The organism is Pedobacter psychrodurus (assembly GCF_032678585.1).
GTDB lineage: Bacteria > Bacteroidota > Bacteroidia > Sphingobacteriales > Sphingobacteriaceae > Pedobacter > Pedobacter psychrodurus_A.
Window position 1 is genome coordinate 1 of the sequence record NZ_JAVTSN010000058.1, and the last position, 41,952, is coordinate 41,952.

Below are 41,952 nucleotides of genomic sequence, written 5' to 3' on the forward strand. Positions count from 1 at the left end.
TAAGCCTATAAACCTATCCGTGGTGTCAGATGTTCTCGTGGTGTCAGATGTTACCATCTGACACGTATACATAAAAATCAGGTTTCAAAAACCTGGCTAACGCTCGTTTCTAACGAGCGTTGAATAACTTGTCGTTTACAAACGATAAAATCGTTTGTAAATCTACGCACTCGTTGTGAAACGAGCGCAAACAAGTGGGTTGGGGGTTAAACTCCTATTCGTTGTTCAATCTTTTTAACGCATTTATAAGCTTCCTCAAGAATCACATCGTTGGCAATAGTTTGGTCTACATTGATCGCATTTAACATAGAAATAGTTAAACAGGCGATGATACCATTATTACTGGCAATGCCGATCGGTACCGAAAGATCGGTTACACCTGAAACCGAATCACTATTTTTAAAATAGGAACCTGTTTGCTGAATGTCAGTCAAAGAGTTTAAAAAATCCTCTTGTTGAGGTTTGGCGTATTTTTTGAAAATGGCATTGTTTTTTAAGGTTGTGCTACGTTCAGCCTCGGGCATATAAGCCAATAAAACCTTACCTGAAGCCGTTAAAGGCAAAGGAAACAAATTCCCTTCCTCAATCGAAAGTGCAATTGGCCCCGGACTTTTGGCATGGATAATCACCATCACCTGGTTCATATATAAAATACTTAAATGGCACGATTGGCGGATGCTATTGGCCAGCTCTTCCAGCGGAAACTGGGCAGCTTTACGCAACTCATCAATAGGCGAATGCCGGTGTGAAAGGTAAAAAAGTTTTAGCGACAGCCGGTATTTGCCCGAAACCTCATCACGCAAAATATAACCCCGGCTTTCCAAACTCATCAACATTCTGTAAATTTCGTTAGGTGTTTTCTCAATACCAATGGCAATTTCGGTTTGAGACAATGGGATAGATTGTGCTGATAAATACTCCAATATATCAAGTCCTTTATCCAAAGCAGGGGCCTGGTACTTCGATTCTTTTTCGTTCATACGGGTTTAAATTTGGCTGTAGCGTTTTTTTTACAATCTCAAACATACAAAATGCTTTCTTATTTCTACAAAAGAAGATTTCGTGTAATTTTAATACGAATATATGTTTTCATATTTAAAAAAAACATTTATATTTGAATTAGAGATAGCAATTTAAAGTTAAGAAATTTATTAGGCTTAATTTATACGAATTAAGAATTTATTTCTAGGCGGATTTTATCACTGATAACCAATTATAAACCTAAGCAAGCGCCGGTAACGGTGCACAACAGTTGATGAGCAAACTCGTAATCTTTTCCTGGCTTTATCTGTTAAGCTTTTCGCTTTTCGCGCAAGATATCAAGGTTGCCCGGTTAGATTGTGAATACAAAAATAATCCAATTGGAATTGATGTACTTTCACCTCATTTAAGTTGGAAGTTAATCTCATCCAAACATAACGTGATGCAGGTAGCTTACCGGATCTTGGTTTCGAGCAGCTTAAATAAGCTGGGCAAGAATATTGGAGATGTTTGGGATACTAAAAAAATAAATTCAAGTCAATCCATCCACATAAACTACAGCTGGAATAAGCTTTTATCCACTAAAACTTATTATTGGAAGGTTTGCGTTTGGGATAATTTTGGAAACCAATCTGAATGGAGTACCTCAGCCTTTTGGCAAATGGGGTTACTCAAAACTGAAGATTGGGAAGGTGCAAAATGGATTGCCTATGAAAAACTGGCCGATTCTAATGTAAACAGTTTGCCAACAGATGGTAAAAAAGACAACCACATCGGCAACAATATCTTGCCGATGTTCCGCAAAGGTTTCACAGTAGCCAAAACAATTAAAAAAGCTACGGCTTTTATTTCTGGTTTAGGCCATTTTGAAATGAGTTTGAACGGTTCGAAAGTTGGAGACGATTTCCTGGCTCCCGGCTGGACAAAATACGACAAAGAGGCCTTATATATCACTTACGATTTAACTAAACAACTTAGAAAAGGGGAAAATGCAATTGGTGTGATGCTCGGCAATGGTTTTTATTATATTCCGCCGATTAAAGAGCGTTATAAAAAACTAAAAGTGGCTTTTGGTTATCCGAAAATGATATGCAGGGTGCTGATAGAATACATCGACGGTACTTCAGTCAATATTGTCAGCAACCAAAGTTGGAAAACCGCACCATCACCCATTACCTTTTCAAGCATTTATGGTGGTGAAGATTATAATGCCAATCTGGAACAAAAAGGATGGAATTTAGCTGGTTTTAACGATGCAAAATGGAAATCGTCTTTGTTGGTTGATGGTCCTAAATTAAATGCACAGAAAGAAGAGCCTGTAAAAGTTTTCGAAAATTTCACTGTTAAATCGGTTACACCAGTGGCCAACGGCGAATGGGTATATGATATGGGGCAGAATGCATCTGCGATTATTGAACTAAAAGTGCGTGGTAAAAAAGGCGATACTATTCGCATTATGCCAGCTGAACTGTTAAAAGCCGACGGTTCGGTAACGCAAAAAAATAGTGGCGGACCATCATATTTCACCTACGTACTAAAAGGAGGAGGAGTAGAAATCTGGCGACCAAAATTCTTTTATACCGGATTCCGTTATTTACAAGTTAAAGGTGGGATACCAGTTGGTAATAAAAATACATCAAACGAAGCCGTAATCGAAGGTTTAAAAGCACTACATATCCGAAATGCTGCTCAGCAAGTGGGTAAATTCTCTTCTTCTAACGAATTATTTAATAAAACATTCAGCCTGATCGATTGGGCCATTAAAAGCAATATGGTGAGCGTATTTACCGATTGTCCGCATCGCGAAAAATTAGGTTGGTTAGAAGAATTGCATTTAATGGGCAGTTCTGTTCGGTACAATTACAATGCCGCACCGCTGTTTAAAAAAGCTTTGCAGGATATGAAAAACTCACAATTGACGAGTGGTTTGATTCCTGAAATTGCACCAGAATATGTAAAGTTCGAATGGGGTGGAGATATGTTCCGCGATTCGCCTGAATGGGGTAGCAGTGGAATTTTAATGCCCTGGTATTTATACCAATGGTATGGCGACAAACAGGCGATGGCAGATTACTACCCGATGATGCGAGGGTACATCAATTATTTAGGAACGAAGGCCAATAAGCACATTTTATCGCAGGGTTTAGGCGATTGGTACGATTTAGGCGAAAAACCGCCTGGTGTATCGCAATTAACGCCAATGGGTGTTACCGGTACCGCAATTTATTATTACGATTTAAGAATATTGGAAAAAATAGCCAGGCTTTTGGGCAAAAAAGCTGATGCGCTTAGCTATTCAAAACTAGCGGTTGAAGTAAGAAATGCTTTCAATCACCAATTCTTCGATACCAAAACCAAACAATACGCAACAGGCTCGCAGGCGGCCAATGCGATGGCTGTGTATATGGAACTGGTTGAAGAAAAGGATAAAAATGCAGTGATCGGGAATTTAGTCAAAGATATCAGAGACCGGAAAAATAGTTTAACAGCTGGCGACATCGGCTACCGTTATGTGTTACGTGTTTTAGAAGATGCAGGGAAATCGGATGTGATTTTTGATATGAACAGCCGTTCGGATGTACCAGGGTATGGGATGCAGATCGCAAAAGGCGCTACGGCGCTAACCGAGTCCTGGGCAGCTTTACCAACGGTATCCAACAATCATTTTATGCTCGGGCATTTAATGGAATGGTTGTACAGTGGCGTTGGTGGTATCCGTCAGTCCGAAAATTCGATTGCATTTAACCACATTAAAATCGAACCAGAAGTAGTGGGTGATTTAACTTCGGCAGATGTGAGTTACAATTCTCCTTACGGCAAAATATCAAGCAAATGGACGAAAACAGATAAAAATTTCACGTTGGAAATCAATATCCCGGTGAATACAAAGGCTACCGTTTATTTTCCTGCCTTTCCGAAATCTGTAATTACTGAAGAATATAATTCGTCGTTTACGGATGCAGATAGTGAAAACGGCAAAACTAAGGTGACTATCGGATCAGGTTATTATAAATTTAATCTGAAGCATCAATGAAAGAGATAATCATCGTTTTTTTCCTTTTTGTAAGTGCATTAAAATTGAATGCCCAAACGGCCAATCCTGTTTCAGCAGAAACGATGGAAAAGATTTATCAGGAAGTAAAAACGCCTTATAAATATGGTTTGGTAATGGTTACTAAGGATAAAGACCATAAAATGGATTGCCCGACCATTTTTAGAAAGGGTAAATTCTGGTTTATGACTTATCTGATTTTTAGCGGTCGCGGTTACGAAACCTGGCTGGCAAAAAGCAAAGATCTATTGCATTGGCAAAATCAGGGTAAATTAATGTCTTTCGGCGATGCAGGCAATTGGGACGATAACCAAAAAGCAGGTTACAACGCCTTGCTGGATACGAAATGGGGCGGGAGTTATAGCGTAAATCAATTCAATGGAAAATATTGGATGTCTTATTTTGGAGGTAAAGAGAAAGGATATGAAGTAGAACCATTGTCGATCGGAATGGCTTATACCACTAAAGATCCATCAATGGTTCAGGAGTGGAATAGATTAGACAAACCCGTACTAACTTCGGGTGATGCAGATGTGCGTTGGTGGGAAAACCGGAACAAGCTTTTTAAAAGTACGGTAATTGAAGATAAACAAAAATTAACCGGACATGCATTTGTGATGTATTACAATGCTGTTGGTGATTCATTGGTCAACAATAAAAAAACGCGTTGGTATGAACGGATCGGTATGGCGGTTTCGGATGATATGCTTCACTGGCAGCGCTTCAATAAAAACCCTGTAGTTCACCATCCGGTTGGCATTACAGGAGATGCTGTAATTCAAAAGATTAGTAATACCTGGGTGATGTTTTACTTTGGTGCTTTTTGGCAGGATAGAAAAGGTTCATTTAACCGCTTTGCAGCCTCCAATGATCTGATAAACTGGACCGACTGGACGGGAAACAACCTGATTGAATCATCAGAAAAATATGATGAATTATATGCCCACAAATCGTTCGTTTTGAAATACAAGGACACGGTATATCACTTTTATTGTGCTGTAAATAAACAAGACCAACGCGGCATTGCTGTAGCTACATCAAAAGATTTGGGTAAAAGTAAAGTGAATTTTGTTGGTGAAATAAAGAATTAAGATGCAGAGCCCTCAATTTAAATATAGAATTTTTGGTTTGACGCTTTTGATGACGTTGTCTTTTTGCGTCATTTCGACTGAAGCGAAATCTTCGTCATTCGTCATTGTGGGAAACGAAGCAATATCAATCGTGAAATCAGATTGCTTCGGCCTCGCGATGAAGACCTCACGCGTTCCTGCCACTCCAGAACCACGCACCAGAATCAGCTTCAACAAAAACTGGAAATTCTATCTCGGTGATGAGCCTGCTGCAAAATCATCTTCATTTAACGACCAAAAATGGAGAAAACTTACCTTACCGCACGATTGGAGCATTGAAGGGAAATTCGATGAGAAAAATCCTGCAAAACCGGAGGGTGGCGCTTTGCCGACAGGCATTGGCTGGTATAGAAAAGAGTTTGTTGCTCCTGCCAATTTCAAGGATAGATTAATCACCATTGAATTTGATGGCGTTTATAAAAATAGTGAAGTTTGGATCAATGGGCAATATTTGGGTAAACGGCCTTACGGTTATAGCTCTTTTTCGTATGAGATCAGTAAATTTTTAAAGACTGGAAAAAATATAGTGTCCGTTAAAGTCGATAACGCTGCTCAACCCGACTCACGCTGGTATTCCGGTTCGGGGATATATAGAAATGTGTGGTTAAGCTCAACAGCAAAGGTTGCGGTAGCAAAATGGGGTACTTTTGTAACAACGGATCAGTCGGGCAGGATCAAACTCCATGCACAGATAGAGAATAAATCCCTAAAAGTACAAGCAATTAAAGTAATCAATTCTGTTTACAATGCCAATGGTAAATTGGTGATCGAAAACAAAGCTCAACCGATTAACATAGAGTCAACAGGAGCAAATATCAGTAGCATCATTCAAGTTAAAAATCCCGTTTTTTGGTCTGTTGAAAACCCATATCAATATAAATTAATTACAAATATCTTGTTAAACAATCAGGTAATCGATACTTATGAAACCAAATTCGGTATCCGTTCTTTCAATTTCGACGCGACAAAAGGTTTCTCGTTAAACGGAAAACCGATGAAAATTTTGGGCGTTTGCCTGCATCATGATTTAGGTGCCTTAGGTGCGGCTGTAAATGTGCGGGCTATGGAACGTCAACTCGAAATCATGAAAGCAATGGGCGTAAATGCCATCCGTACTGCCCACAACCCACCAGCGCCTGAGTTTTTAGATTTATGCGATAAAATGGGTTTTTTAGTAATGGACGAAGCTTTTGATATGTGGGTGAAAAAGAAAACTAAAAATGATTATCACCTCAATTTTCCGGAATGGCACAAAAGAGATCTGGAAGACATGGTTAAACGCGACCGTAACCATCCATCGATTATTCTTTGGAGTATCGGTAACGAAATCCGTGAACAGTTTGATAGCACAGGAATAGTCATTACAAAAGAATTGGTAGGGATCGTTAAAAACTTAGATAAAACACGATCAGTAATCTCGGCATTGACTGAAACAAAAGCGGATAAGAACTTTATTTATCAGGCCAAGGCACTCGATATTTATGGATTAAATTACAATCATAAGTTGTATAAAGATTTCCCTGTAAACTATCCAGGCGTTAAATTTTTGGCAACAGAAACCACTTCTGCATTAGCAACCAGAGGGTTTTACGATACTGCCGATACCATTCGCCGCTGGCCAAAAGATGGTAAAACCAAATTTACAGAAGGTAATAGCGAATGGTCGGCATCAGCATACGATAATGTTTCGGCCTATTGGGGTTCTACACACGAAGAAACCTGGGCAGCAGCCAAAAAATATGATCATGTGTCCGGTTTGTTTGTTTGGACAGGTTTCGATTATTTGGGTGAGCCTTTACCTTATCCATGGCCAGCCAGAAGTTCCTATTTTGGAATTGTTGATTTAGCCGGATTTCCGAAAGATTCATATTACATGTACCAAAGCGAATGGACAAACAAACCTGTACTACATATTCTTCCGCATTGGAACTGGGCGAAAGGAAAATGGGTAGAAGTTTGGGCTTATTATAACAATGCCGATGAGGTAGAACTTTACCTGAACGGAAAGTCCCTTGGCAAGAGATCAAAAAAGGGTGATGAACTGCACGTGTTATGGAAGGTCAATTTCGAGCCTGGAACATTAAAAGCTGTATCCCGGAAAAATGGAAAAGATGTTTTAGTACGTGAGGTTAAAACGGCAGGAGATCCGGCGAAAATTGAATTAATAGCGGATAGAAAAAATATAAAAGCTGATGGTAAAGATTTATCATTTGTTACCATACGCATTTTGGATGCAGCGGGAAATGTAGTGCCAGATGCTGATAATTTAGTCGATTTTAAAGTAGATGGCCTTGGTTTTATCGCAGGAGTGGACAATGGATTCCAGGCCAGTTTGGAGCCGTTTAAAGCGAACTACCGCAAGGCTTTCCATGGATTGTGTTTGGCGATATTACAATCAACGGAAAAAAGCGGAACAATAAAATTAACGGCTACATCAGCTGGTTTGGCTTCTTCATCCATCACAATTAAAACGGTTAGATAGAAACAACAGAAATGAATCTATCGGTTGGTGTCTCACCGACCGAAATAATTAAAAAACATGGTCGGTGGAGACAGCGACCATTAAAGAAATAAATAGAACACAATAAAGAATTTGTCATTCTGAGGAACGAAGAATCTGCAACCTACGAGAACAGGCTCTAATAAGGCAGTAGTTTGAAGTCAGAGATTCTTCACTGCGTTCAGAATGACAGAAATAAAGAGAAAATATAGTGGAGAAGATGATTAATTTAAAAGGAATAACCTGGAACCACAGTCGTGGGCTTTTGCCCATGGTGGCAACGGCGCAACGGTTTTCTGAACTGTACCCTCATGTAAATATCACCTGGGAGAAAAGAAGTTTGCAACAATTTGCCGATTTTTCGATACAAGAATTAGCAGAACGGTTCGATCTGCTGGTGATCGACCATCCCTGGGCAGGTTTTGCCGCAAAAACAAAATCAATTGTGCCTTTGGATCTTTATCTTTCAGAAGCATACCTGAAAGACCAGGAAGAAAATTCAGTTGGGCAATCGTACGAAAGTTATTGCTATGATGAACATTTATGGGCTTTGCCAATTGATGCTGCAACGCCTGTAGCAGCATCGCGACCAGATTTACTTGCAGAAAAGGGATTGCAACTACCCAAATCCTTTGAAGATTTATTGGCACTGGCTGACAAAGGTTTAGTAGCCTTTGCAGGCATCCCGATTGATGTTTTAATGAATTTTTATACGCTTTGCTGTTCATTGGGTGAAGATCCTTGTCAAAAGGATGAAGAAGTGGTTTCTACAGAAACTGGCGTTCGTGCTTTAAAGATGTACCATGAGCTGGCTTCGAAAATAGATCCGGCAAACTTCAACAGAAACCCCATTCAGGTATATGAAGCCATGACTTTAACCGACGAAATTGCCTATTGTCCTTTTGCTTATGGTTACTCAAATTATTCGCGTAACGGTTATGCACGCAAAGCTTTGCAATTTCATGATATGATTTCCTTAGATGGCAAAACCAATCTCAGGAGTACATTAGGCGGAACGGGTTTAGCCATTTCATCTAAATGCGAAGAAGTGGAGATGGCTGCCAAATATGTAACATTCGTAGGGGCACCAACTTGTCAATCTACTTTGTTCTTCGAAAGCGGCGGTCAGCCTGGATATTTGGCCGCATGGAAAAATGAAGAGGTGAACAGACAAAGCCACAATTACTTTCTAAATACTTTACCGGCCTTGCAAAGAGCCTTTCTTCGTCCGCGTTATCACGGTTCGATGTATTTTCAAGACCATGCAGGTGATGTGGTGCGTGATTATTTAGTGAATGGTGGCGATGAAATTCAGGTTTTAACAAGCATGAATGAAATCTATCAGAAATCTAAAAGCCTGGTATTATCATGAACAGACCACTAGAAGGACTTTTGGTTTTAGAATTTTGCCAGTTTTTGGCAGGGCCATCTGCGGGTTTAAAACTGGCTGATTTAGGCGCACGCGTAATCAAAATCGAACGGCCAAAAACAGGAGATGCTTGCAGACAGTTATCCATTAAAAATCTTTTTGTGGATGAAGACAGTTTGCTTTTTCACACCATTAACCGCAATAAAGAAAGTTACGCTGCTGATTTAAAGAATCCTGAGGATTTAGAAAGATTAAAAAAACTGATCAGTAAAGCCGATGTAATGACGCATAATTTCCGTCCGGGAGTGATGGAGAAAATTGGACTGGATTACGAAACGGTACAAACGATAAACGCTAAAATTGTTTATGGTATTGTTACAGGTTATGGCAATGAGGGGCCATGGAAAAACAAACCTGGACAGGATTTATTGGTTCAATCGATTTCAGGACTTACTTTTTTATCGGGGATTGATGTCGACGGACCTGTTCCTTTCGGTCTTTCGGTGTCTGATATTATGTGTGGCAACCATTTGGCACAGGGCATTATGGCGGCTTTAATCAAAAGAACTAAAACAAATAAAAGTGTTCTTGTTGAAGTGAGTTTGCTGGAATCCATTCTGGATGTTCAGTTCGAGGTCATCACCACTTACTTAAATGATGGTGGAAAACTGCCTGATAGAAGTGGGGCAAAGGGAAGCGCACATGCCTATTTAAGCGCGCCTTATGGCATGTACGAAACTGCCGATGGTTATATCGCCATGGCAATGGGTAACCTCCCAAATATCTGTACGATAATTAATTGTGATATTTCAGATTTATATGCGGGAGCCGGTTCGGCTTTCGAAAATCGCGATCAATTAATCGTCAGATTGGCTGAAACCTTTAAAAAGGAAAATACCAAAACCTGGATTGAATTATTGGAAAACCAGGGGATTTGGTGTGCTGAAGTATTGAATTATCAAACGGCAACAGCCTTAAGTACCTATAAAAAATTGGATATAGCACAGCATTTGGATTTGGATGGAGGCAAGAAGATTAAGACCACTGTTAGTCCGATCCGTTTGGACAACAAGAAGTTATTTGCTTCGAAAGCTGCACCGAAACTGGGTTTTGATACAGAATATATTAATAAAGAGTTTGAATTGAAACATTAACGTCACCCTGATCCGATAGCAATCGGATTTATTGCAGGGTCTACCTTGTTGGAAAGATGCTGATCCCGAATGTTCGGGACAGCATGACGGTCATAATTAGTGAAGTGAAGAATCTTATCCATAAAAAAATGTGTAAGACAGTACGAGTGGGTTAAAGATTCTTCGTTGCACTCAGAATGACAGCTGTTATAAAAAAATAAAATTATGCTACCGCTTGAAGATTATTTAGTGATCGATTTCAGCCAGTTTCTTTCTGGTCCATCGGCAAGTTTGCGCCTGGCCGACATGGGTGCCCGTGTAATCAAAATTGAGCGTTTGGGTATCGGTGATATTTGTCGTACGCTCTATACTTCAAACCTGATTATGAATGGAGAATCATCGGTTTTTCATGCCATTAATAGAAATAAAGAAAGTTTTGAAGTCGATTTAAAGAATGAAGATGACTGTGGAATGGTTCGTGAGCTGCTCAAAAAAGCCGATGTAATGATCCATAACTTCCGCCCCGGCGTAATGGAGCGTTTGGGTTTCGATTATCAATCCGTCACAACACTAAATCCAACCATTATTTATGGCGAAATTTCGGGTTATGGAACAACTACCGAATGGAAGAACAAACCAGGTCAGGATTTATTGTTACAAGCGGTTACCGGATTAACATCTTTAACCGGAAACGCAGATAGTGGCCCTGTTGCAATGGGGTTGTCTATAATAGATATGTTGGCTGGCGCACATTTAGCGCAAGGACTTTTAGCTTGTTTATACCGCAAGGCCATGAAAAATGAAGGTGGTTTTGTACAGGTGAGTATGATGGAATCGGCCTACGATTTCCAGTTCGAAACCATTACCACCTTTATGAATGATGGTGGATTTTTACCAGAACGATCAAAAAAGAACAATGCCAACGCATATTTGGGCGCTCCATATGGTATTTATCAAACAGAAAACGGATATTTAGCCCTGGCGATGGGTTCGATTCCACAGCTTGGCAATTTGCTAGGTTGCGAGAAACTGGAAGATTACGTAGAAGTAAGTGAAGCATTTGATAAACGGGATGAAATTAAAGCAATTTTAGCCGAACATCTTTTATCTTCCACTACTGAAAACTGGCTCGCGATACTCGAACCTGCCGATATCTGGTGTGCAGATGTTTTAAACTGGAATGCCCTCATGGCACACGACGGTTTTAAGGTTTTGAACATGATACAGCAGGTGGAAATGGTAGATGGTTACAGATATGAGACCACCAGATGCCCGATACGGATTGATGGCGAGTTGCTGACCTCATCAAAGGGTTCGCCAAAATTAGGACAAGATAATGAAAAGATTATCCAGGAATTTATAACACAGATTACCACTGCAAATGCATAACCAAATAGATACTTTCAGAATAGCCGTTCGTAAATTTGCACCTTTTGAAACTGCCATGCAGAAATTCTGGGATCAATATTGCAAGTTTTCGGGCTGTAAGCTGAAACTGGAAATGGTGGTGATGGATCTGCATGAGCTCTACGACAGTACGATTGCAAAAAAAGGTTTGGCAAATGGAGATTTCGATATTGCACACATCAGTACCGATTGGATTTTAGAGGGATATACCGCACAGGATTTTGAAATTTTAAATCCATATATCAATAAAAATAAACCAGATGATTTCCCACGTGGATGGAGCAAATCACTTTTAAGTCTGCAACGTTTTGGCTGGGAAGTGGTGGGTTTACCCTTTCATGATGGTCCTGAATGTTTTATTTACCGGAAAGACCTGTTCGAAAATGAATCCGAAAAAGCCAATTATTTAACACAGTTCGGAAAAGCACTGGAAGTCCCTAAAACCTGGGAGGATTTTCATCAGATTGCACGTTTTTTTAACCGCCCGGCTGATCATTTGTATGGAAGCATCTTTGCTGGCCACCCTGACGGGCACAATACCATTTTTGATTTCTGTTTACAATTGTGGACCAGAGGCGGAAGTTTGGTGGATAAAAATGGCCTTATCCAGATCAATACACAAGCTGCGATAGATGGATTGAATTTCTACCGTGCAATGGTTAACGATAAAACGGCCATTCACCCTCAATCAGCTGAATTTGAATCTGTAGCTGCAGGCATAGCCTTTTCGCAAGGTGAGGCAGCCATGATGATAAATTGGTTTGGCTTTGCTGCCATGTGCGAAGTGGATCCAAATTCAAAAGTAAAAGGCAAAATTGATGTGACACTTTTGCCTAGCACACCTGATCAAAAATCAGCCTCTTTAAATGTTTATTGGCTTTATACCATCGCTAAGGGCAGTAAAAATAAAGATATTGCTTACGATTTTCTCCGCTTTGCCCTGGCGGAGGAACAAGACAAACAACTCACCTTAGCAGGCGGAATTGGTTGTAGGATTTCGACATGGAAAGATGAAGAAATCAATAAAATAATCCCTTATTACCATAAACTGGAACAATTGCATGAGGTAGCCAATATGCTGCCTCAAAAAACAAATTGGGCCGCCATTGCAGCAATAATTGATCAGATGGTTTTGCAGGCAGTTCATACAGATCAAGCCACTGAAGAATTGATCCAACAGGCACAAAACCAAATTAATGAAATTGACAAATGAGTATCGACATCAAATATAAACCCGAATTGCCATTAACTAAACAGCCCATCATTATTATCGGTGCTGGTGGAATTGTATCTGATGCGCATCTTCCCGCTTATAAAATTGCGGGTTTTGAAGTGCATGGGATTGTAAACCGGACAAAAGAAAGGGCACAGAAATTGGCGGATACTTTTGGCATTCCAAACGTATACAACTCTGTTACTGAGGCCGTAAAACTCGCTCCCGAAAATGCAGTTTACGATTTAACCATTATGCCAGAACAATATATCGAAACCTTAAAACAATTGCCCGATGGAAGTGCTGTGTTGATTCAAAAACCAATGGGTGATGATTTCGATCAGGCAAAAGAAATCCTCGGTTTATGCAGGGCAAAAAACTTAAAGGCGGCCATTAACTTTCAATTGCGTTTTGCACCATTTGTTAGTGCAGCAAAATACCTGATTGAAACAGGATTAATTGGTGATTTATACGACATGGAAGTTCGCGTTACCATTAAAACACCCTGGGAGATTTTTCCACATGTAATAATCCATCCCCGTTTAGAGATTCAATACCATAGCATTCATTATGTGGATTTAATCCGTTCGTTTTTAGGCAATCCTGAAAGTATTCTGGCAAAAACCCTAAAACATCCGGCCAAAAGCCTCTCTTCGTCCCGCTCAACGATTTTATTCGATTACGGAGATACGATGCATGCCGTAATCAATACCAACCACGACCATGATTTTGGCCCAAACCACCAGGAAAGTTATATCAAATGGGAGGGAACCAAAGGTTCTATTTTAGCGAAAATAGGATTGTTGATGGATTATCCTCATGGAGTGCCCGATGTTTTTGAGTATTGCATTGTTGAAGCAGGTAAACAAACCGAGTGGCAAACCGTACAACTGGAAGGCTCCTGGTTTCCAGAAGCATTTATCGGCACCATGGCCAATTTAATGCGTTATAACGAAGGCTCGACCAACGTTTTGCATACCAGTGTTGAAGATGTGATTCAAACAATGGCGGTTGTAGAAAGCGCCTATAAATCGAGTGATATGGGTGGGGTAAAGGTGAAAGAGCAGTTAAATAACTAAGATATATGGTCCTCGTTTATAACGAGGATGCATGAGAAAGGCGATTATATCGCTTATAAAGATTAAAACTATGTATTTCAAATCAACATTTTTTGAAGATTATCAATTACAGGAAAAACGTGTAACCTTAGGCCGCACGATAACAGAAACAGATTTTGTTGTCCATGCAGGTCATACCGGCGATTTCTTTCCACATCACATGGATGCAGAATGGTGTGCAACGCAACCATTTAAACAGAGAATTGCGCATGGAACGATGATTTTTAGCATCGGAATCGGCTTAACAGCTTCAGAAATCAATCCAGAGGCCATGAGTAAAGGATATGATAAATTACGCTTCGTGAAACCGGTTTTCATTGGTGATACCATTCACTCGGAAATTACCATTTCTGAAAAAGCAGAAAGCAAAAGACCAGAATATGGTACGGTAAACGAACATGTAGAAATGATTAACCAACACGGGGAGGTGGTATTGGTTTGCGACCACCTCTTAGTAGTGAAAAAAAAGTAAAACAAAATCGTCATTGCGAGGAGGAACGACGCGGCAATCTTTTTTGCCATTTCAAATAAAGAAAAAACCAAATATAATGAACCACAATACACCAGAAATCGTAACAGAGGAAGATCCATCTTCAGGAAAAAAGTATATACTTCCATTTATTCTCGTAGTAAGCCTATTTTTTCTTTGGGGAATGGCGCACAATTTAGATTCGATTCTTATTCCACATTTAAAAAAGGCCTGTAACTTAAATAACAGGCAGTCTACTTTAATTGATACTTCAGTTTTCTTTGCCTACTTTTTAATGGCGATTCCCGCAGGAATGATTTTGAAAAAGTGGGGATATAAAGCGACTATGATATCAGGCTTGCTGGCCTTTGCATTTGGCGCATTTCTATTTGTTCCCGCTGCCAATAATCTTTCGTACATCACCTTTCTAATCGCCCTTTTCATCATTGGCTGTGGTTTAACTATGCTCGAAACCTCCGCTAATCCTTATGCTGCTGTATTAGGCGATCCTGCCAAAGCTACAAATAGGCTTAACCTTGCAGCTTCTTTCAATGGCCTGGCTGCCATGGTAGCGCCGTTAATTGGTGGCTTATTTATCCTTTCAGGGAAATCGCACACTAAAGCAGAATTGGCGGCCATGACCGAAGTTAATCGGAACAATTATTTTCTTGAGGAGGCCGCATCGGTTAAAACACCCTACATTACATTAGGGATTATTTTATTGTTGATTGCTGCTATATTTTATTTTATCCATCTGCCAGAAATCAAAACTAAAAGCATTGATGGAGAAGCTAAGGGAAGCTTTTTTGGTGCGTTACGCCATAAACACTTAAGATGGGCGGTTGTAGCCCAGTTTTTCTATGTTGGAGCACAAGTTTGTGTAACCAGTTTTTTCATTAGAATGGCGCAACAAGGCGGAGGCTTTGATGAGAAAACAGCCGCCTCGTATTTAATTATTTATGGCTTTTTATTTACAGCAGGCCGTTTTGCAGGAACCGCAATCTTGCAGTTTGTATCATCCAGTAAACTCCTGACCATTTATGCCATCATCTCCATATTATTGTGTCTGACAGCTATTTTAGGACAAGGTTCTTATGTGGTATATGCTTTAGGAGCAATAGGATTCTTTATGTCGATTATGTTTCCAACCATTTTTGCATTAGGCATTGATGGCATAGGTGATGATACTAAACCTGGCTCTTCATGGCTAATTATGTCTATTGTGGGTGGAGCGATTTTGCCATTCGGCATGGGTAGTTTAATCGATATGTATGGCGACAATATCCAAATTGGTTACAGCATTCCATTGGTTTGCTTTGTTTTCGTCCTTTATTTCGGATTAAGAGGCTATAAAATCGCACACAAATAATGAAGAATTTTAAATACATCAAGGTTTTATGCTTTATACTGATTAGTGTTAATTTTTCAGCAAACGTTTTTGCGCAACAAAACGAAAATGCAAAATCTTGGGTATTTTGGTATTGGGTTAAAGGAGCGGTATCCAAGGAAGGTATCACCGCAGATCTGGAAGCCATGAAATCAAATGGCATTGCAGGAGCTTACCTCATGAACATTCAGGAACCAGATAAAGTTCCTGTTTATTCACCGCCGGCTGTGCAGCTTACACCCGAATGGTGGAAAATGGTCGAGTTTGCAATGACAGAAGCCAAACGGTTAAACTTGAAATTGGGCATGCATGTGAGTGATGGTTTCGCGTTGGCAGGCGGCCCGTGGATTACGCCAGCGCTTTCTATGCAAAAAGTGGTTTGGTCGAAGATAAATATCAGTAATTCAAATGCTAAAATCACATTACCTCAACCAACAGCAAAAGAAAACTATTATAAAGATATTGCCGTTTATGCCTATCCATCGCCAGTTGGTGAAAGCATTTCTACCCGAAATATTATTCCGAAAATAACAGCAAGCAATGGAGCGGATGCCACGGGTCTGGTTCAACTGGGGAATAAAAAAAACTTTGGTTCAAACGAACCCTGTTATGTGCAATATGAATTTGAAAAACCTTTCACTTGCCGAACAATAAACATTAAAGTTAGTGGCAATAATTATCAGGCACAACGTTTAGCAATTGAGATAAGTGATGATGGAAAAAATTTTAAATCTATTGGCAGATTAGAAGCACCACGCCATGGCTGGCAGGATACGGATGAAGATGTTACCCATTCGATTGTACCTACAACAGCAAAGTTTTTCAGGTTTATTTATGATAAAAAAGGGTCTGAACCGGGTTCTGAAGATTTAGATGCAGCGAAATGGAAACCCTCTTTAAAACTCCTTAATCTCGAATTGTCTGCTGAAGCACAGATTAACCAGTTCGAAGGTAAAAATGGATCGGTTTGGCGCGTGAGCAAGAGAAGTACTGAAGAGCAGATTGCTAAAAACTTGTGTGTACCATTAAATAAGATCATAAACCTAACCGGCAAATTAAATGCTGATGGAATTCTAAACTGGAAAGCACCAAAAGGAAACTGGACCATCTTAAGAATTGGGCATACGTCAACGGGGCATACGAATGCCACTGGCGGCGGCGGAATGGGTTTGGAATGTGATAAATTTAATCCAGAAGCCGTAAAACTACAGTTTAAGAGCTGGTATGGCGCCGCATTAAAACACGGTGGACCAGATATCGCCAAAAAAGTATTAAGCATTTTTCATGTAGATAGCTGGGAATGTGGCAGCCAAAACTGGTCGCCAGTATTTAAAACCGAATTTCTAAAGCGCAGGGGTTACGATTTAACGCCGTATCTACCCATCATGACAGGCTTACCTGTAGAAAGTGCCGCTGTATCCGAAAACTTCCTTTACGACATCAGAAAAACGATTTCCGAACTGGTGGTCGACCAATTTTATAAAACTTTGGCCAAACTGGCAAAGGAGCAGGGCGTAATTTTTACGGCCGAAAGCATCGCACCAACAATGGTGAGCGATGGATTGCTTCATTACAAAATGGTAGATGTACCAATGGGCGAATTTTGGTTAAACAGCCCGACGCACGACAAACCAAATGATATGTTAGATGCGATATCCGGGGCGCATATATATGGCAAAAACATTATTCAGGCTGAGGCATTTACCACTGTTCGGATGGATTGGAACGAAAGTCCGGCAAATATGAAAACCTTGCAGGACCGGAATTATGCGCTTGGGATCAATAAACTCGTTTATCATGTTTTTACGCATAACCCCTGGACCAACCGAAAGCCAGGAATGACTTTAGATGGGGTAGGTTTATATTTTCAACGCGATCAAACCTGGTGGAAGGCAGGAAAAGCCTGGATTGAGTATGCAGAAAGAACCCAAAAGCTGTTACAGCAAGGTAAACCTGTTGTCGAAATCGCCGTTTTCACTGGTGAAGAATTGCCCCGCCGTTCGGTTTTACCCGATCGTTTGGTAGAAACCTTACCGGGTATATTTAGAAGTGATGTTGTAGAATCAGAACAGAAACGTTTGGCCAATGTTGGTGAGCCATTAAGGCAAATCCCTGCTGGCGTAACGCATTCTGCAAATATGGCCGATCCCGAAAACTGGGTAAATCCATTGCGGGGTTACGCATATGATAGTTTCAATCCTGATGTATTAAACACAGCGACTGTTAAAGATGGAAATGTAATATTCAAAAGCGGAGCAACTTATAAAATTTTGGTTATACCGGGCAATATGAAAATGAATCCCAATTACCAGTATATGAGTGATGCCGTGATTAAAAAGCTATCCGTATTAATCAAGGCAGGAGCTAAAGTGATTGTTGGAGACAAACCTGTATATCAATCTGGTATTAAACAGGTTAAGAATGAAGAATTTAAGAAGATAGTGGAAGATATTTGGGGCGGAAATTTTGAGTCTTACAAAAACAACGGCCGGCCAGTTTATAAAAAGAAATCAGGCTTGGGCGAAATTTTTAAGGCACCTTTTTATGGGGAAACTTTTGATGGGTTAGGTTTGCAAAGAGATTTAAGTGTGCGTGAAGAAATAGAAGGTAGGTTAAGTGACGGTTATGCAAATGGCATTGGCTACACACACAGAATGGATGGTACAAAGGAAATTTATTTTATTACCAACCAACAAAATAAAGAAAGAGCATTGTATATAAGCCTAAGAAATGGTAAAAAATCAGTACAAACTTACGATGCGGTAAGTGATACCTGGTTTAATCCGTATAAAATTAACAACGCTATTGGTGGCACTGACTTAAATTTAACGCTATATCCCAACCAATCCATATTTGTTGTTTTGGATACCCCTGCTGTTTATTCTTTCTATTCGCAAATTTCAGAGGAACAATCGAAAAAGGCGAAAGGGGAAAAAATCAAAAAAGCAGATTTAGATATTTCCAAAACCTGGCAAGTGAAATTCGACACTGCTTACGGTGGGCCATCAAAACCAATCATTTTTAACGATTTAACCGATTGGACACAAAACACCGATAGTTTAGTTAAGTACTACTCCGGAACGGCTGTTTACAGAAAAAAATTCACTTTTGATGCTGTGTTTAAGAAAAAAATCTGGATCGATCTAGGTGATTTCTCCAGTATCGCCGAAGTAAAAATTAACGGTATAAATTGCGGCACCTTATGGACAGCACCGCATCGTTTGGAAATCAGTAAGGCCATCAAAAAAGGTGAAAATGAAATTACCATTGAAGTGACCAATACCTGGGCTAACCGTTTAATTGGCGACAGTAAATTGCCAGAGGATAAACGGATTACCAAAACAACAGCGCCTTTCCGTTTGGAAGGTAAACCTTTAAATCCGGCAGGATTATTAGGACCAGTATTAATACAAGTTGAATAGAAATCGATCACTTAATATTTCAAATAAATGAAAAGAATAATTGTACTATTTCTGGTTTTGGTTCAAACTGTTGTTTATGCGCAGCAAAAGAAAGCAAAGGATAATTTTAATGTCCAGATCAGACTAGAAGAGGGCGATTTAAATAAAGATGGTTTAATTGATAAAACCGTAATTACCATGGATACGATTGCTGCATCGGTTCCTTTAAGGTTGCAAATATTCTTTTTACAGCCAAATAAGAAATTTAAACTGGTTTTTTCTTCAACTGATGTCATTGAACCCCAATATGTAAACGGTGTACATACTAAAAATACCATCCCATATTTTTTTATTGAAAAAGGATTTTTATTAATGAGCTCCGAAAAAAATGATGTTCGGTATGAACACAAGTTCATCTATAAAAATGGGATTTTCCAATTGATTAAAATCTCTAGTGTAGTATGCGATGGGCAAAATGCAACAACTGAAACGGTTTTTGATCTTGTAAAAGGAGTTAAAACTGAAACTACAACACCATTAAGTTCAGCAAAAATATTAAAGAAAAACACAAAAAAAATAATGATAAGGCCACTGCCAACGCTTCAAAACCTAAACACTTTCGGCAATAAATTATATTGGTAACACCTACATTAATCCGGGATCATAATGTCCTGGTAAGCCTGTAGCTTGCATTAAGATTTCCACCTGTGTGGGAATGACGATTATTTTAAGAAGTAAAAAAACTAATGAAACTAAAAATTATCATTTTCTTAAACCTGGTCTGCTGCACCATCGCATCAGCCACGGTTAAACCTGCATCCATATTTACCGATCATATGGTGCTCCAGCAAAAAAGCAATGTGGCGATATGGGGTTGGGCCAAACCATCAGCCAAAGTAAAAATCACCACCTCCTGGAACAAACAAAATTATACTGTTACTTCTGATCAAACTGGTAAATGGAAAACCAAAATTTCCACCCCGTCAGCCGGCGGCCCATATGATATGGAATTAAACGATGGCGAAAAATTGGTTTTAACAGATATTCTGATTGGTGAAGTCTGGTTTTGCGGTGGTCAATCCAATATGGAAATGCCATTGAAAGGTTTCAAAAGTCAACCCATCATCGGTTCCAATAAAGCCATTTTAAAATCAGCTAATAAAAATATCAGGTTGTATACTGTTCCGCGTTCGTCAATTATGGAAAGACAGGAAAACAGCAAAGCTTCCTTATGGAAATTGGCCGCACCAGAAACGGTGTCAAATTTTAGTGCTACTGCTTATTATTTTGGTTCATTATTAAGTGAAATGTTAAATGTTCCAATTGGCATCATTAACGATAGTTATGGCGGCTCAACGATAGAGGCCTGGATGTCGCCAGAAGATTTGAAACCTTTTACTGAGATCAAAATCCCATCAAAGGGAGATAGCATCAAAGAAGTGAGCCGCACCCCAACTACGCTGTACAACGGTATGTTGTATCCGGTTATCGGCTATGGGATAAAAGGAGCCATCTGGTATCAGGGCGAGTCTAATTATGAGCGTGCAGACCGCTACGAAGATTTATTTCCAACAATGGTGGCCTCATGGCGTAAAAACTGGGATAATGGTGAGTTTCCTTTTTATTATGCTCAGATTGCACCCTATAATTATGCGCAGTTACCGCCTAATCATATTGGCGGGAAATATAATTCGGCCTTTTTAAGAGATGCACAGCGGAAATCTTTGACTAAAATCCCAAACTCCGGAATGGCTGTTTTGATGGATATTGGAGAAGAAAAATCCATCCATCCGGCAAACAAAAGGCAAGGTGGTGAAAGATTGGCTTACCTCGCACTGGCCCAAACTTATAATATTAAAGGTTTTGGATTTGCGAGCCCAACTTATGAATCTTTAATAATTGAAAAAAACTCGGCCGTAATCAAGTTTCAAAATGTACCAAATGGACTAACTTCATTTGGTAAAGAATTATCTTTATTCGAAGTTGCTGGCGCAGATCAAAAATTTTACCCTGCAAAAGCCACTATAAAAGGAAGTAGTGTAAATGTTTCAGCAGCAGAAGTTAAAGTACCCGTTGCCGTTCGTTACGCGTTTAAGGATTTTGTAACCGGCGATTTGTTTGGCAATGACGGTTTACCCGTTTCCTCTTTCCGTACCGATGATTGGAATAATTAGTTTGCGTCAACTCGAGCGAAGCATCGTGAAGCCGAGAGGTCTTTCTAACTGAAAGATTTCTCCACTTCGGTCGAAAGGACGATTTATAAGATGATAAATAATTAAATGATTTTAACCACCAAGACACAAAGCAAACCAGTTATTTTGGCTGAGAACTTAAATGTTCTTATCGGATTTATATGGTTGAGATTTATTCTGCACGCTGTCTCTGGTGTGCTCAGGTGCCTTAGGGGGTCAAACATAATGCACCGAATAAAATTAACCAATAAAACACAATGTAGGTGCTCTAGGCTCTTAAATGTTCTTACGTGTCTTATATGGTCAAAAAACACACTTTTAAAGAAAACTAAGCTTTCCTTTGTGTTCTTTGTGCCTTTGTGGTTAATTACCACCAATACTTTTTCTCAAGAAAAAGACAATGTTACCTGGACTACCCAAAGCAATAATTCATCAGCATCCATGCCTGTCGGAGGCGGAGATATCGGCCTAAACCTCTGGGTAGAAAAAGGCGATATTTACCTTTACCTATCCCGTAGTGGCACTTTCGACGAAAACAATACGTTGCTCAAACTTGGCCGCGTAAAACTAAAATTAAGTCCGAATCCATTTGCCGGAGAAACATTTAAACAGGAGTTGATTCTGAAAGATGGTTATGCACAAATTACTGGCTCAAATAATAAACTCAACACGCAAATAAAGGTTTGGGTGAATGTTTTTAATCCCATCATCCATCTGGAAGTAAAATCCAGTCAGAAGGTGATTACAGAAGCGAGTTACGAAAGCTGGCGTTTTGAAGATCGGGTGACTAAAGGCAAGGAGAACAACCAGAATTCTTATAAATGGGCACCTCAGGGGATTGTAAAAACATTTAAAGACGAAATCAGCTTCAAAAACAACAGTATACAGTTTTATCATCAAAACAAACCCGAAACTGTATTTGATGTTGCCGTAAAACAACAGGGACTGGAAAACAGAAAAACTGAATTATTTAATCCTCTGAAGAACCTAATTTTCGGTGGATCTATGTATGGCGAAAATATGTTTCCTGCTGGAAATTATACCGGAACATATCTAAATACGCCGTTTCAGGGCTGGAAGTTAAAAAGTAAAGCTCCATCCAGATCGGATCAAATAACCATTACTTTGAACACCGGCAAAGCTGCAACTGTTTCAGACTGGGAAAAATCGCTAGAGGTTATCAAGGATAAAGCCAAAACCAACCAGAAAGCCAGCATCAAATGGTGGAACGAGTACTGGAACAAGAGTTTTATTGATATCAATGCTAAAGATTTAACGGCTAATCAATCAGCTAAAAACTACCAGTTGTTCCGTTACATGCTAGGCTGTAATGCCTTTGGTAAATACCCAACAAAATTTAATGGCGGTTTATTCACTTTCGATCCTCAATTAACGGATAGTACTTTAAATTACACACCTGATTTTAGAAACTGGGGCGGTGGAACCCATACCGCACAAAACCAACGCCTGGTGTATTGGCCGATGCTGAAAAGCGGCGATTTCGATATGATGAAGCCACAATTTGATTTTTATCTTAATCTGCTGAAGAATGCAGAAATCAGAACCGAAGCTGCCTGGGGGCACAAAGGAGCAAGTTTTACAGAGCAACTGGAGAATTTCGGATTGCCAAACCCTGCCGAATACGGATGGAAACGTCCGGTAGATTTTAACAAGGGGATGGAATACAATGCCTGGTTGGAATACGAATGGGATACCGTTCTGGAATTTTGTATGATGATTTTGGAAACCGAAAGATACGGTGGTAAAAACATCGAAAAATATCTTCCTTTAATCGAAAGCTCATTAACCTTTTTTAAACAACATTATGCTTATTTGGCCAAACAAAGAGGAGCGAAAGCTTTAGATGCTGATGGCCACTTGGTTTTATACCCTGGTTCAGGAGCTGAAACCTATAAGATGGCTTATAATTCTACCTCAACGATTGCTGCTTTCAAAACGGTTTTGGAAAGATTGATTGAGCAGCCTTCATTAAGTGAAACTCAGAAAGCAGAATGGACAGCTATGTTAAAAAGCATTCCGCCAATCAGTTTCAGGCAATTTGATGGCCACACCACCATTTCGCCAGCGAAACTTTGGGAACGGATCAACAATACTGAAAGCCCACAATTGTATCCTGTTTACCCATGGGGCATTTATGGTGTAGGCAAACCCGGTTTGGATACCGCAATCAATACCTTCAAATACGATAGCGATGTACTGAAATTCCGTAGCCATATAGGATGGAAACAGGATAATATTTTTGCGGCAAGACTCGGCTTAACCAATGATGCGGCAAGGCTAACAACGGCAAAACTAAAAGACTCTGGAAGAAGATTCCCTGCATTCTGGGGACCAGCTTTCGATTGGACGCCCGACCACAACTGGGGCGGATCTGGTATGATTGGCTTACAGGAAATGCTGATGCAGGTGGACGGAAAAAAGATCTATTTGTTTCCTGCATGGCCAAAAGAATGGGATGTACATTTTAAACTTCATGCCCCTTACCAAACAACAGTTGAAGGAAGGTTAAAAGATGGAAAATTAATAGATTTGAAAGTACTGCCGGAATCTAGAAAAGCGGATATAAAAATAATGATTGAATGATAGAGTGATTGAATGACAGAATGAGGGATTGATAGCATTTGTAGACAATTTGCTACGTACATCTACTCATTCAAAATTCAATCCTTCAAAATTAAATAAGATATGGATTTACAATTAGAAGAAAAAGTAATTATCATCACCGGCGCTGCAAAGGGCATTGGCCGTAGCATTGCAGAAGTATTTGCGCAAGAAAATGCCATCGCTGTAGTTGTGGGCAGAAAAGCAGCCGATAATCAAAAAGTGGTTGATGCTATTGTAGAAAATGGCGGTCAGGCTGCGCAGTTTGTGGCCGAATTATCAAACCCTGATGATTGCGAAACAGTAGTTAAAAATATTGTAGCTCAGTTCGGCAGAATTGATGGTTTAGTGAATAATGCAGGGGTTAACGATGGCGTAGGTTTGGAAAACGGAAACTATAAAGACTTTATGGCTTCTTTGCATAAAAATGTAGTGCATTATTATTTAATGGCACACCATGCTTTGCCCGAACTAATTAAAAGCAGAGGTGCGATTGTAAATATCACCTCAAAAACTGCTGAAACCGGACAAGGAAATACTTCGGCCTATGCCGCGGCAAATGGAGGAAGAAATGCTTTGACACGTGAATGGGCGGTTGAATTGTTAAAATATGGAATCCGTGTAAATGCAGTTGTGGTTGCAGAGTGCTGGACACCAGCTTACGAAACCTGGATTGAAACCTTAGAAAATGCCGAAGAAAAACTAAAAGAAATTACTTCGAAAATCCCATTGGAAAACAGGATGACCACCGCTGAAGAAATTGCAAACATGACTGCCTTTTTAATGTCGAACAAATCAAGTCATACCACCGGGCAGATTATCCATGTTGATGGTGGTTATGTGCATTTAGATAGAGCTTTAGCAAACGCATAAAAATTAATTAGTGAATGATAGAATGATTTTAAATCGCTATCAACATTCAATAATTCATTCATTCAAAACTCAATCATTAAATTAGAAATGAAAACCCTTACCTGTACCACCCCTGGAGCCTTTGAATATTCAGAAACTGAAAAGCCTGAACTTAAAAAAGACCATGCCATCATAAAAATTAAACGGATCGGCATTTGCGGAACCGATTTACATGCCTTTGAGGGCACACAGCCCTTTTTTAATTATCCAAGGATTTTAGGTCACGAACTTTCTGGTGAACTGATTGAGGCCGACGGAGCAGATGGCTTTAAAATAGGAGAGGCCGTGACCTTTATCCCGTATTTCAATTGTGGCGAATGTATTGCCTGCCGGATGAATAAACCCAACTGTTGTGTGAAAATGCAGGTTTGCGGTGTACATGTGGATGGTGGTATGCGCGAGTATTTACAAGTACCATCCAGAACACTTTTACATGGCGAAGGATTGAGTTATGATGAACTCGCTTTAGTTGAGCCATTAGCCATTGGTGCGCATGGCGTTCGCAGGGCGGATATTCAGCCTGGTGAATTTGTGCTCGTTATTGGCGCCGGACCAATAGGTTTAGGCACCATGGAATTTGCAAGAATAGCTGGAGCAAATGTGATTGCTTTAGATATTAATGAAGACCGTTTGGCTTTTTGTAAGGATAAATTGAAAGTAGCCCACGTGGTGAACGCAATGGCTCCTGATGTAATTGAACAGCTGAGCGAAATTACGAATGGCGATATGCCTACGGTTGTAATCGACGCCACAGGCAACCAAAAAGCAATCAATAATGCCATCAACTACATGGCACATGGCGCAAGGTTTGTTTTAATTGGTCTGCAAAAAGGAGATTTAATTTTTAACCATCCCGAGTTTCATAAGCGTGAATCAACTTTAATGAGTAGCAGAAATGCGACAATCGAAGATTTTGAACATGTAATCAAATCAATGAAAGCTGGTTTGGTTAATCCGACAAACTATATTACCCATCAGGTTAAATTTGAAGAAGTTAAAGATAATTTCGAAAAATGGTTGGATCCGAAAAACGGGGTGATTAAGGCGATGGTTAGTATGAATGATTAAATCGTCATGCTAATATATCTCATAAAAAGATCCTGAAATAAATCCAATAGCTATCTGATCAGGATGACGACTCCAATAATCGTCCTCGTTTGTAACGAGGATGATTGAGATTAGCGATTTTATCGCCGGTGGTGATAAATAAACCCAAATAAATATTCCACCTAAAACTTACGAAGTTCTCCTATGCACTACCAATAATCGTCCTCGTTTGTAACGGGGATGATTGAGATTGGCGATTTTATCGCCGGAGGTGATAAATAAACCCAAACAAATATTCCACCTAAAACTTACGAAGTTCTCCTATGCATTACCCACTAAACCCAATAATCGTCCTCGTTTGTAACGAGGATGATTGAGATTGGCGATTTTATCGCCGGAAGTAATAAATATAACCAAATAAATATTCCACCTAAAACTTACGAAGTTCTCCTATGCATTACCCGCTAAACCCAATAATCGTCCTCGTTTGTAACGGGGATGATTGAGATTGGCGATTTTATCGCCGGAAGTAATAAATATAACCAAATAAATATTCCACCGAAAACTTACGAAGTTCTCCCATGCATTACCCGCTAAACTTCGTAAGCAGAAAAAAGCCGGTAATCGTCAGATTACCGGCTTTGAGCATTAATTTATTAAAAACTATTTATAAAAAACCTCATTCCAGTGCAATTCATTTCTGAATTGATTGATTTTGGTATCTGCACCAATATTTACATATTCCAATCCCGCAATATTGGCGAAATCCAATAAATGTTCTGTGGTTAAATTCTGGCTGTATGCCGTATGGTGCGCACCACCAGCATAAATCCATGCTGCACAACCGGTTTTCATATCAGGAAGTGGTTTCCATAACACACGAGCTACTGGTAAATTTGGTAAATCATGTTCAGCCTCAACAGCCTGTACTTCGTTCACTAACAAGCGGAAACGATTCCCCATATCAATTAAAGATGCATTTAAAGCATCTCCTCCAGCAACGTTAAAAACCAAACGTGCAGGATCTGCTTTGCCACCTATCCCCAAAGGATGAACCTCTAAACTGGCTCTTCCATTAGCCAATGAGGCATCAACCTCAAGCATATGCGAGCCTAAAACCATGGAGTTGGCCGGATCGAAGTGATACGTATAGTCTTCCATAAATGCATTGCCACCGGCTAAACCAGCGCCCATTACCTTACAGGCACGCACCAAAGCTGCAGTTTTCCAGTCACCTTCACCCGCAAAACCATAACCATCGGCCATTAAACGTTGCGCAGCAATTCCAGGTAGCTGAATCATGCCATGCAGATCTTCAAAAGTATCAGAGAAACCTTTAAAGCCTCCATCTTCTAAAAATTTCCTTAAACCCAGTTCAATTTTAGCAGCTTCATAAACGGATGAATGCCGGGCACCACCAGCTTTTAAATCATCAGCAATTTCGTAGGTTTCGTTATATTCTTTTAATAAAGCTTGAATAGCATCCTCATTAATTCCATTAATTACGGCTACCAAATCACCTATACCATAAGTATTTACCGCAAAACCAAATTTCATTTCAGCTTCTACCTTGTCGCCATCTGTAACAGCTACATAACGCATATTGTCTCCAAAACGGGCAAATTTAGCACCTTGCCAATCGTGCCATCCCGCAGCGGCCCTGCACCAGGTATCAATTTGTTTTGCCACTTCTTCATCTTGCCAATGGCCAACCACTACCTTACGGTCTTTACGCATGCGCGAAACCATAAAACCAAACTCACGGTCGCCATGGGCACTTTGGTTCAGGTTCATGAAATCCATATCAATGGTATTCCACGGAATATCGCGGTTAAACTGTGTATGTAAGTGCAACAAAGGCTTTTGTAATACATTCAAACCCCTGATCCACATTTTAGCAGGGGAGAAGGTATGCATCCAGGTGATTACGCCGATACAGCTTTCGTCGATATTGGCTTGCTGTAAAGTTTCGAAAATCTCTTCAGTCGTTTTTACTATCGGCTTGTAAACCACAGAAACCGAAATACTTCCGTTCTGGTTTAACGAATCAGCCACTTGTTGTGCGTGTTCTGCTACTTGTTTTAAGGTTTCTTCACCGTACAAATGTTGTGTGCCGGTAATAAACCAAACTTGTAATTTTTTTAAATCAATCATTATAATGTTGTTTTTAATTTTATGCTCTTTTCAAACCTCGCAGGTTTAATTCGTTGTTTATATTGTTTTCAACGTCTCATTGAAGGCTGAACCATTTAAATACCTGCGAGGTTACTAATTTTTCTCCCATGGTCCGTGTCCTCACAGACCACAATTATTATTCTTTTTTTTTAAAGCAGAGCCCTGTGTTCATCGGTTAGAGTAGTCCTGCTTTCCGTTTTATTTCAGCCACCTGCGGTTGGGCTCATGTTCACTCCATCCGATAGCTATCGGATCAGTTAGGTTACCCAGGTAAACCTTACTCGGTTAAACCCGACAGTAGCGAAAGTCCTTTTTCAAACCTCGCAGGTTTTTAAAACCTGCGAGGTTTGAATGAAAAAGATTGTCGCGAATGGCTGGGCTGTCGTTTCCTAAGCATCGGTTACAGATGCTTCCTGCCTCAGCATGACGAAAGCTCAAAACCCCGAACTAATGACTCCATACTCATTTCTGTCCATAATAAGCGCCATCACCATGTTTCCGCTCATAATGTTTCTCAATTAACGAATCTTTCAATTTTGGCGCCTGCGCATTAATCTGTTCAGTTAACAAAGCCATTTGCGCTACAGTTTCTAAAACGGCGCTATTGTAAACTGCTTTCTCAGCTGTTTTCCCCCAGGTAAAAGGTGCGTGGTTACCTACTAAAATCATCTCCACCTCTTTATAACTTAAACCCAGACTTTCGAAGTGGTTCATGATCTGAAAACCAGTTTCGTACTCATAATTACCCTTGATCATCTCATCATCCATTGGTGGTGCACAGGGAATATCCACCGTTAAATGATCTGCATGGGTAGTGCCGAAAATAGGAATCGCCCTTTGTGCCTGTGCCCAGGCCGTACCATAAGTAGAGTGTGTGTGTACAATCCCACCTATAGCTTCCCAATGTTTATATAAAACGGCATGGGTTTTAGTGTCGGAAGAAGGGCGAAGATCACCTTCCACCGTATTTCCATCAAAATCCACAATCACCATCTTCTCGGGCGACAAATCTTCGTAAGGTACACCACTAGGTTTAATGGCAAAAACACCTTTGTCCCGGTCAGCAGCACTTACATTTCCGAAAGTAAAAAGCACCAAGCCCAGTTTGGGCAATTGCATATTGGCCCTGTAGGCCTGCTCTTTTATATCCTGATAGTTGCTCATGACAAATAAGGTTTTACGTCTTTTTTGTTGTATTTCTCTAAATATCTACCCAATCCTAAATACTGCTGATAATGCTGGCGATACATTTTTTGTTTTTTGATATTGGGTTTGTATTCTTTTTCAAACCCTGTTCCCATGGCTTTCATGGCGGTTTCAACATCTGGATAAACACCGGCAGCTACGGCTGCAAACATTGCTGCACCCAGTGCACAGGTATGCTCGAAACGGTGTATCCTGATCGGCATTTCCAACACATCGGCCATCATTTGCATAATATATGCCGATTTCTTTGCTACACCACCAATACCGATAATACCTTTTACCGGTACACCTTGTTCTTTAAATCGATCTACAATGGCTTTAGCACCGAAACAGGTTGCGGCAGCCAGAGCGCGGAAAAACCTTGGGGCATCAGTTCCTAAACCTAAACCGGTTATTGCTCCCTTTAATTCCTGATTGGCATCGGGTGTTCTCCGTCCGTTTAACCAATCAATGGCCAATTCTGCATAATCACCATCTGGCAACGCAGCGGCTTGCTTACTTAGGTTGGCAATAATCTTACCTTCCAATTCTGCTTTTAAAGCCGTGGCGGTAGCCTCATCAATTACATCAGATTCGGAAAGTAAATGATTTAATGGCCAGCTGATTAAGTTTTTAAACCAGGCATACACATCACCAAAAGCAGATTGACCTGCTTCTAAACCTGCCATTCCCGGAATTACTGATCCATTAACCTGACCGCAGATACCGTTAATCAATTTCCCATGTAAATCCTGATTCGGCGCAACCAGAATATCGCAGGTGCTGGTACCCATTACCTTGCTAAGGTAATAAGGCTCAATCTGCCCACCAACTGCGCCCATGTGTGCATCAAATGCACCTACACCAACTATTACATCGGTACCTAAACCTAATTTCGTTGCCCATTCTTCACTCAATGTTCCGGCTGAAATATCAGATGTGTATGTGTCTACAAATAATTTATCTCTAAATCCGGTTAAAAGCGGGTCAAGACTGCTAAAGAAATCTTCAGGCGGTAAACCGTTAAATTCCTCTGCCCATAAAGCTTTATGTCCGGCGGCACAACGGCTGCGTTTCATTGTTGCGATATCATTTCCACCGCAAAGTAAAAATGGTATCCAATCGCAATGTTCAACCCAGGATGCCGCGCTTTTTTTTATGGATGAATCAACCCTTAATATGTGCAATAATTTAGACCAGAACCATTCTGATGAATAAATTCCGCCTACGTATTTGAGGTAATTGGTGTTGAATTTTGTCGCATGTTCATTAATTTCTGCGGCTTCCTTAACCGATGTATGATCTTTCCAAAGTACAAACATGGCATTTGGATTTTCTTCAAAATCTTTGGTCAAAGCAAGGGGAGTACCCGTTGCATCAACAGCCACTGGACTCGATCCGGTGGTATCTACCGAAATACCTTTTACCAAATGCGCAATATCTGCACCGCCGGCTTTTGCTAAACAATCTTTTATGGTGTGCGTTAAACCTTCAATATAATCTAAGGGGTGCTGGCGGAATTGATTAATTGCTGGTTTACAATATAAACCTTTCTGCCATCTGGGATAAAGAAAAACTGAGGAGGATATTTCTTTTCCGTTTGCTGTATCGACTAAAACGGAGCGGACAGAATCCGTCCCGTAATCCACTCCAATTACATATTTTGCTGTGCTCATAACCATAAATAAATGTCTAATTAACGTTTATTTATTTGAATTAAAAAATTTAAAATACTTTTTAAGCAAAAACACTGATTAGAGATTATACAGCACCTATTTCTGATTATTGATTTTATGAAAATTTAACGGTTAAGGCGGGGGCTAACTCAGCAAGATCGATAACATTTCTTCGGGATGGTTAATAAATTCCCTGAATGTACGGTACATTTCTGTTTCCTTGTATTTTACCTGTTTGATTCCGTTTTCGCCAAATTCATAAATAATAGCGTCGGGATAAGCGAGAATAACCGGAGAGTGTGTGGCAATAATAAATTGCGACCGATCTTCTACCAATTGATTTATGCGCGAAAGCATGGCCATTTGGCGAACTACAGATAGGGCAGACTCAGGCTCATCAAGAATGTAGAGCCCTTTTCCTATGAAGCGGGTATTCATCAATGCCCAAAATGATTCTCCATGTGATTGTTCATGTAAGGATTTACCACCATAACTCTCATAAAGGCCGCTTTTTTCATCATTAAGCGTATCAACTTCTGAAGCCACGTTATAAAAACTCTCACTTCTTAAAAAGAATCCATCACTCATTAATTTGTGGCCTTTACTTAATACAATATGATCCTGAAGGATAGAATGGGAGTCCTTTGTTTTAAAGTTGAAATTTTTGCTACCACCTTCTGCATTAAAACCACAGTAAACCGCAATCGCTTCTAACAATGTTGATTTGCCCATTCCATTTTCGCCAACAAAATAAGTTACACCGGGATGAAATTTTAAGTTGACCAAACTTTTTATTGCCGGGATATTAAATGGATAAAAATTACCAATGCTTTCTGGCTGACGAAGACTAAGTTCTCGTATATATCCTATAAAATCCATCTTTATTTTATATTATCGTAACCATTAATTTCTGGTCTTTAATTGAATAGTATTTCGAAAAAGTAATGATTTAATATGGTATTCTCAAAACATAATTACAAGCTGATCACAAAGTTTCGTTCAACCACAGATTGATTGGATGCACATACCTGCCCAGCCGGTCAGGCGGGGAATATAAAGATTCGCGTTTACCCCGCCTGAACTAAAATGCAGGTGTGTCCATCTGTGGTTAAAAACGCTTAACTTAATGGAACTGAATAATGCTATTTTAAAGGCGTAGCAGCATGAGAGTTGCTGATAAACATAAAGGCATCATAATGATCGCTTAAATTTGTTTTATCGAAAGTTGTAGGGCCACTTTTTGGCGTGTACCCCACAATACGTAAGGGTTTTACCTCATTTTTGATATTAAACACCGTAGGATAAAAATATACATTAGGTTTATTACCGGCAGTAAGTAAAGTCTCCCACGATTCCTTGATCGGGCTTTCTAATGGATAAGCTTTCATCGGGTTAGTATAGGTGTCGCGGCTTTCTGTGGTTGCTGCAAAAGTTCCGGTTGCTGTTCCTGTACCCAATACAAAATAGTTATTCGGGAATTTTTTGAGCAATTCGCCACCCGTTCCACCAACGGCACCATCAAAAACTTCTTTCTTGGCTAAATGTGCATCATGCGCCCAGATGATCATTTTGTCATTCGGATTGCTCAAAATTAAGGTTGCCGTGGTTGCCATATTTGCATCGCGACTGGCTTCAGCCGTTTTGGTAAGCATATGGTAAAAAGGCGCAAAAGCCTGTTTAATGTTAACGAGTGCAATATGACTATCGGCTTTTATTGCAGCATTTAAATCAGAAACCATTATTTTCTGATCTAAACTATCGGCTAGCAGGTAACCTGCATAAGCGTTTTTACTCACCATGTTCATATCATATTTAAAATCATCACGGTTCATGCCTATCCATGCACTATCCTGGTAGGCTGCTGGCTTCTGTAATTGATTAACAGCAGCTAAAAATGTCTTGTTTTTGCCCAATAAATCTTCCAACATTTCAATATCAGCATTGATGAATACATAATCAATCGCATCTATTTCTAGCTTTTTGTTGTGACTTTTATTGTAATTTTTAACCCAAATCAGCAGTTCTTTTACCTCTTCATTTTGCCAGATACTTAACATGTATTTTTTCATTAGCTGATTGAGGTCTGCGTTGGTATTCAATTTTTTGTTGAGTAACCAGCCATCGCTAAAGTCATTTTCAAATGCAATGTGGTTAAATCCATGTTCTTCTACCAGAATACGTGTAATCCAATAACGTAATTTGTAAAATTCGGCAGTACCGTGTGTGCCTTCTCCAAGGCCGACAATTTTTTTGACACCCATTTTGTCGACAAGCGGTTGAACAGATTTTTTAAATTTTTCGTAACTGTCCATCGACACAGATTTTAACGCATCATTTTGTACGTTAATTTCAGTAGGCTTGTTTACTACTATTTGTGCCAATGAAATATTCAGGCACCCAAATAGGAATGCAATAACTAACAGGAATTCGGTTTTCTTTTTCATATGTTTCTAATTGATATGCAAATCAAGCTAGAAATCATCACTCTAAATTTATTATTAGACTAATGGCAGAAAGTGGGCTACGAAGAGTGGTTTGATGTATTTTGTCGAGCAAAATAGAACTTTAGTCGAAAGACAACTAAGATTTCATATCGAAAGAAGCGGCGCAGATTCATCCTGCGCCGTTTCTTTGCCTATTGGTTTTTTAACGTGTGCAATATCCAGATCCCACGATATGTTTTAATCGATCTTAATTGGCACTTACTTTTATCGAAGAAACATTATTATCAAAAGCTTCATCCGTAAGGCAATTGTTATCGGCAGTAAGAGTAATAGAAGACCCTGTAAAATTGTCGCCCTGATAAAGCTGTATTTTGATACCTGAAGGCACTGAAATAGAAGAAATGGCATCGTTTGTTACGCCAAGTGCAGCCAATTGTGCCATGGTATAATTACCGATCGGGAGTTGTTTTGCCCAACCTTTATACCCACAATCCTGAAATACCGATGCTTTTCTGGTTTTGTACACCCTTACCCAGTCGACATCCATAAAATCAGGATAGGTACCTGTAAAACGGTCGCCGCCAAATCCGGTAATTTCCTGACTAAATATGAGGTATTCACTGGTGTGCGAAATAGCCGTACTGGTACGCCATCTTTCAACGCCATCAACATAAAAAATATAAGCTGAGGATGTCCATTCCACACCAAAGGTATGAAAGCCATACTGAAGACCACTGATGGTTTCCAGAGATCCTATGCTTTGGTGATCGGCCCCGTAACCATTCCAGTGCAGGTTATGGCGGGCAATATTGGGTCCGTTAGCCATATGATGTTCAAACACATCGATTTCTGTTCCTGAAACGCCCGGATCGTTAGTATTGCCATAAGTTGGCGATTGTATCCAGAAGGAACAATGCGGGCCAACTGTTCGGTTAACGAGCACACGACATTCGAAATAGCCGTATTTCTGTAGAAATGAGTTTTGTGTCGAAATCTGACTGGCGGTAAAGGTATCGCCATTTCTTTTGGCTGCTAACCTTATAATACCGGCTCCGCTCACTGCATACGAAACATTGGAACGCAGAATAGTCGCATAGCCACGAACCGTATTTTCGGCCCTATAGTTCCAACGCGAATTCAGCGGACCAACGCCGTCAAAATTATCTTCTAATGTCAAAGTGTAATCGTCGAGATTGACGGCACTGGCAGCTAATTCCGTTTGTGCTTTTGCCGAAATCTTTGCTCGTGTTTGCACAGCTTTCTGTTCAGGGTCTTTTTTACAGCTTAAACTGATCAGGCAGGCTCCGGTCAGGAGCTTTAATGTGATTTTTTTCATAATGGTAATTGATTGATATCTGGTTACCCAAATTTACCGTGCATGAAATTGGCAGGAGGGGTAATATTATAAGTAAATGGGGGTATTATTCTAAATACAGGAGCGGATTTGTCTTTTTGTGATGAATCAAAAGCGGATCATAAATCGCCTGTCTCATTTCCATTGAACTGATGATGTTTATGACAATATATGGCAATCAAAATATCACTAATGATATTGGGTCGAACACATCTTTATTAATCCTGATTTACTTTTACGCCTTGCATAAGTCGGTCGTCAAGCTGTCATTATCTTTACCATTTAAGGAATATAAGGCCATTTAAGCTGATATGCGTTTTCATGTCCTATATGGTTCAGTCTAAGAAATATCTAATTGAAGATTTGGCGCGGTACCCAAGCGTACCGATATCGCAAAATTTATCAGAAAAAATATTAAAAATTTGCATTTATCTCAATTTCCATTATTTTTGTATCGATCACTACAAAATAAATTACCCATGAGAGGAAGACCCGCCATATTCGAAGACACCGATATTATAAAAAAAGCCCAAAAGGTATTTTGGGAAAAAGGATATAGCGCAACTTCCTTAAGCGATCTGCAGAAAGCAACCGGAGCAGGAGCGGGAAGTTTTTACAATACTTTTAAAGGTGGAAAAAAAGAAGTTTTTCAAAAAGCCATAGCAGAACGTCGACAGGCTTTTAATGCTTTTAAAATGGAATTGAATAATAGTGAAACGCCTTTAGCATTAATTAAGGATTTCTTCAGGAGTATTGCTTTGGCGGATGAAAACGAACATTTAAGAGGATGTATCATTGCCAATACTGTGGTCGAAATGACTTTTATCGACGAGAAACTGGAAGGAGATGCGGTAAAGATTTTGAAGGAGGTAGAAGAGATGTTTACAAAAGCTATAACAAATGAACAGAAAAAAGGGAAATTAAAGACGACTATGGCTCCTGAAATACTGGGCAGGTATTTAATTACATTTTGGTGCGGACTAAACACACTCCGAAGAATGTATCCCAACAAAGCAATACTAAAAACTCAAATTGAAATGCAATTGGCTGTGATCAGCTAATTTTTTTATCTATTTATGTATCGATCATTACAAAATTAATATAACAGAATGAATTTAAAATTAGACGGAAAAAAAGCCTTTATCAGTGGTTCAACCCAGGGCATTGGTTTTGCAATTGCACAGCAATTGCTAAATGAGGGTGCTGAGGTGATTATTAATGGCAGAAAGCCAGAGCGAACCAATCTGGCCGTACAAAATTTACAGCAAGAGTTCCCAGATGCAAAGGTATCGGGCATTGCCGCAGATTTTGAAAATAAAGAGGAGGTAACAGCCTTATTAAGTGTACTCGAAAATATAGATATCTTAATCAACAATCTTGGCGTTTTTGAATTGAAAGAATTTGAAGATATAACGGATGAAGACTGGCATAACATTTTTGAAATCAACGTAATGAGCAGTGTGCGGTTATCGAAGAAAGTACTACCACAGATGCTCAGGAATAATTTTGGCAGAATCATTTTTATCAGTAGCGAATCGGGTGTAAACATCCCTGCTGATATGATCCATTACGGAATGACCAAGGCGGCCATGATGGCTGTTAGCAATGGATTATCCAAGCTCACCAAAGGGACTAAAGTTACCGTAAATACCATTTTGGGCGGGCCAACCTATTCTGATGGCGTTGCAGAAACCGTAGGACAAATTGCTAAAGCGCAGAATATGGAGGTTGATCACCTAAAAAATGCCATCATCCAACAAACAAATCCACATTCGCTGTTGCAGCGTTTCATCAATCCTTCCGAAATCGCATCCCTTGCCGTTTACCTTTCGAGTCCGCTGGCTATCGCCACAAATGGCGCAGCGCTTCGGGCTGATGGTGGCGTATTGAGAAATATTTAAATAAACAGCAGTAAAATCTACTTTAGCGGGAGATTAATGGTTCTTTATGAATAAAAAGGGGCGATCAAAATTGATTGCCCTTTAAAGAAGACGCATTATAGCCATAAAATTTTTTAAAGGCATCTGAGAAATGGGACAGGCTTTCAAATCCCACTTCATTAAAAACGGCAACTGGCGCCTGATGCTGCTCCTTGATCAGAAAATGTGCACGTTCAAGCCTTCGCTTTTTGATCCAGCGCTCCGGTGTGTCCTGAAACACCTTTTTAAAATCGCGTTTAAAGGTAGCCAGGCTGCGCCCGCTTAAGCGGGCAAACTGGGCAATGGGTACATTGTAAAGGTAATTTTGTCCCATAAATATTTCTATATCAATTTTGAAGGGCTCGCTGAAATCAAAAAGCATATTCTTCAAGCGGGAGTTGTGGCGCAGTACAAGTTCAATCGCCTCACATGTTTTTATTTCAGCCATGCTTGCTGTTAAAGGCAAATCTGACTTGAAATAAGGAACGATGGAATCAAAATAACCTTTCAGAAAAGTGTCGTAACTCATATTGATAACGGGCTCACCTACATAAAGACCATCTGCAATCACGTCAGACTGGCCGCTGTATTTTCGCAATGTACTTTGATCAAGAAAGATATTTATCGATTGAAAGGGTGTTCCGTCCATAGCAGGAATTTTAACTGACTTCAGCAATAGATTTTTGCGCAGAAGCCCAATAGATCCAGGGCCGTAGGTAAATGTGCCGCCGTTATAGTAAAAGGTAATTTCACCGGTAATCACGTACGACAAAACATGGTCCTGCACAATTGCTTCGCCATCTCTTTTTCTTTCTGCACTGCAACTGTACAATATATTATATTGTAATTCGCTGTTGGTCATATTCAAAGATATATTTTTACAGTCATGTTATTTCATCTGGCTCATCAACATTTTATCAAACATGGAGTCACTCAGCCACTTCTTTGCCAATAATATAGTCCCGGCCATGTAACCTTTCGCATAACGCGGTTTAGGCGATTTCTTTTCAATTGCAGCTTTAATCAATTCGGCGATTACTATGGGTTCAACATTGTTGACCTCCGATTTAGCAAAAACGCTTTTCGCCTTACTGGTGAGGCCGCCATAAACCGTATGTCCTGAAGTTTTTTCGGCACTATCAAAGGCAATACCGCCCCATTCGGTTTTTACACCACCCGGTTCGATAATAATCACATCTACACCAAAGGGTTTCACTTCCAGGCGCATGCTATCACTAAGACCTTCTACAGCAAATTTGCTGGCATGGTACCAACCGCCCAGTGGTGTAGCCATTTTACCACCAATGGAAGTGATATTGATAATTTTACCAAAGTGCTGTTCACGCATGTACGGCAATACCAGTTGGCATAAGCGTGCCAGGCCGATTACATTCACTTCCAGCTGGTAGCGGGCATCTTCCATCGATACATCTTCAACAGCGCCATATGAACCGAAACCAGCACTGTTCACTAAAATGTCGATGCGGCCCTGCTCATTTATGATCTGCTCCACAGCCATAACCATCGATACATCATCGGCCACATCCATGGCTATGGTTTTAATGCCAAGATCGTTAAGTGCCTCCATTTTATCTATGCGGCGCGCAACACCATAAACAGTATAGCCACTTTTGGCCAATAAACGAGCAGTGGCTGCCCCAATACCGGCCGAAGCGCCGGTTACTAATGCTACTTTTTTCATGTTATTGATGATTTGTTTTGTTTTTGTCTTGAATATATTTCTTGCTGAACCACAGTGTTTAACATTTAAATGATGACCCGAGATCTTCTTATCATCCTTTATTTCACTTTTTTTATCGTGATGATAAAGCGCTATGGTTTCATTGCGCAATGCGGTTAATTGTAAACGGTTGGAGATATTAAAGTTGACAGAATCGCTCACCAGAACGTTGGCTCTGGATGGAGCAGATAAACGCTGCAAACTGTCGAAAGCTATAATCTTGGGCTGTAGCGTATCGACCGTAGGTTTCGCAGGTGTTTGTTTATGGTTTGGTACTCCGATCAATCTTTGTGGCACGGTTACCTGCGGTAAAGCATTGCTATCGATGTCTTTTGCAAAGGTATTCGGCCCTTGTACCGTTGCAGACTGAATAGCATGATAATACCGCTCATTAAAGCGCATAGAATAGAACTCGAAAATGGAGATGATCACGGTTAAAGCCAAAGTGCCTAGTCCTGCGCCAATCCAAAATGGCTTAGTGATCAATAGGGAAAGTGCTAAACCGCTTAATCCCAATAGCCCCCAAAGCATCCTGATACCTTTCCAGCCACGATGGGTCTTTTCAACCTTTACTTTTTCCTGTTTTAAAAAAGCGCTTGAATCTTTTTGATACCGTGTTATTTTTCCAGGTGCTGCTCTACGGGTGTAAATACCGTCGGCCCCGCCGCCTATGCCCAATAGTAATCCAAACAAAAGCATAGGCACAGAAAAACCTTTAAGCAGCGACAGGGGCGAAGCCCATTTTAAAAGCATTAAACCGCCGATCAACAATAGTCCGCCGATTACTGCGGCCCAAAACCCATGTCTGGCTTCACCCTGATGGTAGTTGATGATTATTTGTAGTAAATCCATGATCGTTTGCTTTTAATAAAACAAAGATCAGTAGAAAATCCATCGCGCATTTTAGCGAAAGGCTCAAATTACTTTAGCAAAAGGCTCATGTTGGGTTTAATGATTCCGTTCGATTGGCTCATAAATAACCACTATATGCATCCATTCACTGGAGATTTAACGAAAAAATGAGGGTAGGTGATTCCCTGAAAAATGGGGAAGGTACTATGACTTATAAACCAATTAAACAATGGATAGGAGAAATCATTTTTTCCTAATAATACAAAAGCATGGAAAAAATAGTATCATGCAATATCTGTTTGAGTAATTTGATTGACTAATCCTGCACACGTCATTCATTAATCAATGGTTTAAGATAGCATTTTATAAATACCAAGTTGGATTCAACTTGATCAATTCAACACGGAAAGCCCCCTTCTTAACTCCCAATCTCAAGCCTATACCCCTTGGCCCGTATCACCATAATATTGATATTCGGATCACATTCCAGTTTTTTTCTCAGTTTTGAGATGAACATATCCAGGCTTCGCCCTACAATCACACCTTCATCTTCCCAGATCTCCTTTTGCAAGCGGCTTCGTTCTATAGCCTCATTCGGAGACAATGCAAAAATGCGCAATAGGCGGGTTTCTGTCCCGGTGAGGTCTATGGTGTTTTCATTGATGATAAGCTTCCGGTTTTTCGCATCAAACAAAAGGGAACCTAAAGTGATCAAATCTGTATGCTGAGTTTCTTTAGGTAAGGCTTTTCGTGGTTTAACGGAGCTCAGAAAAATAAAACCTACAAATGCTAAAAATGGGAGGCTACCCAAAAGATATCTATTCTTTGCGGTATTAATTGTTGTGGCTTTAAATTTAATATTGATCAGGTAAGCTGCTTTGGGCTGTTTTCTTCCCAGGCAGGCTACAACATCATGTTTTTTACTTTTGGATATGGCATAAGCATAGGCTACACTCGAGTTGCCTGAGTTTAATACTTTAACCACATACTCACTTGTGAGGTGATCATCAGCCAACACACGCCGGGTTGTATTCACTAGTGCGGCGGGTTCAAAAGTAAATGCATGTTCAAAACTGATCTGGTATTCGTTTTCGGCGATTTTTTTTACCGGGAGTACTCTTGATATACGATCGCCCGATTGTAGAAGCACCTGATCTCCAATCTTGCGGAGCAAAACTTCCCTTCTGGCAAAGTCAAATTCGTTACTGTCCGTCATACTGAAAGCTGCACAGATTATAACTGTTAAGGAGAGCAAAATTAACCCTAACAGGTATTTACGTTTCCCGGAAAGGAGATTTCGGCGAAGATCCATTTGTCAATGATTTTATTTACAAAGTTTACATTTTTATTTACAATCCAAATTCCCCATACCGAAAGATAGCATAGTAATTTCGCTCAATCAATTTAATCAGGCATGTAATCATCATGGGCAAAAGAATAAATATTGTTTATGACCGCTTCATCATCTCATCCAGTTACCAATATTAAATAAATAAATATGAAATACATACGGTTGCCTATTTTGTTTTTGATAGTTGTTTGTCACATTTCCTGCGAACAAAACCAAACAAGCAGATTAAAAGAGGATATTAAGGCCGAAACCAGAGACACTGTATCCTCTTACGGGCCCACTACCATGGTCCGAAATGTGAAGAATGGCAGAAATGGTACCGTTCTGATTGCATCATCATTTGGTGGTGTTTTTCGATACGACGCCAGCAAGCCAAAAGAACATGCGTTTACCAATCTCACCAGTAAACTAGGTTCGTGCAGATTTTGGGATGTTCTGGAAGATCGTCGCGGCAACCTGTGGTTCGCCACTACCGATTCGGGTGTTTATTGTTATAATGGCCAATCCTTTCAACATTTTACTATTCGGGAGGGACTTGCCAGTAATGGAGTTTTCGACATATATGAAGATAGGGCCGGCATGATCTGGTTCGGTACTGGCGGTGGAGTAAGCCGTTACGATGGTCGTACCAGATCGGAGGGGAAAAACGAAATGGGGCAGGGAAAATACTTTCAAAATTTTACCATTGGAGATGGGCTTTCCAATAGTGCTGTTCATACGATCCTTGAAGACAAAACGGGGAAATTATGGTTTGGCACTAGCGGGGAGGCATGTTTTTATGACACCAGATTGCGGGATGGACATGGGAACAAATTTACAATTTTCAAAAACAAAGACGGTAAAGCCTTCTACAACATATGGTCGATCATTGAAGATAGAAAAGGTAATATCTGGTTTGGTGCATCGATCATCGAAGATAAAAAAGGCGATACGGTGTTCGTTGAAAATGGTCTTTGGCGCTATGACGGCAGTACATTTACTAAAGTATCTAATAAGGCAGCTTGCGCAATAATTGAAGATAAAAAAGGAAACATCTGGACTACTGGTAGCATAAGTCCGAATGGGGTTGGGGCCTGGAGACTTTCCCTTTATGATCAGAAGACCTTAAACAATGACAAGCCAACTGTAAGCGAAATCATGTCGGTAAACAAAATGCTTTGTGGGATTGTGGAAGCTCAGGATGGAACTATCTGGTTTGGATCGATGAACGGCGTTTACCGTTATGACAAGCAAAGAAAGACCGTAACTGACTTTAAGTGCTCAACTGATCAGCAATAAAGCGTATTGCTGATTTCAAAGTCATTGTCAATTATTAATCAATA

Annotated in this window: 29 protein-coding genes; 19 read left to right on the forward strand and 10 right to left on the reverse strand. The window is 40.0% G+C overall.

The window, feature by feature from the left end; translation table 11 throughout:
- Positions 1–206: 206 nt before the first annotated feature.
- Positions 207–980, reverse strand: coding sequence for an IclR family transcriptional regulator (locus R2S57_RS26585; RefSeq protein ID WP_316847950.1), 774 nt, complete (start codon positions 978–980; stop codon positions 207–209).
- Positions 981–1,255: 275 nt separating this feature from the next.
- On the opposite strand from R2S57_RS26585, the gene R2S57_RS26590 reads away from it, so the two are divergent.
- The 16 genes from R2S57_RS26590 (at position 1,256) to R2S57_RS26665 (ending at position 25,954) form a co-directional block, all read left to right on the forward strand.
- Positions 1,256–4,015 (forward strand): family 78 glycoside hydrolase catalytic domain, encoded by a 2,760-nt coding sequence (locus tag R2S57_RS26590; RefSeq protein WP_316847951.1) that lies wholly within the window; start codon positions 1,256–1,258, stop codon positions 4,013–4,015.
- The gene (locus R2S57_RS26595; protein ID WP_316847952.1) at positions 4,012–5,124 is read left to right on the forward strand and encodes a glycosylase; all 1,113 of its coding nucleotides are present in this window, start codon (positions 4,012–4,014) and stop codon (positions 5,122–5,124) included. Before R2S57_RS26590 ends, R2S57_RS26595 begins: the two co-directional genes overlap by 4 nt.
- A 157-nt stretch (positions 5,125–5,281) precedes the next feature.
- On the forward strand, positions 5,282–7,645 hold the full coding sequence (gene galB / locus R2S57_RS26600) for a beta-galactosidase GalB (protein ID WP_316847953.1): 2,364 nt from the start codon (positions 5,282–5,284) through the stop codon (positions 7,643–7,645).
- Positions 7,646–7,883: 238 nt separating this feature from the next.
- Positions 7,884–9,035: an ABC transporter substrate-binding protein gene (locus R2S57_RS26605; protein WP_316847954.1), complete on the forward strand. Its 1,152-nt coding sequence runs from the start codon at positions 7,884–7,886 to the stop codon at positions 9,033–9,035.
- Positions 9,032–10,186, forward strand: coding sequence for a CaiB/BaiF CoA-transferase family protein (locus R2S57_RS26610; protein ID WP_316847955.1), 1,155 nt, complete (start codon positions 9,032–9,034; stop codon positions 10,184–10,186). The genes R2S57_RS26605 and R2S57_RS26610 overlap by 4 nt, the downstream gene beginning before the upstream one ends.
- 204 nt (positions 10,187–10,390) lie before the next feature.
- A complete protein-coding gene (locus R2S57_RS26615; RefSeq protein ID WP_316847956.1) occupies positions 10,391–11,554 on the forward strand; it encodes a CaiB/BaiF CoA-transferase family protein in 1,164 nt (387 codons plus the stop codon).
- A complete protein-coding gene (locus tag R2S57_RS26620) occupies positions 11,547–12,785 on the forward strand; it encodes an extracellular solute-binding protein (RefSeq protein ID WP_316847957.1) in 1,239 nt (412 codons plus the stop codon). Before R2S57_RS26615 ends, R2S57_RS26620 begins: the two co-directional genes overlap by 8 nt.
- On the forward strand, positions 12,782–13,864 hold the full coding sequence (locus R2S57_RS26625; protein ID WP_316847958.1) for a Gfo/Idh/MocA family oxidoreductase: 1,083 nt from the start codon (positions 12,782–12,784) through the stop codon (positions 13,862–13,864). Before R2S57_RS26620 ends, R2S57_RS26625 begins: the two co-directional genes overlap by 4 nt.
- A 70-nt stretch (positions 13,865–13,934) precedes the next feature.
- Positions 13,935–14,375 (forward strand): MaoC/PaaZ C-terminal domain-containing protein, encoded by a 441-nt coding sequence (locus R2S57_RS26630; RefSeq protein WP_316847959.1) that lies wholly within the window; start codon positions 13,935–13,937, stop codon positions 14,373–14,375.
- A gap of 76 nt (positions 14,376–14,451) precedes the next feature.
- Complete coding sequence (fucP, locus tag R2S57_RS26635) at positions 14,452–15,741, forward strand: L-fucose:H+ symporter permease (RefSeq protein WP_316847960.1); 1,290 nt, start codon at positions 14,452–14,454, stop codon at positions 15,739–15,741.
- Positions 15,741–19,181: a glycosyl hydrolase gene (locus R2S57_RS26640; RefSeq protein WP_316847961.1), complete on the forward strand. Its 3,441-nt coding sequence runs from the start codon at positions 15,741–15,743 to the stop codon at positions 19,179–19,181. The genes fucP and R2S57_RS26640 overlap by 1 nt, the downstream gene beginning before the upstream one ends.
- Before the next feature lie 27 nt (positions 19,182–19,208).
- On the forward strand, positions 19,209–19,802 hold the full coding sequence (locus R2S57_RS26645) for a hypothetical protein (RefSeq protein ID WP_316847962.1): 594 nt from the start codon (positions 19,209–19,211) through the stop codon (positions 19,800–19,802).
- 104 nt (positions 19,803–19,906) lie between these two features.
- The gene (locus tag R2S57_RS26650; protein ID WP_316847963.1) at positions 19,907–21,334 is read left to right on the forward strand and encodes a sialate O-acetylesterase; all 1,428 of its coding nucleotides are present in this window, start codon (positions 19,907–19,909) and stop codon (positions 21,332–21,334) included.
- A gap of 369 nt (positions 21,335–21,703) precedes the next feature.
- Positions 21,704–23,956 carry a DUF5703 domain-containing protein gene (locus R2S57_RS26655; RefSeq protein WP_316847964.1) on the forward strand — a complete coding sequence of 751 codons (2,253 nt, stop codon included), beginning with the start codon at positions 21,704–21,706 and terminating at the stop codon, positions 23,954–23,956.
- 102 nt (positions 23,957–24,058) lie between these two features.
- Positions 24,059–24,847, forward strand: coding sequence for an SDR family oxidoreductase (locus tag R2S57_RS26660; RefSeq protein ID WP_316847965.1), 789 nt, complete (start codon positions 24,059–24,061; stop codon positions 24,845–24,847).
- Between the two features lie 87 nt (positions 24,848–24,934).
- The gene (locus R2S57_RS26665) at positions 24,935–25,954 is read left to right on the forward strand and encodes a zinc-binding alcohol dehydrogenase family protein (protein WP_316847966.1); all 1,020 of its coding nucleotides are present in this window, start codon (positions 24,935–24,937) and stop codon (positions 25,952–25,954) included.
- A gap of 642 nt (positions 25,955–26,596) precedes the next feature.
- On the opposite strand, the gene araA is transcribed toward R2S57_RS26665, so the two are convergent.
- From araA to R2S57_RS26695, 6 genes are all read right to left on the reverse strand, one after another.
- A complete protein-coding gene (gene araA, locus R2S57_RS26670; RefSeq protein ID WP_316847967.1) occupies positions 26,597–28,087 on the reverse strand; it encodes an L-arabinose isomerase in 1,491 nt (496 codons plus the stop codon).
- 483 nt (positions 28,088–28,570) lie between these two features.
- The gene (locus tag R2S57_RS26675) at positions 28,571–29,272 is read right to left on the reverse strand and encodes an L-ribulose-5-phosphate 4-epimerase (protein ID WP_316847968.1); all 702 of its coding nucleotides are present in this window, start codon (positions 29,270–29,272) and stop codon (positions 28,571–28,573) included.
- Entirely contained in the window at positions 29,269–30,969 is a 1,701-nt protein-coding gene (locus R2S57_RS26680) for a ribulokinase (RefSeq protein ID WP_316847969.1), read from the reverse strand. Before R2S57_RS26680 ends, R2S57_RS26675 begins: the two co-directional genes overlap by 4 nt.
- Positions 30,970–31,113: 144 nt before the next feature.
- Complete coding sequence (locus R2S57_RS26685; RefSeq protein ID WP_316847970.1) at positions 31,114–31,848, reverse strand: AAA family ATPase; 735 nt, start codon at positions 31,846–31,848, stop codon at positions 31,114–31,116.
- 263 nt (positions 31,849–32,111) lie between these two features.
- The gene (locus R2S57_RS26690; RefSeq protein ID WP_316847971.1) at positions 32,112–33,413 is read right to left on the reverse strand and encodes an erythromycin esterase family protein; all 1,302 of its coding nucleotides are present in this window, start codon (positions 33,411–33,413) and stop codon (positions 32,112–32,114) included.
- Positions 33,414–33,660: 247 nt separating this feature from the next.
- Positions 33,661–34,749: a family 16 glycosylhydrolase gene (locus R2S57_RS26695; protein ID WP_316847972.1), complete on the reverse strand. Its 1,089-nt coding sequence runs from the start codon at positions 34,747–34,749 to the stop codon at positions 33,661–33,663.
- A 497-nt stretch (positions 34,750–35,246) separates the two neighbouring features.
- Between R2S57_RS26695 and R2S57_RS26700 the strand changes: the two genes are divergently transcribed.
- Positions 35,247–35,828, forward strand: coding sequence for a TetR/AcrR family transcriptional regulator (locus tag R2S57_RS26700; protein ID WP_316847973.1), 582 nt, complete (start codon positions 35,247–35,249; stop codon positions 35,826–35,828).
- A gap of 48 nt (positions 35,829–35,876) precedes the next feature.
- On the forward strand, positions 35,877–36,668 hold the full coding sequence (locus R2S57_RS26705; RefSeq protein ID WP_316847974.1) for an SDR family oxidoreductase: 792 nt from the start codon (positions 35,877–35,879) through the stop codon (positions 36,666–36,668).
- 64 nt (positions 36,669–36,732) lie between these two features.
- On the opposite strand, the gene R2S57_RS26710 is transcribed toward R2S57_RS26705, so the two are convergent.
- The 3 genes from R2S57_RS26710 to R2S57_RS26720 all read right to left on the reverse strand — a co-directional run bounded on the left by R2S57_RS26710 (position 36,733) and on the right by R2S57_RS26720 (position 40,591).
- Positions 36,733–37,548, reverse strand: coding sequence for an AraC family transcriptional regulator (locus R2S57_RS26710; RefSeq protein WP_316847975.1), 816 nt, complete (start codon positions 37,546–37,548; stop codon positions 36,733–36,735).
- 27 nt (positions 37,549–37,575) lie between these two features.
- On the reverse strand, positions 37,576–39,279 hold the full coding sequence (locus R2S57_RS26715) for an oxidoreductase (RefSeq protein ID WP_316847976.1): 1,704 nt from the start codon (positions 39,277–39,279) through the stop codon (positions 37,576–37,578).
- A 418-nt stretch (positions 39,280–39,697) separates the two neighbouring features.
- Positions 39,698–40,591, reverse strand: a complete 894-nt coding sequence (locus R2S57_RS26720) for a winged helix-turn-helix domain-containing protein (RefSeq protein ID WP_316847977.1) — start codon at positions 40,589–40,591, stop codon at positions 39,698–39,700.
- Between the two features lie 186 nt (positions 40,592–40,777).
- Between R2S57_RS26720 and R2S57_RS26725 the strand changes: the two genes are divergently transcribed.
- On the forward strand, positions 40,778–41,908 hold the full coding sequence (locus R2S57_RS26725) for a two-component regulator propeller domain-containing protein (protein WP_316847978.1): 1,131 nt from the start codon (positions 40,778–40,780) through the stop codon (positions 41,906–41,908).
- Positions 41,909–41,952: the final 44 nt, after the last annotated feature.

Bases quoted from the DNA above. Each gene is read 5' to 3' on its own strand.
- R2S57_RS26665 (WP_316847966.1), top strand. From the start codon at position 24,935: ATGAAAACCCTTACCTGTACCACCCCTGGAGCCTTTGAATATTCAGAA.
- R2S57_RS26715 (WP_316847976.1), bottom strand. From the start codon at position 39,279: ATGGATTTACTACAAATAATCATCAACTACCATCAGGGTGAAGCCAGA.
- R2S57_RS26650 (WP_316847963.1), top strand. From the start codon at position 19,907: ATGAAACTAAAAATTATCATTTTCTTAAACCTGGTCTGCTGCACCATC.
- galB (WP_316847953.1), top strand. From the start codon at position 5,282: ATGAAGACCTCACGCGTTCCTGCCACTCCAGAACCACGCACCAGAATC.
- R2S57_RS26675 (WP_316847968.1), bottom strand. From the start codon at position 29,272: ATGAGCAACTATCAGGATATAAAAGAGCAGGCCTACAGGGCCAATATG.
- R2S57_RS26605 (WP_316847954.1), top strand. From the start codon at position 7,884: ATGATTAATTTAAAAGGAATAACCTGGAACCACAGTCGTGGGCTTTTG.
- fucP (WP_316847960.1), top strand. From the start codon at position 14,452: ATGAACCACAATACACCAGAAATCGTAACAGAGGAAGATCCATCTTCA.
- R2S57_RS26705 (WP_316847974.1), top strand. From the start codon at position 35,877: ATGAATTTAAAATTAGACGGAAAAAAAGCCTTTATCAGTGGTTCAACC.
- R2S57_RS26660 (WP_316847965.1), top strand. From the start codon at position 24,059: ATGGATTTACAATTAGAAGAAAAAGTAATTATCATCACCGGCGCTGCA.
- R2S57_RS26640 (WP_316847961.1), top strand. From the start codon at position 15,741: ATGAAGAATTTTAAATACATCAAGGTTTTATGCTTTATACTGATTAGT.
- R2S57_RS26630 (WP_316847959.1), top strand. From the start codon at position 13,935: ATGTATTTCAAATCAACATTTTTTGAAGATTATCAATTACAGGAAAAA.
- R2S57_RS26595 (WP_316847952.1), top strand. From the start codon at position 4,012: ATGAAAGAGATAATCATCGTTTTTTTCCTTTTTGTAAGTGCATTAAAA.
- R2S57_RS26695 (WP_316847972.1), bottom strand. From the start codon at position 34,749: ATGAAAAAAATCACATTAAAGCTCCTGACCGGAGCCTGCCTGATCAGT.
- R2S57_RS26615 (WP_316847956.1), top strand. From the start codon at position 10,391: ATGCTACCGCTTGAAGATTATTTAGTGATCGATTTCAGCCAGTTTCTT.
- R2S57_RS26725 (WP_316847978.1), top strand. From the start codon at position 40,778: ATGAAATACATACGGTTGCCTATTTTGTTTTTGATAGTTGTTTGTCAC.
- R2S57_RS26720 (WP_316847977.1), bottom strand. From the start codon at position 40,591: ATGGATCTTCGCCGAAATCTCCTTTCCGGGAAACGTAAATACCTGTTA.
- R2S57_RS26690 (WP_316847971.1), bottom strand. From the start codon at position 33,413: ATGAAAAAGAAAACCGAATTCCTGTTAGTTATTGCATTCCTATTTGGG.
- R2S57_RS26645 (WP_316847962.1), top strand. From the start codon at position 19,209: ATGAAAAGAATAATTGTACTATTTCTGGTTTTGGTTCAAACTGTTGTT.
- R2S57_RS26685 (WP_316847970.1), bottom strand. From the start codon at position 31,848: ATGGATTTTATAGGATATATACGAGAACTTAGTCTTCGTCAGCCAGAA.
- R2S57_RS26710 (WP_316847975.1), bottom strand. From the start codon at position 37,548: ATGACCAACAGCGAATTACAATATAATATATTGTACAGTTGCAGTGCA.
- R2S57_RS26680 (WP_316847969.1), bottom strand. From the start codon at position 30,969: ATGAGCACAGCAAAATATGTAATTGGAGTGGATTACGGGACGGATTCT.
- R2S57_RS26590 (WP_316847951.1), top strand. From the start codon at position 1,256: ATGAGCAAACTCGTAATCTTTTCCTGGCTTTATCTGTTAAGCTTTTCG.
- R2S57_RS26585 (WP_316847950.1), bottom strand. From the start codon at position 980: ATGAACGAAAAAGAATCGAAGTACCAGGCCCCTGCTTTGGATAAAGGA.
- araA (WP_316847967.1), bottom strand. From the start codon at position 28,087: ATGATTGATTTAAAAAAATTACAAGTTTGGTTTATTACCGGCACACAA.
- R2S57_RS26700 (WP_316847973.1), top strand. From the start codon at position 35,247: ATGAGAGGAAGACCCGCCATATTCGAAGACACCGATATTATAAAAAAA.
- R2S57_RS26620 (WP_316847957.1), top strand. From the start codon at position 11,547: ATGCATAACCAAATAGATACTTTCAGAATAGCCGTTCGTAAATTTGCA.
- R2S57_RS26625 (WP_316847958.1), top strand. From the start codon at position 12,782: ATGAGTATCGACATCAAATATAAACCCGAATTGCCATTAACTAAACAG.
- R2S57_RS26610 (WP_316847955.1), top strand. From the start codon at position 9,032: ATGAACAGACCACTAGAAGGACTTTTGGTTTTAGAATTTTGCCAGTTT.